43 protein-coding genes, 1 rRNA gene, 1 pseudogene and 2 other annotated features are annotated in these 45075 nt (G+C 41.1%); of the genes and pseudogenes, 44 read left to right on the forward strand and 1 reads right to left on the reverse strand.

The genetic code is table 11. From position 1 onward, the window contains the following. Positions 1–8 precede the first annotated feature (8 nt). The 33 genes and pseudogenes from rrf (at position 9) to CFS60_RS13460 (ending at position 28071) form a co-directional block, all read left to right on the forward strand. Positions 9–124: ribosomal RNA gene (gene rrf, locus CFS60_RS13300) — 5S ribosomal RNA — on the forward strand. A 148-nt stretch (positions 125–272) separates the two neighbouring features. Next, positions 273–731, forward strand: a complete 459-nt coding sequence (locus tag CFS60_RS13305) for a CtsR family transcriptional regulator (RefSeq protein ID WP_088811022.1) — start codon at positions 273–275, stop codon at positions 729–731. Between the two features lie 16 nt (positions 732–747). After that, entirely contained in the window at positions 748–1248 is a 501-nt protein-coding gene (locus tag CFS60_RS13310) for a UvrB/UvrC motif-containing protein (RefSeq protein WP_088839366.1), read from the forward strand. Further along, positions 1232–2266 carry a protein arginine kinase gene (locus tag CFS60_RS13315; protein ID WP_088811020.1) on the forward strand — a complete coding sequence of 345 codons (1035 nt, stop codon included), beginning with the start codon at positions 1232–1234 and terminating at the stop codon, positions 2264–2266. The genes CFS60_RS13310 and CFS60_RS13315 overlap by 17 nt, the downstream gene beginning before the upstream one ends. 28 nt (positions 2267–2294) lie before the next feature. Continuing rightward, positions 2295–4757 (forward strand): ATP-dependent Clp protease ATP-binding subunit, encoded by a 2463-nt coding sequence (locus tag CFS60_RS13320; protein ID WP_088825934.1) that lies wholly within the window; start codon positions 2295–2297, stop codon positions 4755–4757. A 141-nt stretch (positions 4758–4898) separates the two neighbouring features. Beyond that, positions 4899–6278, forward strand: coding sequence for a DNA repair protein RadA (gene radA / locus CFS60_RS13325; protein ID WP_088839367.1), 1380 nt, complete (start codon positions 4899–4901; stop codon positions 6276–6278). Positions 6279–6379: 101 nt separating this feature from the next. Further along, positions 6380–7459: a PIN/TRAM domain-containing protein gene (locus CFS60_RS13330; protein ID WP_088811017.1), complete on the forward strand. Its 1080-nt coding sequence runs from the start codon at positions 6380–6382 to the stop codon at positions 7457–7459. Positions 7460–7489: 30 nt separating this feature from the next. Next, the gene (gene ispD / locus CFS60_RS13335) at positions 7490–8185 is read left to right on the forward strand and encodes a 2-C-methyl-D-erythritol 4-phosphate cytidylyltransferase (RefSeq protein ID WP_088811016.1); all 696 of its coding nucleotides are present in this window, start codon (positions 7490–7492) and stop codon (positions 8183–8185) included. Next, positions 8182–8655 carry a 2-C-methyl-D-erythritol 2,4-cyclodiphosphate synthase gene (ispF, locus tag CFS60_RS13340; RefSeq protein WP_088816279.1) on the forward strand — a complete coding sequence of 158 codons (474 nt, stop codon included), beginning with the start codon at positions 8182–8184 and terminating at the stop codon, positions 8653–8655. Before ispD ends, ispF begins: the two co-directional genes overlap by 4 nt. 15 nt (positions 8656–8670) lie before the next feature. Continuing rightward, complete coding sequence (gene gltX, locus CFS60_RS13345; protein ID WP_088811014.1) at positions 8671–10143, forward strand: glutamate--tRNA ligase; 1473 nt, start codon at positions 8671–8673, stop codon at positions 10141–10143. A gap of 112 nt (positions 10144–10255) precedes the next feature. Continuing rightward, positions 10256–10475: a binding site (T-box leader), on the forward strand. Between the two features lie 483 nt (positions 10476–10958). Beyond that, on the forward strand, positions 10959–11576 hold the full coding sequence (gene epsC, locus CFS60_RS13350) for a serine O-acetyltransferase EpsC (RefSeq protein WP_088811013.1): 618 nt from the start codon (positions 10959–10961) through the stop codon (positions 11574–11576). A 1-nt stretch (position 11577) separates the two neighbouring features. After that, complete coding sequence (gene cysS, locus CFS60_RS13355) at positions 11578–12993, forward strand: cysteine--tRNA ligase (protein ID WP_088839368.1); 1416 nt, start codon at positions 11578–11580, stop codon at positions 12991–12993. A gap of 3 nt (positions 12994–12996) precedes the next feature. Further along, positions 12997–13398 carry a Mini-ribonuclease 3 gene (locus tag CFS60_RS13360; protein ID WP_088839369.1) on the forward strand — a complete coding sequence of 134 codons (402 nt, stop codon included), beginning with the start codon at positions 12997–12999 and terminating at the stop codon, positions 13396–13398. 1 nt (position 13399) lies between these two features. After that, positions 13400–14146, forward strand: coding sequence for a 23S rRNA (guanosine(2251)-2'-O)-methyltransferase RlmB (gene rlmB / locus CFS60_RS13365; RefSeq protein WP_088811010.1), 747 nt, complete (start codon positions 13400–13402; stop codon positions 14144–14146). After that, positions 14143–14655, forward strand: coding sequence for an NYN domain-containing protein (locus tag CFS60_RS13370; protein ID WP_088811009.1), 513 nt, complete (start codon positions 14143–14145; stop codon positions 14653–14655). Before rlmB ends, CFS60_RS13370 begins: the two co-directional genes overlap by 4 nt. 91 nt (positions 14656–14746) lie before the next feature. Then, the gene (locus CFS60_RS13375) at positions 14747–15325 is read left to right on the forward strand and encodes an RNA polymerase factor sigma-70 (protein WP_088811024.1); all 579 of its coding nucleotides are present in this window, start codon (positions 14747–14749) and stop codon (positions 15323–15325) included. 127 nt (positions 15326–15452) lie between these two features. Then, the gene (gene rpmG / locus CFS60_RS13380; protein WP_007471971.1) at positions 15453–15602 is read left to right on the forward strand and encodes a 50S ribosomal protein L33; all 150 of its coding nucleotides are present in this window, start codon (positions 15453–15455) and stop codon (positions 15600–15602) included. Positions 15603–15622: 20 nt separating this feature from the next. Next, positions 15623–15802 (forward strand): preprotein translocase subunit SecE, encoded by a 180-nt coding sequence (gene secE / locus CFS60_RS13385; protein ID WP_088811008.1) that lies wholly within the window; start codon positions 15623–15625, stop codon positions 15800–15802. 128 nt (positions 15803–15930) lie between these two features. Continuing rightward, complete coding sequence (gene nusG / locus CFS60_RS13390) at positions 15931–16464, forward strand: transcription termination/antitermination protein NusG (RefSeq protein ID WP_088811007.1); 534 nt, start codon at positions 15931–15933, stop codon at positions 16462–16464. A gap of 119 nt (positions 16465–16583) precedes the next feature. Continuing rightward, positions 16584–17432: a DUF6602 domain-containing protein gene (locus CFS60_RS13395; RefSeq protein ID WP_088839370.1), complete on the forward strand. Its 849-nt coding sequence runs from the start codon at positions 16584–16586 to the stop codon at positions 17430–17432. 2 nt (positions 17433–17434) lie between these two features. Beyond that, on the forward strand, positions 17435–19330 hold the full coding sequence (locus CFS60_RS13400; protein WP_088839371.1) for a hypothetical protein: 1896 nt from the start codon (positions 17435–17437) through the stop codon (positions 19328–19330). Continuing rightward, positions 19331–20020 (forward strand): RAMP superfamily CRISPR-associated protein, encoded by a 690-nt coding sequence (locus tag CFS60_RS13405; protein ID WP_088825939.1) that lies wholly within the window; start codon positions 19331–19333, stop codon positions 20018–20020. 10 nt (positions 20021–20030) lie between these two features. Beyond that, a complete protein-coding gene (locus tag CFS60_RS13410; RefSeq protein WP_088839372.1) occupies positions 20031–20954 on the forward strand; it encodes a hypothetical protein in 924 nt (307 codons plus the stop codon). Between the two features lie 4 nt (positions 20955–20958). Continuing rightward, positions 20959–21696 carry an RAMP superfamily CRISPR-associated protein gene (locus CFS60_RS13415; protein WP_088839373.1) on the forward strand — a complete coding sequence of 246 codons (738 nt, stop codon included), beginning with the start codon at positions 20959–20961 and terminating at the stop codon, positions 21694–21696. Positions 21697–21795: 99 nt separating this feature from the next. After that, a pseudogene (locus tag CFS60_RS13420) lies at positions 21796–21924 on the forward strand (glycosyltransferase); the annotation flags it as partial. A 133-nt stretch (positions 21925–22057) separates the two neighbouring features. Continuing rightward, positions 22058–22483 carry a 50S ribosomal protein L11 gene (gene rplK, locus CFS60_RS13425; protein WP_007471922.1) on the forward strand — a complete coding sequence of 142 codons (426 nt, stop codon included), beginning with the start codon at positions 22058–22060 and terminating at the stop codon, positions 22481–22483. A 35-nt stretch (positions 22484–22518) separates the two neighbouring features. Then, positions 22519–23208, forward strand: a complete 690-nt coding sequence (gene rplA, locus CFS60_RS13430) for a 50S ribosomal protein L1 (RefSeq protein WP_088811006.1) — start codon at positions 22519–22521, stop codon at positions 23206–23208. A 47-nt stretch (positions 23209–23255) separates the two neighbouring features. Then, positions 23256–23396: a sequence feature (ribosomal protein L10 leader region), on the forward strand. Between the two features lie 35 nt (positions 23397–23431). Continuing rightward, the gene (gene rplJ / locus CFS60_RS13435) at positions 23432–23932 is read left to right on the forward strand and encodes a 50S ribosomal protein L10 (RefSeq protein WP_088811005.1); all 501 of its coding nucleotides are present in this window, start codon (positions 23432–23434) and stop codon (positions 23930–23932) included. 54 nt (positions 23933–23986) lie between these two features. Continuing rightward, positions 23987–24355 (forward strand): 50S ribosomal protein L7/L12, encoded by a 369-nt coding sequence (rplL, locus tag CFS60_RS13440; RefSeq protein WP_088811004.1) that lies wholly within the window; start codon positions 23987–23989, stop codon positions 24353–24355. A 132-nt stretch (positions 24356–24487) separates the two neighbouring features. Next, a complete protein-coding gene (locus tag CFS60_RS13445) occupies positions 24488–24868 on the forward strand; it encodes a BlaI/MecI/CopY family transcriptional regulator (protein ID WP_088816299.1) in 381 nt (126 codons plus the stop codon). Further along, the gene (locus CFS60_RS13450; protein WP_088839375.1) at positions 24865–26796 is read left to right on the forward strand and encodes a M56 family metallopeptidase; all 1932 of its coding nucleotides are present in this window, start codon (positions 24865–24867) and stop codon (positions 26794–26796) included. Before CFS60_RS13445 ends, CFS60_RS13450 begins: the two co-directional genes overlap by 4 nt. Positions 26797–26907: 111 nt before the next feature. Continuing rightward, positions 26908–27573, forward strand: coding sequence for a DUF1266 domain-containing protein (locus tag CFS60_RS13455; RefSeq protein WP_088811001.1), 666 nt, complete (start codon positions 26908–26910; stop codon positions 27571–27573). A 15-nt stretch (positions 27574–27588) separates the two neighbouring features. After that, on the forward strand, positions 27589–28071 hold the full coding sequence (locus CFS60_RS13460) for a DUF1307 domain-containing protein (RefSeq protein WP_088811000.1): 483 nt from the start codon (positions 27589–27591) through the stop codon (positions 28069–28071). A 65-nt stretch (positions 28072–28136) separates the two neighbouring features. Here the strand turns inward: CFS60_RS13460 and CFS60_RS13465 are convergent, their stop codons facing one another. Continuing rightward, positions 28137–30614 carry a helix-turn-helix domain-containing protein gene (locus CFS60_RS13465; protein WP_159458313.1) on the reverse strand — a complete coding sequence of 826 codons (2478 nt, stop codon included), beginning with the start codon at positions 30612–30614 and terminating at the stop codon, positions 28137–28139. A gap of 205 nt (positions 30615–30819) precedes the next feature. On the opposite strand from CFS60_RS13465, the gene CFS60_RS13470 reads away from it, so the two are divergent. The 11 genes from CFS60_RS13470 to CFS60_RS13520 all read left to right on the forward strand — a co-directional run bounded on the left by CFS60_RS13470 (position 30820) and on the right by CFS60_RS13520 (position 44835). Further along, entirely contained in the window at positions 30820–32217 is a 1398-nt protein-coding gene (locus tag CFS60_RS13470) for an MFS transporter (RefSeq protein ID WP_088839377.1), read from the forward strand. Beyond that, entirely contained in the window at positions 32210–33901 is a 1692-nt protein-coding gene (locus CFS60_RS13475) for a glycoside hydrolase family 3 protein (RefSeq protein ID WP_255377382.1), read from the forward strand. Before CFS60_RS13470 ends, CFS60_RS13475 begins: the two co-directional genes overlap by 8 nt. Positions 33902–33915: 14 nt before the next feature. Beyond that, the gene (locus CFS60_RS13480) at positions 33916–35034 is read left to right on the forward strand and encodes an alpha/beta hydrolase (protein ID WP_088839378.1); all 1119 of its coding nucleotides are present in this window, start codon (positions 33916–33918) and stop codon (positions 35032–35034) included. 60 nt (positions 35035–35094) lie between these two features. Continuing rightward, positions 35095–35694 carry a class I SAM-dependent methyltransferase gene (locus CFS60_RS13485; RefSeq protein WP_088810996.1) on the forward strand — a complete coding sequence of 200 codons (600 nt, stop codon included), beginning with the start codon at positions 35095–35097 and terminating at the stop codon, positions 35692–35694. Positions 35695–35899: 205 nt separating this feature from the next. Continuing rightward, positions 35900–36829: a sugar ABC transporter permease gene (locus CFS60_RS13490; RefSeq protein ID WP_088810995.1), complete on the forward strand. Its 930-nt coding sequence runs from the start codon at positions 35900–35902 to the stop codon at positions 36827–36829. A gap of 13 nt (positions 36830–36842) precedes the next feature. Then, complete coding sequence (locus CFS60_RS13495; protein WP_088839379.1) at positions 36843–37766, forward strand: carbohydrate ABC transporter permease; 924 nt, start codon at positions 36843–36845, stop codon at positions 37764–37766. A 61-nt stretch (positions 37767–37827) separates the two neighbouring features. Further along, positions 37828–38439, forward strand: a complete 612-nt coding sequence (locus CFS60_RS13500) for a YesL family protein (protein WP_088816304.1) — start codon at positions 37828–37830, stop codon at positions 38437–38439. Between the two features lie 17 nt (positions 38440–38456). After that, the gene (locus tag CFS60_RS13505; protein ID WP_088839380.1) at positions 38457–40169 is read left to right on the forward strand and encodes a sensor histidine kinase; all 1713 of its coding nucleotides are present in this window, start codon (positions 38457–38459) and stop codon (positions 40167–40169) included. Continuing rightward, positions 40169–41653 (forward strand): response regulator transcription factor, encoded by a 1485-nt coding sequence (locus tag CFS60_RS13510; protein ID WP_088839381.1) that lies wholly within the window; start codon positions 40169–40171, stop codon positions 41651–41653. Before CFS60_RS13505 ends, CFS60_RS13510 begins: the two co-directional genes overlap by 1 nt. A gap of 11 nt (positions 41654–41664) precedes the next feature. Next, complete coding sequence (locus tag CFS60_RS13515) at positions 41665–43266, forward strand: beta-N-acetylglucosaminidase domain-containing protein (protein WP_088816307.1); 1602 nt, start codon at positions 41665–41667, stop codon at positions 43264–43266. A 117-nt stretch (positions 43267–43383) separates the two neighbouring features. Then, positions 43384–44835 carry an ABC transporter substrate-binding protein gene (locus CFS60_RS13520; RefSeq protein ID WP_088839382.1) on the forward strand — a complete coding sequence of 484 codons (1452 nt, stop codon included), beginning with the start codon at positions 43384–43386 and terminating at the stop codon, positions 44833–44835. The last annotated feature ends 240 nt before the right edge of the window (positions 44836–45075 follow it).

Genomic DNA, 45075 nt, shown 5'->3' on the forward strand with positions numbered 1-45075 from the left:
TTTCATTGTCTGGTAGTTATGGCGAGAAGGTCACACCCGTTCCCATCCCGAACACGGTAGTTAAGCTTCTCTGCGCCGATGGTAGTTGGGGGCTTCCCCCTGTGAGAGTAGGTCGCTGCCGGGCAATTTGGAAGCACTTGGAATTATATTCCAAGTGCTTTTTGTTTGTAAACTTATTTGGGCGTGGAGCTTGCTAGAAGGGGCATTTTTCGTGTATAATTAAAGTCAATTATAGTCAAAGTCAATTTGGATGGCTGGGAAGGAGTATTCGGATGAGAAATATTTCTGATATTATTGAGGCCTACTTGAAGCAAGTTTTAGAATCGAATGAAGCTGTGGAGATCAAGCGGAGTGAAATTGCGAGTAAATTTGAATGTGTTCCTTCGCAAATTAATTATGTTATAAATACGCGTTTTACGATGGAACGTGGCTATATTGTTGAAAGCAAACGTGGCGGAGGCGGCTATATTCGGATTATTAAGGTTCGGATGAATGATAAGGTGCAGCTTTTGGATGCGATTATCGGGATGCTTCGAGATAAGAAGGTATCACAGGCTTTTTCGGAGGATGTCATTTTACGGCTGTTGGAAGAGGATGTTGTGACGAAAAAAGAAGCGCGTATGATGGTTGCTGCTCTTGATCGCGAGGTTTTAATTATTCCACTACCAGATCGGGATATTTTACGGAGTCGTATTTTGGAAGCGATGCTAGTGGCGTTAAAATACGATTGATTGGGGCGGATGTTGAATGCTATGTGAGAAGTGTGGCAAGAATGAGGCGGTTACGCGAATTCAGGAGTTGCATGCTGATGGGACGATGAGTGTGTATTACTTGTGTGAAGACTGTGCGATTGAAGGTGAAATGGGGCAGTTGGATACTATTAATGATCTTGCGTTAGAGTTTTTATCCCTACTGGAGGAAGTTGCTTCTAAGCATTGTGCGCATTGTGGTTTGGAGTATGCGGCTTTTCAGGAGTCGAAACGTCTTGGTTGTGCGGAATGCTATGAGAGTTTTGCGGAACAGTTGGCTCCGACTTTGAGACGGGTGCAAAATGGGCATGTACGGCATATTGGGAAGGTTCCGAAGATTTTTCAGGAGGAGATGGATACGGCGGTTGTGCTATCTGAACTTTCTGAGCAGCTCCAGAAGATGGTTGAGATGGAACGGTTTGAGGAGGCTGCTAGGCTGCGGGATCAGATTCGAGATTTGAAGTCGAGGAGGGAGAATTTGAATGGGGAAAGCGAATAAGATACTTTTGCCGGTTCTGAGTTCTTGGCTTGACTTGGATGGGGATGATTCGGATGTTGTGATGAGTTCGCGAATTCGAATTGCTCGCAATTTGGCGGAGGAGAAATTTCCTGCTGCGTTTGAAAGTGAGGCGCTTATATCACAGGTTGCTGGTGTTTTAGATGATGATTATGCGCTTTTTAAAATGGCGGACTTGTCGCTTTTGGAACGGGCGCTGCTTGTTGAAAAACATTTGATTAGTCCGTATTTGATGAACAAGAGTAAACTAGGCGCGGTTTTCATAAATGAAGCGGAAAATACAAGTGTGATGATAAATGAGGAGGACCATTTGCGAATTCAATGTATGGAACCGGGGCTTAGGCTTTTTGATGCTCTTGAACGGGCTATGCGTATTGAATCCGAAGTGGAGGACGTGGTGCCCTTTGCGTTTAATCCGGAACTTGGGTTTTTAACCAGTTGTGTGACAAATGTTGGTACTGGGCTGCGTGCTTCGGTTATGGTGCATTTGCCGGGACTTGTTTTGACGAAGCGATTTGGGAAAATGGCGGAAGCGATTAGAAGTGTTGGTTTTGTGGTAAGAGGAATATACGGGGAAGGTAGTGGCTCTCTCGGGCACATTTTTCAGATTTCGAATCAGGTAACACTTGGTAAAACGGAAGAAGAAATTGTGATGGATTTGACGCAGATGATGGAGCAGGTCATTATGCAGGAGCGTGTGAGCAGGACTCATTTGAAGCAGAAATTCCATATTACACTGGAAGACCGTATTTTTAGATCTTTTGGTTTGTTGAAAAATGCGCGTATGCTTACCATGCTGGAAAGTGCGAGTGCCATTTCTGATTTGCATTTAGGTATGGAGCTTGGTATTTTTGAGCATATTACTCGCCAAAAGATAAATGAATTGATACTATTTTCCCAACCAGCTTTCTTACGAAGGGCTGCAGGGCAAGATATGTTAGAGTTAGAAGAAAAAGTTATTCGTGCTTCTGTTATTCGTGACATTTTGCAAGACGTCTAACGGGAAGTGCCTTAAGGAGGAAAACGATATGATGTTTGGCCGGTTTACACAAAGAGCACAAAAAGTACTTGCTTTGTCACAAGAAGAAGCTATGCGTCTAAATCATAACAATTTAGGCACTGAGCATATTTTGCTTGGGCTTGTTCGTGAAGGTGAAGGTATTGCTGCGAAAGCGTTATATGAACTAGGCATTAGTGCTGAAAAGGTTCAACAAGAAGTAGAAGGTTTAATTGGTCAAGGTGAAAAAACAGTGACGACCATTCAATATACACCGCGTGCTAAAAAGGTTATCGAATTATCGATGGATGAAGCGCGCAAACTTGGACACACTTATGTAGGAACAGAACATATTTTACTTGGTTTAATTCGTGAAGGTGAGGGCGTTGCGGCGCGTGTACTTAGCAATTTAGGTGTGAGTTTGAATAAAGCGCGTCAGCAAGTCTTGCAACTTTTAGGCGGCGGGGATAGTGCGGCGTCTGGACGGCAGACGAATACACAGGCGACGCCGACACTTGATAGCTTGGCGCGTGATTTAACAGTGATTGCTCGGGAAGAGAACTTGGATCCGGTTATTGGTCGCGCGAAGGAAATTCAGCGTGTGATTGAAGTATTATCAAGACGGACAAAGAATAATCCCGTTTTAATTGGAGAGCCGGGGGTTGGTAAAACAGCGATTGCTGAGGGGTTGGCGCAGCAAATTGTGCGAAATGAAGTTCCGGAAACACTTCGCGGAAAGCGTGTGATGACGCTTGATATGGGGACTGTTGTTGCGGGTACAAAATATCGTGGTGAGTTTGAAGATCGTTTGAAAAAAGTGATGGATGAGATTCGTCAAGCTGGCAATGTGATTTTATTCATTGATGAGTTGCACACACTGATTGGTGCTGGTGGAGCGGAAGGCGCGATTGATGCTTCGAACATTTTGAAGCCGCCTCTTGCTCGTGGGGAGCTCCAATGTATTGGGGCGACGACACTTGATGAGTATCGTAAATATATTGAAAAGGATGCGGCACTTGAAAGACGTTTCCAACCGATTAAAGTGGATGAGCCGAGTGTTGAAGAATCGATTCAAATTTTACACGGCTTGCGGGACCGTTATGAGGCACACCACCGTGTTGCAATTACGGATGAGGCGCTTGATGCGGCTGTTCGCTTGTCGGATCGCTATATTTCCGACCGTTTCTTGCCAGATAAGGCGATTGACGTGATTGATGAAGCAGGTTCGAAAGTGCGTTTAAAAGCGTATACGACACCTTCTGATTTGAAAGAGATGGAGCTTGAACTTGCGGAGCTGAAGAAGGAGAAAGACGCCGCTGTCCAAGGTCAAGAGTTTGAAAAAGCGGCATCATTCCGCGACCGTGAGCATAAACTTCGGAAAGCTTTGGAAGAAGAAAAGCTTAGTTGGAAGGAAAAACAAGGCCGAGATAACAGTCAAGTAACAGAAGATGTGGTGGCGGAAGTTGTAGCGAGCTGGACTGGAATTCCGGTTATGAAACTAGCGGAAACGGAAACAGATAAGCTGCTAAACATGGAAAAATTACTGCACGAACGTGTGATTGGGCAAGACGAAGCGGTTAAAGCTGTGTCACTTGCGGTTAGACGTGCTCGTGCAGGGTTAAAAGATCCGAAACGCCCAATTGGGTCATTTATTTTCCTAGGTCCGACTGGGGTTGGGAAGACGGAATTAGCACGCGCGCTTGCTGAATCGATGTTTGGTGATGAGGATGCGATGATTCGCGTGGATATGTCGGAATACATGGAGAAATTCTCGACGGCACGATTAGTTGGGGCACCGCCTGGCTATGTCGGCTATGAGGAAGGCGGACAATTGACGGAAAAAGTTCGTCAAAAACCGTATTCTGTTGTTCTTTTAGATGAAATTGAAAAAGCGCATCCAGATGTGTTCAATATGTTATTGCAAGTTTTGGATGATGGTCGTTTAACCGATTCGAAAGGTAGAGTTGTTGATTTTCGTAATACGGTTATCATTATGACTTCCAATATTGGAGCGCAAGAAATGAAAGTGGATAAATCGATGGGCTTTAACGTTACTGATGTGACGAAGGACCATAAGGCGATGGAACATCGGGTCTTGCAGGAACTTAAAAAGGCGTTTCGCCCAGAGTTTATTAATCGGATTGATGAAACCATTGTCTTCCATTCGCTAACGGAAAAAGAATTGAAGCAAATTGTAACGCTGTTAACTGGGCAGCTTACAAGCCGGTTAGCGGAGCGTGACATCCACGTAAAACTGACAGACGGTGCGAAGTCTAAGATTGCGAAGGAAGGCTATGATCCGGAATACGGGGCGCGGCCGTTAAAACGTGCGATTCAAAAAAGTATCGAGGACCGCCTTTCAGAAGAGCTTTTGCGTGGTAATGTTCAGGTTGGGGATACAATTGAGATTGGCGTAAAAGATGGTGAGTTTGAGGTTCGTAAAAAGGATGCTAAAAAGAAGAAGGTAACAGCTAAAAAAGCAAAAGTAAAATAAGGCGTAAAGGCTTTTTTCGCGGGGAATCCGTGAGAAAAGCCTTTTTTTGAGGTGTCACAAACTTGAAAATACTTTTTTCACCAAAAAGAATATGCGTTCGTTTGTTCTGTGTTACAATGGATTAGGTGGAGGGTGAGAATTATGGCAAAAGCGAGAAGAACAACTAAATTTGTCTGTGGCTCTTGTGGTTACGAGTCGCCAAAATGGATGGGGAAATGCCCAAATTGCGGAGAATGGAACCAAATGGTGGAGGCGCTCGAACCATCGAAGAAAGCGACAAGACAGACGTTTACACATACGGGTGAGGCGTCTAAGGCGACTAAAATTACGGATGTTGTGAGTGAACTGGAGAAACGCGTGCAAACGAATATGCCAGAGCTAAATCGTGTGCTTGGCGGCGGTGTGGTCGTTGGCTCGATGGTTTTAGTTGGCGGGGACCCTGGAATTGGGAAATCAACGCTTCTTTTGCAAGTTTCGGCGGCACTAACTTTGGCTGGAAAACGCGTGCTTTATATTTCTGGTGAGGAATCAGTTAAGCAGACGAAGCTTCGTGCAGAACGGCTCCATGTTTCAGGCGACAATTTATATGTATACGCGGAAACGAACTTGGAAGCTATTCAAGAAACGATTAATTTTATTGAACCGGATTTTGTTATTATTGATTCCATTCAAACGGTGTATCATCCGGATGTTACGAGTGCGGCGGGTAGCGTGTCACAAGTAAGAGAATCAACGGCCGCATTAATGCGGGTTGCGAAATTGCAAAATATTACAGTGTTTATTGTGGGGCACGTTACGAAAGAAGGCGCAATAGCTGGGCCTAGACTTCTTGAACATATGGTAGATACGGTGCTTTATTTTGAAGGTGAACGTCATCACGCTTACCGAATCTTACGCGCGGTCAAAAACCGGTTTGGCTCTACGAATGAAATTGGGATTTTTGAGATGCGTGATGTGGGGCTTGTTGAGGTTCAGAATCCTTCTGAAGTGTTTTTGGAGGAGCGGCTTGAGAATGCTTCTGGCTCTACAGTTGTGGCTTCCATGGAGGGAACAAGGCCGGTTCTTGTGGAAATTCAAGCACTTGTGTCTCCAACGATGTTTGGGAACGCGAAACGAATGGCAACGGGGCTTGATTACAATAAAGTGTCACTTATTATGGCGGTTCTTGAAAAACGAGTTGGTTTGCTTTTGCAAAATCAAGATGCGTATTTAAAAGCGGCGGGTGGCGTTAAATTAGATGAGCCAGCTGTAGATTTAGCTATTGCGGTAAGTATCGCTTCAAGCTATCATGATCGTCCGACAAGCAGTACGGACTGCTTTATTGGGGAGCTTGGACTTACGGGTGAAGTGCGCCGTGTTGCACGAATTGAGGAACGTGTGAAGGAAGCGGCGAAGCTTGGATTTAAACGCATTTTTGTGCCTGCGAATAACCGTTTGGAAATTAAAATGCCGAGTGGTGTTTCAATTATTGCAGTTGAAACGATTGCAGAAGCGTTAAAGAAAGCCTTGCCGAAATCTTAAGCTTTCTTTTAAGGAGAAAATTTGCGGGTTGTCTGTTTCATGGTGTAAAATGAAAGGTGTATGAAGCAACGCACAAATATGAAATGAAGGGAGGAAAAAAGATGCTGAAATGGGTAATTAGAGCTTGTTTTGTTTTACTTGGTGGTACAGCGGGTGTTTTTATTTTGCCAGCCGTTTACGCGAAAATGGGTTTGGCAGACCACTTATGGCTTAATAATCCTTATGCCAATGCTTTTGTTGGTGCAATTATATTTTATCTTATTACTTTTTGGGCGGTGAAATATATAGAAGCCGCACTTAATTGGCTTGAGGAAAGATTAACAAAGATTTCGAGTGTGACCATTGTATACGGGGGACTAGGCCTGATTATTGGGCTGGTTATTGCATTTTTTGCAGGCAATGCGTTCAGTCAAACAAGGATTCCAATTATCAATTCGGTTGTGCCGATCGTTTTAACGCTTGTTTTGGGCTACCTTGGTTTTCGTGTGGGGATTAGTCGGCGGAATGAGCTAGGGACGCTGTTTTCTGGGAAAAATGTACGTAAGAAAGCGGCGGATTCGGCTGGTAGAGAAACTCAAAATAGCGACTCGATGGACTATAAAATTCTAGATACGAGTGTTATAATTGATGGGCGCATCGCGGATATTTTAATGACAGGATTTTTAAATGGCGTGATTGTGATACCGCTGTTTGTTTTGGCAGAACTGCAACATATTGCTGACTCATCAGATACGTTAAAACGGACTCGTGGTCGCCGTGGGCTGGATATTTTAAATCGTATTCAGAAGGAAGATAAGATTAAAGTTGAAATGTATGAAGGCGACTTTGAAGAAATTCCGGAAGTGGACAGTAAACTGGTTAAGCTGGCTAAAATAATGGGTGGCACGGTTGTAACGAATGATTACAATTTGAATAAGGTTTGCGAATTTCAGAATGTACCGGTGTTAAATATTAATGATTTGGCGAATGCGGTTAAACCGGTTGTTTTACCAGGCGAAAAAATGACAGTTCTTGTCGTGAAAGATGGCAAGGAGCATAATCAAGGCGTGGCGTATTTAGATGATGGCACGATGATTGTTGTGGAAGACGGGCGTAAATTTATGAATGAAACGATTGAAGTTGAGGTTACAAGTGTACTTCAGACGTCGGCAGGAAGAATGATTTTTGCAAAACCAAATTGATATTTGGATATTAGGCAGGAGTTAGTGTGAATGAACTATGAACTGATTTTTTTAGCGGCTGGGCAAGGAAAACGGATGAATGCCAAGCGAAATAAAATGTGGCTAGAGTTATTTGATGAGCCGATTTTTGTGCATGCTTTAAAGCCGTTTTTGGCTGATAGCCGCTGTAGTCATATTGTAATTGTTTGTCAGGCGGAGGAAACGGGCTTGGTGAGCGCGGCGCTTGGAAATCTTGAGTTAGCTGATACGTTTGTTGAAGTTGTGGCTGGGGGAACTGAACGGCAGTATAGTGTCAGGAATGGGTTAGCCAAATGTGACGCGGAGCAAATTGTTCTTGTCCATGATGGTGCTAGACCTTTTGTGACGCTTGATATTGTGGACCGGTTGCTTGATGCAGTTTCTGAAAAAGATGCTAGCATTTGTGCGGTGAAGGTGAAAGATACGGTGAAACGTGTTTCGCTTGGCCTAGTTCGAGAGACGGTTGATCGGGAAAATCTTTGGCAAATTCAGACGCCGCAAGCTTTTAAGTCATCGCTTTTAAAAGAGGCGCACGAGAAGGCGTTCGCGGAAGGCTTTCTTGGAACAGATGAAGCGAGTCTTGTTGAGCGTCTTTCTGCCCCGATAAGTGTTGTGGAAGGTAGTTATTACAACATTAAGTTGACAACGCCTGAGGATATGCCGCTTGCGAAGGCGATTTTTGGTGAGATGGGAGGGAATGTTAGATGATTCGAATTGGTCAGGGCTATGATGTGCATCAGCTTGTGGCGGGTAGAAAGCTGATTATTGGTGGGATTGAGATTCCATATGAGAAGGGCTTACTTGGACATAGTGATGCGGATGTGTTGCTTCATACGGTGACGGATGCAATTATTGGTGCTGTGGCTAGGCGTGATATTGGGCATTTCTTCCCGGATACGGATATGGCTTATAAGGATGCGGATTCGGCTGAGCTTTTGCTTAAAGTGTGGCAAGAGGTTAAGGCGGAAGGATACAAGTTATCCAATTTAGATTGTACGATTATTGCTGAGAAGCCAAAAATGGCGCCTTACGTGGATGCTATGAAAATGCGGATTGCGGAGCTTTTAGATGCTTCGCCGTCAGAAGTGAATGTGAAAGCGACGACGACGGAAAAATTAGGTTTTACGGGTCGTGGCGAAGGAATAGCGAGTTTAGCGGTTGTACTGCTTGAAAAGTAAAAGGAGTGAATAGTTTTGGTTGAAAATAAGAAGGTTCGTGTACGGTATGCGCCAAGTCCAACTGGTTTTTTGCATATTGGGAATGCGCGTACGGCACTTTTTAATTATTTATTTGCAAGACATAATGATGGGGACTTTGTGATTCGTATTGAGGATACGGATTTAAAGCGTAACGTCTGGGACGGCGAGGAAAGCCAACTTAGAAATTTGAAATGGCTTGGGATTGACTGGGATGAAGGCATTGATAAGCCAGGTAAGTACGGACCGTATCGCCAGTCGGAACGTAAAGCGATTTATGATCCACTTTTGGAACAGCTTTTAGAAGAAGGTAAGGCGTATAAGTGTTACTGTACGGAGGAAGAACTCGAGGCGGAACGCGAGGCGCAAAAAGCACGTGGTGAAATGCCACGTTACGGCGGGAAATGTCGCCATCTAACTGATGCTGAACGTGCTGAAAAAGAAGCAGCAGGGCTAAAACCGAGCATTCGTTTTGCTGTGCCAGAAAATGAGACGATTACATTTAATGATATGGTAAAAGATGATGTTTCTTTTGATACGAATGGCATTGGCGACTTTGTTATTGGGAAAAAAGATGGTATGCCAACGTATAATTTTGCGGTGGCTGTGGATGACCACTTGATGGAAATGACGCATGTTCTTCGCGGTGATGACCATATTTCCAATACGCCGAAACAAATTATGATTTATGATGCGTTTGGTTGGGAAGCACCAATTTTTGGTCATATGACGCTGATTGTTAATGAAAGTAGACGCAAACTCAGCAAGCGTGATGGTTCAATCATTCAGTTCATTGAGCAGTATCGCGACTTAGGATATCTTCCAGAAGCGCTATTTAACTTTATTGCGATGCTTGGATGGTCGCCAGAGGGTGAGGAAGAAATTTTCTCGAAGGAAGAATTTATTAAAATTTTCGACCCGAATCGGCTTTCGAAATCGCCGGCACTCTTTGATACAAACAAATTGACGTGGGTGAACAACCAATACGTGAAGAAGCTACCGCTAAACGATGTGGTCGAACTTTCTTTACCACACTTGCAAAAAGCGGGCGTGGTGCCTGAGCAATTGGATGCGGAAGAACTAGAATGGGTACACAAATTGGTGTCGCTATATCATGAACAAATGAGTTATGGCGCGGAAATCGTGGGCTTGACGGAAATGTTCTTTGCGGATGCTGGCCAATTGAATTTCGACGAGGAAGAACAGGCGGTGCTAGCTGAGGATACGGTGCCGGTTGTCATTCGTGCCTTCGCAAATGAGGTGGCAAGTTTGGATCCGTTCGTGGCGGATGAAGTCAAAGCGGCCATCAAACGCGTGCAAAAGGAAACTGGTGTGAAAGGAAAAGGCCTCTTCATGCCGATTCGTATTGTCGCAACTGGTGAGATGCACGGCCCTGAATTGCCGCTTGCGATTGAAGTTTTGGGCAAGGAAAAGGTTTTAAGTCGTCTAAATGGCTGGCTGAAAAAATAAACTGAAAGGACGTTGTGAGGCAGAAGCGCCTCCGCGTTCTTTTTGCTTTATTCCCAAATAATAATGGTTGCGATTCTCGTTTTTGTTGTTATAATAGAAGTACTATAGTTGTCCGAAAACGGTGATGGGAAGAAGTACGGAGTTGCGCGCTTACAGAGAGAGCCATGTTGCTGCGATTGGCTTAGCTCAACAACTCCTGAAATGCATCCCTGAGTTCTAGTGGGAAATGCGAAGAGTATCACTAGACGTCAACAGGTCGTTACCCCTGTATACAAGGTGGGGCTTGATATTTCAAGCCCAATCAGAGTGGAACCGCGCAAGACGTCTCTGTATGGGGGTGTCTTTTTGTTTGGGCTCTTACGGGCTAAGCCCGTTAGAGCCCAAATATAAGAACGAGCAAAGCGAGTTGTTAATCCAAGGTTTTAACCTTACGGGCTAAGCCCGTTAGAGCCCAAATATAAGAACGAGCAAAGCGAGTTGTTAATCCAAGGTTTTAACCTTACGGGCTAAGCCCGTTAGAGCCCAAATATAAGAACGAGCAAAGCGAGTTGTTAATCCAAGGTTTTAACCTTACGGGCTAAGCCCGTTAGAGCCCAAATATAAGAACGAGCAAAGCGAGTTGTTAATCCAAGGTTTTAACCTTACGGGCTAAGCCCGTTAGAGCCCAAATATAAGAACGAGCAAAGCGAGTTGTTAATCCATGCAGTGAAACTAAAAGGGCTAAGCCCGCATGAAGACTACACGTGCATGAGCGAAAGCGAGTTCAGACCCATAAACGCCCCCAAAAAAATCCCAACCCAATGGAGGAACTGAAAATGGCAAGGAAATTTATAGAGGATTTAGATACTGTCATCAAAAATGACCCGGCGACGCGCAAACGAATCGATGCTTTTTTCACAAATGCAGGGGTCCACGCTATCTGGATTTACCGTGTGGCACATTTTTTCTATCAACATAATATGATTGTGTTGTCGAAGATGCTATCACAATTTGCGCGGTTTATGACAAATATTGAAATTCACCCTGGGGCTGTGATTGGCAGACGCTTGTTTATTGACCACGGGGCGGGGGTTGTCATTGGGGAGACGGCTGAACTTGGAACGGACGTGATTTTGTTTCATGGTGTTACACTTGGCGGGACGGGAAAAGATACAGGGAAGCGGCATCCGACGGTTCGAAACGGGGTGCTGATTTCAGCGGGCGTTAAAATACTTGGGCCTGTTGAAGTTGGTACGGAAGCAAAAATAGGGGCTGGAGCTGTTGTTTTAAAGGATGTTCCACCGTGTGCGACAGTAGTCGGAATTCCTGCAAAAGTGGTGCGGCTAAACGGGCGCACAGTGGCGCATACAGAGCCAAACTTGGAAAGCCTTTTTGAAAGAATCGAACAGTTAGAAGAAAAAATAGCGAAATTTGAACGAGGAGCTGGTGAATAAGATGTCTTTGCAAATTTATAATACGTTGACGCGTGAAAAGGAGATTTTCAAACCGATAAATGATGGGAAAGTAAAAATGTATGTCTGCGGACCGACTGTGTACAACTATATCCACATTGGGAATGCGCGGCCGATTATTGTGTTTGACACGGTGCGCCGGTATTTCACGCATCGCGGGTATGATGTGCAGTTTGTATCGAATTTCACGGATGTGGATGATAAGTTGATTCGCGCGGCGGAGGAGCTCAAGCTTACGGTTCCGGAAGTGGCGGATAAATTTATTGGCGCGTATTTTGATGATGTCGACCAGCTAAACGTGGCGAAAGCGACGGTGAATCCTCGTGTGACGGAAAATATGGATGAAATTATTGATTTTATTTCGGCACTCATTGAAAAGGGCTTTGCGTATAAGTCTGGCGGGGACGTGTATTACCGCACGAAAAAATTTGATGGCTACGGGAAATTATCGCATCAGCCGCTGACGGAGCTTCAGATGGGCGCGCGAATTGAGGCGAATGAATTGAAAGAAGACCAGCTTGATTTTGTTCTTTGGAAAAGTGCGAAACCAGGCGAGATTTTTTGGGAGAGTCCGTTTGGCAAGGGGCGTCCGGGCTGGCATATTGAGTGCTCGACGCTTGCACGCAAATATTTAGGCGACACGATTGATATCCACGCAGGCGGTCAAGATTTGATTTTCCCACATCACGAGGATGAAATTGCGCAATCGGAAGCGTTAACGGGCAAAACTTTTGCGAATTACTGGATGCATAACGGCTTTTTAAACATTGATGGGGAAAAAATGTCGAAGTCGCTTGGGAATTTTATTACGCTACATGACGTTTTAGAGGACCATGACCCGAATGTGATTCGGTTTTTCATGCTTTCTGTTCATTACCGCAGACCGATTTCGCTTAGCGATGCGACACTAAATGATGCGGAAAATGGGCTCGAACGCCTGCGGACGACGTATCACAATTTGGACTACCGGATTCAGTCGGTGGAGGAAGATTTTAGCGACGCGGAGCACAAAGAAGAATGGCTTGAGCAACTTACGGAGCTAAAAATGCAATTTGAAGATGAAATGGACGATGATTTCAATACGGCGAATGCGATTACAGCTTTTCATGAGCTTGCTAAACGCGCGAATATTTATTTGACACGTGACCACGTTTCGGTGACTGTTTTACGTGAGTTTTATAGCATGATGCGTTTGTTTGCAGAAGTTTTAGGGGTTCGCCTTGCGGGAACTTCGGCAGCCACGCTTGATGACGCTGAAATTGATGCCCTCATTGAGGAACGCTTACAAGCACGAAATGAGCGAAACTTCGCGCGCGCCGATGAAATTCGTGATTTGCTCAAAGAAAAAGAGATTATTTTGGAAGACACAGCACACGGTACGCGCTGGAAACGAGGGTAAGAAATGGCGAAGGTGAAAGACTACAAACAGCTGAACGGCCTTGCGCTCGCGTACATGGGCGATGCGGTTTACGAGCAACATATTCGGCTCTACTTATTAAAACTAGGGAAAACAAAACCCAATCAGTTGCAAAAAAAAGCGACGGAATTTGTTTCGGCGAAAGGGCAGGCAAAAGTTTTAAACACGCTCTTAGAACGCGGCTTTTTAACGGAAGAAGAAACGGCTGTTTATAAACGCGGTCGCAATGCGAAATCCTACTCGCTACCTAAAAACACAGATGCGGCGACATACAATTTATCGAGCGCATTTGAGGCGGTCATTGGTTATTTGTATTTGGGTGAGGAAGAAAATCGGCTTATGGAATGGCTAGATGCGGCAGTTCAGATTATCGAGGAGGGGAACTAATATGGAACAAAATGAAGAATGGATTGGCGGTAGAAACCCTGTACTCGAAGTGCTCCGTTCAGGTCGCGACATTCATAAAATTATTATTTCAGAAGGCTCGCAAAAAGGAGTCATGAAACAAATTATTGGCCTTGCCAAAGAGCGACACGTGGAAGTGCGTTTTGTCCCAAAAGCAAAGGTTGATAAAGTAGTACCAGGGTCAAATCAAGGTGTGGCGGCGCAAATTGCGGCGTATCGCTACTTTGAGTTAGAAGATTTATTTCGCGCAGCGGAACAAAAAGATGAGTTGCCATTTTTCATTATTCTTGATGAACTGGAAGATCCACATAACTTGGGCTCGATTATGCGTACAGCTGATTCTGTAGGGGCGCACGGGATTATTATTCCGAAACGCCGTTCAGTAAGCTTGACGCAAACAGTGGCGAAGGCTTCAACAGGTGCGATTGAATATGTTCCCGTTGTGCGCGTGACGAACATTACGAAAACGATGGAAGACTTGCAAAAAAGAGGTTTATGGATTTTTGGTACGGATGCGTCTGGCAGCAGTGACTACCGCACGATGGATGCGGATTTGCCGCTCGCGCTTGTGATAGGCAGTGAAGGCCGCGGAATGAGTCGCCTTGTGCGCGAAAAATGTGACTTCCTGATTCACTTGCCAATGGTCGGAAAAGTAACGTCTTTAAATGCATCGGTCGCAGCTAGTATTTTGCTCTATGAAGTTTATAGGAAGAGAAATCCACTGGAATGAACCGCGTTTTGCTGGTTGATGGCTATAATGTAATCGGTGCATGGCCTGAACTTGCTCGTCTAAAAGATTATGACCTCGAAGCAGCCAGAAATACTCTTATCGCCTGGATGGCAGAATACAAAAGTTATACAGGCTACCGCGTAGTAATCGTATTTGATGCACAATATGTGCGCAAAGTGGAGCGGAAAATGACACGAAATAAAGTAGAAATTGTTTTTACAAAAGAAGATGAGACTGCGGACGAATATATTGAACGAAAAGCAATTGAATGGAAAAACGCTAAAACGCAAATTATGGTCGCAACAAGTGATTATACGGAGCAGTGGGCGATTTTTGGGCAAGGCGCGTTACGAATTTCCTCACGCGAATTGCTTTTTGAAATTCAAGAAATGAGCCGTACAATTGACCGGAAAATGAAACGGATTCGTGCCGAAATGCCAAAATCAAAGCTGGATTTAGATTCTGAAACAATAAAACGCTTAGAAATGTGGCGCAGAGGCGAAAAATAAAGGTTGACGATGCGGGAGTGAACTCTGTATAATAAAGCAAAATCTTTAGCAAAGGAGCCAAATCGAATTGACGAAAGAACAAAATCAGGAAATGGATTTGCTGACACTTGCTAGAGGAGGAAACACGGAAGCGCTTGAATATTTCTTTGATAAGTATCAAAGCGTGGTTTACTGGAAAGCGACCCAATATTTTTTGCAGGGTGCCGACCGTGAAGATTTAATTCAAGAAGGCATGATTGGGCTTTTTAAAGCTATTCGGGATTACAATCCGGAGAAAGCGGCTTCGTTTAAATCATTTGCAGAAATTTGTATTAATAGGCAGCTTTTATCGGCGGTCAAGCGCGGGGCACGAAAGAAAAATAATCCGCTTAATCAATCGATTTCTCTTGACACACCAATGAGCTCGGACGATGAGCTAGACTGGACGCTCATCGATGTCATCTCGGAAAAGCAAGCGGAAACCCCGGAAGATTTTTTAATCAAAAATGAAGATTTTACAAATGTTGCAAAGAAGCTCGAGGCGCTCACGAGTGAATTCGAGCGAAATGTTTTGAAGCAGTATTTAGAGGGAAAAAGTTATCATGAAATGGCGGTAGCTTTTAAGGTGAAGGAGAAAGCAATCGATAATGCTTTGCAGCGCATCAAACGAAAGATGACGAAAGACTTATGAACGGCTTTATGGCAGTTTTGTCACAAAAATTCGTTTGACTTGAACTTTATGAGATGATATATTTATAGAGATGCAAAGTCTTCTAATAAGACTACGCAAATGAGAGTAGCGGAGTTGACGGAAGCATATGAAGAAAAAAACATCACTTGCTTGTAGCGAGTGCGGTTCAAGAAATTATTCAATTAGTGCCAGTGGTTCGCATAAACAAGTTCGTTTAGAGGTTAAGAAATTTTGCCGGCACTGTAATAAACACACTTTACATCGAGAAACAAAATAGTTTTAATTGGAGGTTTAAACATGTCTGCGATTTCAAGATTTTTTAAAAACGTGACGTCTGAAATGCGAAAAGTGACTTGGCCAACTAGAAAAGAATTGACAAGTTACACGGTAACAGTTGTCATTACGGTTATTTTATTTGCTGTATTCTTTATGCTGTTAGACTTTGGAATTGAACAGCTTATTCAACTTATTCTGTAATGCTGGGCAATTTTAAAAATTAATGGTATAATACTACTTGTGATGAAACCCGAGTGAATCCGGGTTTTTTGTTTTGGCTGAATCGAAAACAAAGGAGGATGGTGACAAAAGGTGTCGCCAACTAACAAATGGAAAAAAATTGGTATGTCGTCCACACTTACTCGGGCTATGAAAATAAAGTAAAAGCTAACTTGGAAAAACGTGTTGAATCAATGGGCATGTCGGATAAAATCTTCCGCGTTATTGTCCCAGAAGAAGATGAAACAGAAGTGAAAAATGGTAAAACAAAAACGATTAAACGTAAAGTATTCCCAGGTTATGTGCTTGTTGAAATCGTGATGACAGATGACTCTTGGTACGTTGTTCGTAATACACCGGGCGTTACGGGATTCGTTGGTTCCGCTGGTTCAGGCTCAAAACCAACAGCCCTTTTACCTGAAGAAGCTGATCGCATTCTGAAGAGCATGGGCATGATGGATAAACTGCTTGATGCTGACTTTGAAATTGGTGAAACGGTTATGGTTAAAGAAGGTCCGTTTGCTGATTACTCTGGTAAAGTCGACGAAATGGATATGGATAAAGGTAAAGCAAAAGTTATGGTCAACATGTTCGGTCGGGAAACTCCGGTTGAAGTTGATTTCAATCAGATTGAGAAAATTTAATTGGAAGGCGCAGTTCCGTTTTGGAGCTGTGTTTTTTTTGGTGGAAAATAGTAGACAGAATTACTAGATAAATATAAAATTGTAATGGATACAAAAATATATAGAGAGGAAGAACTTATATGGGAGATAGAGAAGATAAAGCATTGAGAAATATTAGAGATAATTACCGAAGAATTGAGCAGTCAATTGTAGAACAGTTATACATGGAAAACAATATTCATGGAACAACGGTTGGAACGATGCGGGAAGAGGTTTGGAAGTCGTTTTTTGAAAGCATTATTCCTAAAAAATTCGCAATAGAGCGGTCTGTTTTTATTATTGATTCCAATGGTACAATTTCAAATGAAGTTGATTTAGCAATATTTGATGAGATGTATACGCCATATATATTCAAGTATAGAAATATGAAATTTATACCAATTGAAGCAGTAGCTGTTGTTGTAGAGTGTAAGAGTAAAAATGCAAACGATGAAAAGTTGAATCGATGGGCAGAATCTATAAAAGATTTGGAGACATCACAAACATCTTGGGCAAGAATGGCAATTCAAATAGCAGAAGGAAATTCACCAACGCAAGAAAAAACACGACCAATTCGAATTTTATGTTGCATGCACTCTCGTGATAATAAGAATTTTGACTTTATTATACAAGCGTTGCGATTAAAAAATAATGATTTGAAGTTACTCATTAAATGTAATTATAGAGACAATAACTTGTTGAAGTGGATAGATTCTTTGAATGGGCTAAAAGGAACTGGAAAACAACAAAGTGTCTTGGAAAAAGAGTTGAACAGTAAAGAAGAGAAAGTGAAGAGATTGTTTGAAACTACATTGGCCCAATACGAAGTTCCTGGTACCTCAATTCTCACTTTCAATTTCCAATTAAATCAACTGCTAATGTTAATCAATAACCCAATGCTTTTCCCGCATCAAGCGTACGCAAAAATGTTTAGAGAGTTGGAGGAATAATCATGTCAGTAACAGAAAAAGTGGTAGCGGTTTCAATTGATAAAATACAAACTTTTTTATATCGTTCCATTAAGAGTCAAACAAATGAAGCGCAAAGCGAGAAAAATACGCTAAGACAAGTAATCAATGCTTCACGACTCATTTCAGAAGATTTTCATGGTGGAGTTGATGCAAAATTTAAAAGAAATGAAAAGGAAGAGGGGAATCTATTAAAGTGTTCAGGAGTGTATATTTTTACAGTCCGGGCTTCTGACGAGGAGATAAGTTCTAAGCTACAAGAAATATTTAAAGATAATTACATAAAAACTGGTGGTGATATATTAACTAGAGGTATTTATTTTGAAAAAGCAAGTGATGAAAAATTAACTTTGATTCAAAAAGCTAAAAAAGAGTTGAAACAAAATCGGGCACTGTCAGAAATGATTGAGGCTAATCAAGATCTTCTTTTCGCACCTCGAAACCCGCGAGTTCCCCCCCGTAAGTCTGATGTGGAATTGGGGGATTACGTTGTCCGTGAATTAGATGAACTGGCTGATGTTCAGGAAGATAACCCGCATTTTCGTCTAGCGATAATTAAAGCTGATTTAGATGGGATTGGAAAAAAATTCGAAGGCATGGAGGGCTTTAGTGATTACGCTAATTTAAGTAAAATATTAAATAAACGTGTTCACTTTAATGCGTTTAAAGAGATTGTTAAAGATAAAAAGGTGAAAACATTTCCATTGTATATTGCGGGGGATGATATTTTCTTTGCGATAAATGCAAAGGATACACTGAAAGGAATTTCCATATGCGAGGAAATGCTTACGCACATCAATAATGATATAGCTGAAGAGAAAAAGCCTCTTACAATGTCTGTTAGTGTTGAGTTTGTCTTCAACCGTGAACCACTTCGTTTTTATTATACGGAAGTCGAAGAAAAGTTAAAAAAAGCAAAAAGTGTGACAATATCTGAGAAAATAGAAAAATGTGTACCGTTGAAAATTATTATTGGGAATGAAGTTTTTTTGAAAGTAGATCAAGATAAAAAGAAGAGGAGTTTCAAAAATCCGAAAGAAAGAAGTGAATTTAATCGTATATTTAAAGAAAAGGAGTATAGTAACTGGGATTATTTTATTTATGATATAAAACTAATTAAACATTTACAAGATAGTGATAGGGTTATTGGTACAACATCTTTCTTTTATAATTTATTGGAGCTGGCTAAATCAGATGATAATGATTTAAGTTATATGAATAATATTTTATATAATTTGCTACCACAATACACAGATCACTATGATAAAAACAAAAGAAACAATGAAATGATTCTCCTCGAAAGATTGATGTCCAAATTTTTAGTGGAAAAAGAAAAGAAATGGAAAATTGACGTCACCGAGACAACTAAGCGGAAATTCATTAATTATTTACAAACAATAGTTCTTTTCTCTGATGAAAGGTTTCCTTTTTCTTTAAAGGAATTTAAGCCAGCAAACGTAGACGCTAAAAGAACTAGTAATAATTTCTATAATAAGATTCGTCATTATTTATATGATTCGATGGATAGGTCAGTTCGGCGTGTATTTATAGAAAAAGATAACCATCAATATGGCGAAAAAAAAGTAGAAATTTATCGCAAATTGAGAATGTCAACATCACTATTTTATCGATTGAAAAAAGTTATGAGTGCGGGTAATTGGGTAGGAAATGCAACAGAACTAATTCAAAAAGCCCAAATACAAACTGAGCAAACAGAGAGTGATGAGTCTGATAAAATTCTACCTTTAACGTTTTGCACGAAATGCTTTGAGAAAGCAAGTAATCAAGTAACTGTCGAGTTAGTTGATAGAATTATGATTTTTTATTTATATGACGAACTTTCAATTCGTCATAAAGTACAGCAGAAGGAGGGGAAATGAGTGGGTCAGTCTAGTTTAAACTATTCAATAAAAACAGAATCCAATTTATTAATCGGTGGGACGCCTAGAAGTTTTGAAATTGGTGGCATTGATCAATATACTGTTACTAATTTTGAAGGAGAGCCAATCATTCCGGCATCGACAATAAAAGGCTGCTTCCGCGCAATTGTAAAGGAAGAAAACATGGAGAATGTGATAATTACAAATGCATATCGTCGTTTTTTTGAAAGTCAAAAAGAAGAATTTAATGAATATGTAAAAAGTAATGGTTTTGATGATAAGGAACAAAAAAGGTTATTACAACGCTTTGATGATGCAACTGAAGAAAAATTACCACTCCATTGTTTTGGCAGCGAAGGATTTAACGCTATGCCGAAATTGATTTTTCGAGATTGTCATATTGTAGAAAAAAGAGAGAATAAAGATTATTTTTCAATTGACTCCAAGAATACGATTGATACAAAGGATGATAAAATTCATGCGATACCGCGGAAGTATCAGACAGTCAGACCTAACATTGAATTTAGGGGGACGATTGATTTTTATCAAGTTGAAAAGCTTGGTATTGAGGATAAAGTTTGGCAAGAATATATTGAGAGTTTGTTTTTGAAATTGAATTCTGGTATTTATCGAATTGGAAATTCTAAAAGTCGAGGGTATGGCAAAGTGCACTTGCAGGTAATCAAATAGGGGGATGGCGATGATATACTATAAAATCAATCTAAAATTACAAGGTGGCATTACTCAGTTACCGGACTCGCAACGGATTTTTGGGTTTCTGATTTCAAAATATGCGGAAAAAACTTCAGCTCTAAGTGCAACAGAATTGGTCAGGAAAGTTAGAGAGAAGCAAATACAATTTCAGCTTTCAAATATGATGCCGAGCGGATACTTGCCAACGCCTATAGAAGAAATTCTAGCTTTAGACAGTGAGGAAAAGATTTATAAAGTGATAAAGGAACGAACTTTTTTAAAGGAAGAAATGATAGGAAATATCCTAAAAAACATTTCTGTAGTTAAAAGGGCGTTCCCGTTTGTGAAAATTAAAGAATTATATCAGCCGCATACAGCGATTTCGAGTAGCTCCCATCAACTTGTTGGTATGCAAAATGTTGTGTATGCTGTTCCAGAGATAGATGTCATTGAAGTTTCGGGTGAAGATGAAAGTGAAAAAATAGTGCGAGATTTTCAAATTTATTTAAGCGTTGAAGAAGATGATATTTTGAAGCTAGTAAAGGAAATGCAAATGAGAAAATCTGTGCTTTATCTTGGGAAGCGAGCGTCTTTAGGTTACAATAATTTTGTTATAGAAAGTATAGAGAAATGTGAGACGCAGCGGAAATCTGATAACTATTTGAACTTAGGGATGTTACTTCCAGATAAAATCAATTATGAAGAATCTGCGTTGAAACTTTTCACTTCGGAAAGACGTCCTTACGAGTCTAAATTTGGTCAAGGTAAAATCAAGGGACAGGTTATTAGTTTTATTGATGCAGGAAGCTATATTTTTACAACGGCTAATTCCAATCAAGCTGGAAAAAGTATAGAATCACCATTTGATAAAGAACGGGCGATTATTTTCGGGAATTCCTTCTTGTATCCAATGCGAAAAGGAGGGAAATAAGGCCATGAACAAGATGTTGAAAGAATGTCAGTTTACATTAAAAGTGATTTCGCCGCTTATTCTATCACCTAGAAGCAGTGAGCAGTTTTATGTTGGCATTGATTATCAAAGTGATGAAGTTGACGATGTGAATATTATTTACCCTTTTTATCGTTATGGTGACTATACAGAATATAAACCAGAAGGTATTCAATATTATATTCCCGGTTCTTCAATTAAAGGTGCTTTAAAAAGTTTAATTTCAGTAGAGAATAATGAAAATTGGCTAGTAGATGATATTTTAGTTGAGAAAGAGGATATTGTTGTTCGGACTATGGAAAAATTTCAAAAGACTGGGAGCCAAGACGCCTTAAAATTAAATCCTTTTTTTCAAAAGATAGGTGTTGAAATGTTGGAAGAGGGTCGAAGTTATACTGGTAGGCTGTTTTGTAGCGAAAATTGGCTGCTTAAGTTGGAACAGGTAATGCAAGTGGGGATGCGGGAGCGGTTTGTAAACAATATTACGAGAATTAATGGTTTGTTAAAGGGAGCTGACTGTGAAAAGTTGGAAGGATTGAGGGATAGATTAGAAAAGCTAATCGAAGTGGAAAGTATTATTTTTCTAGGAGGCTATAAGGGATTAATGCATTCGCTAGAAAACTATTCAGGAAAAGATGAGATAGAAAGTGGTATTTATGTCGCTAGGAAAATGGAAATGGAAGACTTCTTAATTCCGGGTATTGTACAGTTGGAATTTAAATGATAGATGGAAAAATCTGATTGGGCTTTACTTTAAAATGATGGGCAAAACATTCATGGCGAACACTTGATACAATTTTAAGAAGCGCATACGGAAGAACTATTAGAAAAAGTGGCATTTTATCATACCAAACCAGAACTAAGGGAATCAATTCGGCAAAAAGGATATGAAAAGGTGCTGCAGCTCGACGCCACTTATGCGCGCCGTATACAGGAAATCTTAGCTTTTTAACAAAAGAAAATGGTCTTGCAATTGTGTTTTTAAAGTGGTATCATGTATAAGTACGTTTTTGCGTATGTTTCACGTGGGAGGGGAAATCTTAATCCCCATTTAACCACAGCACGGACTTAAGGAGGTATGTCTCGTGGCTAAAAAAGTTATTAAAGAAGTTAAACTTCAAATTCCAGCAGGGAAAGCAAATCCTGCACCTCCAGTTGGACCTGCACTAGGTCAAGCTGGTGTTAATATCATGGGATTCTGTAAAGAGTTTAACGCTCGTACAGCCGATCAAGCTGGTCTTATCATTCCTGTTGTAATCAGTGTATTTGAAGACCGTTCGTTTACGTTCATCACGAAAACTCCACCAGCTGCAGTATTGCTTAAAAAAGCTGCTAAAGTGGAAAAAGGTTCTGGTGAGCCTAACCGTAACAAAGTTGCAACTGTAACTCGTGCTCAAGTACAAGAAATTGCTGAGCTTAAAATGCCTGACCTAAATGCTGCAAACGTTGAGTCTGCAATGCGTATGGTTGAAGGTACAGCTCGTTCTATGGGATTCGTAGTAGAAGACTAAGAAAAAAGCAATTTGAACAATAAGGAGGAAAAGAAATGGCTAAGAAAGGTAAAAAGTATCAAGATGCTTTGAAAAAAGTAGATACAACAAAAGCGTATTCTGTTGAAGAAGCAGTAGCGCTTGCTAAAGAAATTGATTTCGCCGGTTTCGATGCAACTGTTGAAGTAGCATTTCGTCTTGGCGTAGACCCTAAAAAAGCGGACCAACAAATCCGTGGTGCCGTAGTATTACCAAACGGTACTGGTAAAACACAACGCGTTTTAGTTTTCGCTAAAGGAGAAAAAGCAAAAGAAGCTGAAGCTGCTGGCGCTGACTTCGTTGGAGATGCTGAATTTGTTGAAAAAATCAACCAAGGTTGGTTTGACTTTGATGTTATCGTAGCTACACCTGATATGATGGGGGAAGTTGGTAAATTAGGTCGTGTCTTAGGACCAAAAGGCTTAATGCCAAACCCTAAAACGGGTACAGTTACTATGGACGTAACAAAAGCTGTTAATGAAATTAAAGCTGGTAAAGTGGAATACCGTGTTGATAAAGCTGGTAACATTCACACTGCTATTGGTAAAGTTTCGTTTGACACTGATAAATTAATTGAAAACTTCCGTACTGTAAATGATGTATTACAAAAAGCGAAACCAGCTGCTGCCAAAGGTACTTACGTGAAAAACTTAAGCGTAACAACTACTTTTGGACCTGGTATCCAAGTTGATCCATCTTCTTTATAAAACGTACTTGACGACCTAACGAATCTTTGATAAGATATGATAGGCTTAAAAAGTGAATATCCTTACCGTAGACAGCAGGTACGCATTTGCGTTTAAATATGCCCGCCGAGGATTTTAGATGAACAGGACATTTTTGTCTTGTGATTGAACCCTTGCTGTTACGGTGGCAAGGGTTTTATTATGTAGCCATTTTGGCGTTTAGACTATGGACGGAGGTGTAAAAATGAGTAAAATTTTAGAAGCTAAACAAAGTGCAGTTGATGAAATTTCAGCTAAACTTGCAGATAGCGTATCTACAGTTATCGTGGACTATCGTGGACTAAATGTATCTGAGATTACTGAATTACGTAAGCAATTACGTGAAGCAGGCGTAGAATTTAAAGTATACAAAAACACATTAGTACGTCGTGCAGTAGAAGCTAAAGGTTTTGAAGGACTTCAAGAAGTGCTTACTGGACCAAACGCTATTGCTTTCAGTAACGAAGACGTTGTTCTTCCAGCTAAAATTTTGAATGACTTCGCGAAAGATCACGAAGCGCTTGAAATTAAAGCAGGTATCATTGAAGGGAATGTTTCTTCTCTTGATGAAATCAAAGCTCTTGCAACACTTCCATCTCGCGAAGGTTTGCTATCTATGCTTTGCAACGTATTACAAGCTCCTGTTCGCAACCTTGCTCTTGCTACAAAAGCAGTTGCGGATCAAAAAGCTGAACAAGAAGCTTAATTACCGGGTGTTAGCCCAATAAAAAAATTAAAACAATAATGGAGGAATTTTAAAATGGCTTTAAACATTGAAGAAATCATTGCTTCTGTAAAAGAAGCGTCTGTATTAGAACTTAACGATTTAGTAAAAGCAATCGAAGAAGAATTTGGCGTAACTGCTGCTGCTCCTGTAGCTGTAGCTGCTGCTGGTGCTGCTGGTGGCGCTGCTGAACAAACTGAATTCACAGTTGAATTAGCATCTGCTGGCGATTCTAAAATCAAGGTTATCAAAGTGGTTCGTGAAATCACTGGTCTTGGCTTAAAAGAAGCGAAAGAATTAGTTGATAACGCTCCTAAAGCAATCAAAGAAGGCGCTTCTAAAGAAGAAGCTGAAGAAATCAAAGCGAAACTTGAAGAAGTTGGCGCTGGCGTAGAATTTAAATAATTAATCGAAAGAGGCTGATTTGATTATCGGCCTCTTTTTTAGCTTGTTTTTAGGAATAAGCTTTTTTTAATTGTATTTTGTAAGTAAGCCGTGCTACTATTGAAAAGTAGAAAGTTTTTTGGAGGGCTATGTATGCATAAAAGTGTGTCTAAATCTGAGCTAGAGGTCATGAAGGTAGTATGGAGTTTTGGTCGAGCAGTTCAGTATGCTGATGTTGCCGAAAAACTGGGAGAGCAAGGTTTTGAATGGAAGAAAAATACCATTTTAACCTTTCTAGCACGATTAGTGGAGAAAAAAATAGTCGGTGTGAAAAAAGTCGGTAGAAAAAATGAATATTATGCACTTATGAGTGAGGAAGAATATTTAGGGAATCAAACGGAAGCGTTTTTAGAAAATGTTTATGAAGGCGACGTAAGAGGTTTAATTACGAATCTCGTCCAAAAGGATTTAATTTCGCCTGACGAAATCGATAATTTACAACAATTTTGGAAAAGGAAAAAATCAGACGAATGAGTGAATTACTTAAAATAATTTTGTCCATGTCAATAACATCAATCGTTTTAATACCTCTGGTTTGGCTTTTTAAAAAAGTATTCGGCCAATTTTTAACTAAAAGAAAGAGCTATTACGTTTGGCTCGTTGTGTTTTTCTTTTTGGTAGTGCCGTTTGCTTTTTTCTTTGTGCAAAAAAGTAGCGACTTTTTGTGGGCGACGCCTGGTGAGTTTGACGGGCTGACGTCCATGGTGATTGGAGAAGATGGTATTACGGTGGGGCGCGACACAAAAACAATAGTCATCCGTTTTATTTTGAATTATCTATGGGTGGCTTGGCTTATTGTTGCAGTCATCTTTTTAGTTTACCGGATTGCCTCTTATCGGAATTTTAAGAAATATGTTATGTCGGGTGCGAGTTTTCTTGATGATCCGGAGAAACTTGATATTCTTTCGGAAGCGATGGAGGAAGTTCAGATTACAACGCCGGTTGAAGTAGTGGTGAATCCAATTATTTCGTCGCCTATTTTTTTCGGGATTCGTCGGGGAACAATTGTGCTGCCGGGGACCTCGTTTTCTGACAAAGAGTTGTGGCATATATTTTTGCATGAATTGATTCATTGTAAGCGTCGGGATATGCTTTTTGTGTGGATTACGCAAGTTTTCACTTGTTTGTATTGGTTTAATCCTTTGATGTACTTTATGAATAAGCAAATGGAGCGGGACCGGGAGCTGGCCTGTGATGAGGGTGTTTTGGCTTGTTTGGCTGAGGATGAATATTTAGCCTACGGGGACACTTTGCTTCGATCGGTTGTCAAATCGGGAAAGTATAAGGAATCTTATGCGGCGGTTTCTTTGCACGAAAATGCGAAGACGCTTAAAGAACGACTTATTTCGATTGCGGCGTACAAAAAAGAGCGCGCTAGTTGGCTAGCATTTCTTTGCTTGGTTGGCACATTGTGCGTTGTTGGTTTGCTCGCTGATACTTTTCAGGCGAAGGTTTTTGCTTACGCGAAGGATAGTGGCATTGAAATCACGCGTAAAGATACTTCTGAAAAGGGCACGTTTTCTGCGATTGATTTGCAAGAGGCCGAGCAAAATGTCACGATTAAGAGCGGGGACGAGGAGTCTTTTGATGTGAGGGATTATGATGACGAGGCAGAATTAGTTGTGAAAAATGGCACATTAACTTATAAAAAGCCGAATCCTGAAACGCATGCGGATATTGAAATTACTTTAAAAAAAGATAAGGTTTATAATGGGATTCACGTTAAAACTTCTGGAAATACTGTGAAAATTTCGGATGTTCAGGCAAAAAAGATTAACGTTGAGGGGGCTGGCCTGTTAAATGAGTTTGATAATGTAAAAGCGGACACTCTTTTAGCGACAACTGATTCTGCAAACGTGAAGATAATGGGGGGACAGATCAAGGAGACTGTGCGCGTCCAGAGTAATCGTTCTTTTGTTCAAATTGGGAAATCACATGTAGGAAATCTTGACTTGTCGACTTTTTCAAACGCTGAATTAAATGAAACGGATATTACAGGTAAGTTTGCCATTAGTGGTGGAACCTTACTAGATGTTCAGAATGTAACGGCGAATGAGCTTGAGTTGACTACTAAGAGCGGCGGGAAAATGGGATTCCGAAATATGGTAGTTGAGAATGCGGCAAAAATAACGAATAATGAAAGTGCGCTCTTGGATTTTAATGGTGTCTTAAACGGGGATACTGTCATCTCTGTTGTGAGCCCTTTTGATACGAAAATTACGATTCAAGGAAGTATAAATGATTATGCGATAAAAGCTCAGGCGAGTCAGGCGGATACGTTTATTTTGAACGGCAGTCCGGTGAGCTATCCTTTTGAAAGCAATTTGGCGGCGCGAAATAAGATGCAAATCACGAATGATTCGAGCATTAGCAATCAATTTAAGTTGTTTTTTGCGAAATAAGTTTTCCACCTAGCAAATTTGTTAGGTGGATTTTTCTTTTTGGGTATTGACAAATTAAACTACGGATTGTAGAATTATAAATGTTCATAAAATCAAAAGAGGGTGTGCAGAATGGGATTATTTAGTAGAAAAGCAATAGTTGTTCCAGAAGAGTATGTAACTTTCAACAAATTCTCAGCAGACAAGGAAAAATTATTATGCGTAGGAGGCGCGACTACGGAGTGTAAGCACAAGGTGGAAACGAAATTAAGTGGTTGCAACAAAGATTTAAAGCTGTACTATCCAAAAAATCAAGCTGCGAAAATAATCAAATATTGGTTACCGATGTTTGAGATTTATGATGGTCATTCAGCGATGAGTCTCATTTCTAACTGGATTGAGAAAAATAACTATGTGAACACGGTTTCGGATAAGACAACTTTAGCTGTAAAAAAGGATATAAATCGAGCGGCGCAAAAGTTTAATTTCGATGCGACTTCGCTACTTCAATCCGCTGATAAAGTTAAAATATACGGAGCTTTTGATTTAGAGCGTCTTGGCTATATTGTGCGTGTTTGTTTTTCGGTAGGGTTTTTAACGGAAGATCAAGCATGGAACTGTCTGGAGCAATTATGGGAAGATGCGACGGAACATTTTGAAAATTGGGATGATTATATGGTGAGTTTTCTAAATGGGCAAGAAGAACTTGATACAAACTGGTATAGCGATACAATTGTATCATATGTTGAATTAAAACAGAATCAAGCAAGTTTAATAAATCGCTACAAACTAACATAAAAGAGGAGAACAAACATGAAGAAAATTTTAAGCTTTTTAACAGTATTATTAGTAGCTCTGGCGCTATCCGCTTGTGGTAGTGGAGATAAAAAAGCAAATTTGGAGAAAGATACATATGTTGCTGAAGTTAGTGGAGCCAATCTAGAGGCGACATTTACTCATGATGGAGATAAGTTGAAGAAAGTCGAACAAACAATGGAATATCCGCTTAGCTATTTCGGCCTTGCTGAAGGTGAGAAACTAGATGATGCAACGAAAAAAGAGTATGAAGAGAAAGCGAAAGAGCAGTATAAAGAATATGAAGACGGAAAAGGTACTTCTTTAAAAGCAACATTTACGGATGAGGCACTTAAACTTGAAATGTCTATTGACTTAGATAAAGTTGATGCAGATAAAGTAGGCGCATTACTCGGTGGAACAACTAATCCGAAAAATGTGAGTTATAAAGATACAGTTGAACAATTTGAAGCGCAAGGTTTTAAGAAAAAGGACGCGTAAATATCGCTCGTTTTGTATGAATAGATAAGTTTTAAGCCCGAAAGAGTAGATCTTTCGGGCTTTCTTTATACTAAAAATTCCATTTCGATTAGCCTCACTTCATGTGGTTTTAAGGCTTGCTGGACGATGTAAGTGTCTGTGACTTTCGCTGTATATTGAATGACTTTTGGGCGAGTAGAAAGTTTCAATTCATCAATTTGTCGCTCGGTTAAGTCTTTTTGCGCGCCGTTTTGAAGCCAAATATCCACTGCAGAGCCATATTCGCGAGAAAGAATATGTTCGGTCACGCGATATGAGCCAGCCTTTAAATTTTGCAGTTCCAGATGAATAGCTGCCATTTTTTCTTCGGGGAAAGCTTGGTACGGGTCGTCAAACGCGATTTGTCCTTCTTGAAGGAAAATAGAATGGAAATGCTGATAATGATAAGTTAAAATCTGGTAACCGGTTTGACTTTTCGTGACAATATAACGTTCGCCTTGCGATAAAATTCTAGAACCGAGTTTCTTTAAAAAGGAGAAGGCGAAAAAACCGCTTTTTTTAATGCCATTTCTTGTAAATAAGCCGAGCCCGCCGTGAAATTCCTGTTTAGGGGCGCGAAATTCTTCGTGGAAATCGCTTAAAAGCCAGTAACCGAAACTGTCGATGTGGACGTTGTTTTCAAGAATGTTTTTAATAATAAAAGGCGCTTTATAGGCGGAATCATTCGTTAAGTCGGCGTGACTAGGCGTGCTGTTCCACTCGGTTAGATGCCATTCTTTTATAGAGAGGTCAGAAAAAAGCGTTTTAACCATTTGAATCATAGCGCTTAAATAATGCAAATTGCCGCTCGAATAGGCAGGAAGCTGGGCGGACTGAGCATGATTAGTTGGCAGATTATCTGTGTAATAGCAGTGAAAGGAAACGAAATCAGGCGTTATTTTTTTGTTTTTTAGAAAATCGGCGAATTTTTTCACCGTGGGATTTTCAGGTTGGCTTGGGAAAGGAAAGATGCCCGGCGTCCCAATTTTGTAGTGCGGATTGATTTCGCGAATGGTTTGATAAGTTTCGGCGTAAAAGCAATTGAATGCCTCTATGGAATCCTGCCAGAAAATCGCAATATCAGGCTCATTCCAAATTTCAAAATACCAGCTAGCGACTTCTTTTTTGCCGTAGCGTTTTTCGATATGTAGGAAAAATTTTTTGACGAGAAAAAGCCATTTTTGCATGTCATTTGGGTAGGAAAGATAGCTTTTCTTGTGAAAATGATGATGCTCACTAGAACGTAGCTTTTCCGGCATGAAACCAATTTCGATAAAAGGTTTTAACTGATTCTTCAGCAGGAAATCAATGAGCATGTCGACATACGCAAAATTTAGTAGGGGCTCGCCTGCCGAATTTTCATCATAAACGTGCATCGCGTCATCGAAAATCCCGTGAAAACGGATGTACTCAAAACCAATTTCCTGCTGCGTTTCTTTCAACTGCTCTTGAACGGGGGCTAAAAAAAGTTCTTTTGCTTTGCTCACGGTAATGAGTTTTTGAAAACACCAATTGGCGGTTCGGCCGGGTTTGTTCATGGCAATTTGCGTAGCGGGAAGGGTTGTGTGGATAATGGAATCTTGTGGGTTGATGGTCTGATTTAAAAAGGGTGCTAAATGCTGATAAATCTCGTTCATATCAATTTCAATGTACTGCTTTTCGATGCTGTTGTTAGTAAAGGAAAATGCGGGTGTGCTTGTGTCGTTTTTCCGGTGTTCAGTTGGTGAAGCAGAATAAATTTCTTTGAAGGCTTTTACAAAGGCGGTTTCGCTTGGGAAGCCCGTATCAATTGCAATATTTTTAACAGAGTGATTGGTTGTCATGAGTTCTTTTGTTGCGGCGTTTAACCGAATTGAAGTTAGGAGCTGTTTGAAGGATTGTCCGGTTTGCTGGCGAATAAACTTGGAAAGATGGTCTTTGGACAGAAACACATGGCGCGCGAGTTCCTCGAGTGTTATGTTCGTTTGGAAATTTGTGTTCATATAATTTAAAACGTCGGTTAGCCTAGCGATATGTTTTTCTTTAGGCTGGTTGGAAAGATTATCAATTGGTGCAGAAAATTGATGGACAAGTGTGAAAAGGAGTTTATAGTATAAGCTTGTCAAATTTAAATAGCTGTCACTGCGTTCTTTGCACACTTCTTGAATCATTTCGGCAAAAATTTGCCGAATCTGGTCAAATGAAGTTTGTTCTTCACTTGAAAATTGGGAAGATTGGCAGTGAAATGTAAGGTGGTCGATATTTGGTATGCTTTTTTTGGCTTCGGCGAGAGGGATTTGTAGGACGAGCAACGTGTTGGATTCATGACCATGCAGTGCATGAATTTGGTTAGCATTAACGAGAAAAATGTCGTTTTCAGATAGCTGGTGCGATTTCAAATTGGTATAGAGCGAAATGCTCCCCTTTAAAACAAAAATAATCTCGATGCTGTCGTGCCAGTGGCTTGAAGTAGCAGTTAGACGGTGAATTAGGAGTCGAAAAGGAAGTTTGTCCTCGGTTTGAATCATCTCATATGCTTGTATCAAGCGGCTCACCTCAATAAATTTAGTTAATTTCTTAATTATTATAGCATATTTCTTTTTTTGAGAAAGCGTTATCTTTCTATAAAAAAGAAAATTCTGACTACTTTGATTTAAAACTGGATTATGGTCACTTTCGACTTCAATATGACTGTTCGTTCTGATTGGCGTTCTCTATAATGAAAGCGTAACCAAGTGAGGAGGGAAGACAATGGAATTAACTGAAGAGAAATTGCCGCAAAGTACGACGAGTGTGAAGCTCTCTGTTCGGGAAAAAGTAAGTTATGGCTTGGGCGACACGGCGAGTAATTTAGTTTTTAGCATGATTACGATGTACTTAATGTTCTATTATACAGATGTGGCGGGAATTAATATCGCCGCTGTTGGAACATTGATGCTTGTCGCAAGAGTTATTGATGCTTTTGATAGCCCAATTTTTGGTATACTAATTGATAAGACGAATACGAAATGGGGGAAATCTAGGCCGTGGTTTTTATGGCTTTGTGTGCCATTTGGGATTTTTGCCGTCTTGGCGTTTTCTGTACCCGACACGGGGGACTCTAGCAAGCTGATATACGCCTATGTGACGTACATCGTTCTTGGAATTTTATACGCGGGAATTAACCTTCCGCTCGGCTCGCTTTTGCCGAGTTTAACGACGGATCCGCAAGAGCGAACCGTTGCCAATACATGCCGCATGATGGGTGGACAGTTCGGTGCCCTCATCGTCGCTTTTGGTGGCTTATTTTTAGTGCAACTTTTGGGCGGGGGAAATGCGCAACGAGGATTTACCTTAACGATGGTTCTGTTTGCAAGCGCTGCCATTTTGATGTTCCTCACTACATTCGCGAATACTAGAGAACGTGTCAACATAAACAATGGTGCAGCGGTGCCGTTTAAGCAAAGTATTAAAGCACTCGTTCCGAATAAGCCGTGGTGGATTATTACGGCGCTTATGTTTATTACATGGACTTGTACATCGGCGAAAATGGCGAATACGGTTTATTTCTTAAAATATAATCTAGGAAATGAACAAATTGCGGGGATTGTGAATGGTTTAGGTACAATTGGGATTTTAGCTGGCCTTTTCATGGTGCCGATGATTTCTCAGAAAATGAAAACGCGTGATATTGTGATTTTAGGAAGTGGCATTGCCATTTTCGGACAGCTCATTCTATACATTTCGTCGCTATATAGTTCTATTCCAATTGTAATAATTGGGACGATTATCGGTTCCATTGGGAGCGGTTTGCCGGCGGGAATTATGGGCGTTATGTTGTCTGACACAATTGATTACGGGGAAGTGAAGTTTGGCGTTCGGGCCCAAGGACTCCTTTCAAGCGCGGTTGCTTTTGGCGTGAAATTTGGAATGGGTATCGGGGCAGCAATTAGTAGTTTGATACTTGGTATGGCGGGCTATACGGCCAATCAGGCGCAGGCAGGTGGGGCACTCCGGGCGATTGAAATGAATTTCGTTTGGCTGCCGGCAATTGGGTTCATTCTCATCATTTTAATCGTATTCTTCTATAAATTGGATGATGAACGAGATGCGATTCGAATGCAAATTGAGGAAAATCGACAACAGGAAGGATTGAAGGATATTGAATAGAGAAGTGGATTTAAGGAAGGCACCGTATTCGTTAACAGAGGAGGCCATCAATTGGGTGGAGGAAACGCTCGCGAATATGGACGAGGATACGAAAATTAAGCATTTATTTGCGCCCATTGCGATGAGTACGGATCAGGCGGAACTTACGGCGTGGGTGCAGGAATTTAAACCGGCTGGAATTATGTATCGCCCTTCGGCTGCGGCAGATATTCAGGCGGCGCATCGCATTTTGCAAGAGAATAGCGACATTCCACTTTTAATAGGTGCCAACGTGGAAGCAGGTGGAAATGGCTTGGCGTTTGAAGGTACATATGTTGGAAAACAGCTCCAAATTGCGGCTACAGATAATGTGGATTATGCTTATCAGCTTGGGAAAATATCAGGCGTGGAAGCTCGAGCGCTTGGATGCAATTGGGCGTTTGCGCCAATATTAGATGTTGACTATAATTTTAGAAATCCAATTACAAATGTACGGACGTTCGGTTCTGACCCGGAGCGCGTCGCAAAAATGGCGAAAGCCTACCAAGCAGGATTTGAGTCGGAGGGTGGTGCGGTTTCAATTAAACATTTCCCAGGTGATGGCGTGGACGAGCGCGACCAGCACTTGCACTTAACGCACAACTCGCTTTCTATCGAAGAATGGTGGAAGAGCTACGGCAAAATTTATCGCACGCTTATTGAGTCGGGCGCGCACACGGTGATGGCGGGGCATATTTCATTCCCGGAATACAGCCGCTCGAAAGGGCTCGCAGATGAAGAAATCATGCCGGCTACGCTGTCAAAAGAGCTGCTTTCGGACCTGCTGCGAGATGAACTTGGTTTTAACGGCATGATTGTTACGGACGCAAGCGTTATGGGCGGGTTTACGATGATGCACGAGCGCGCTTTCTCGGTACCTTACTCGATTGCCTGCGGTGCGGATTTGTTCCTGTTCAATCGCGATTACGCCGAGGATATTGCTTACATGAAGGCTGGGATTAAAGCGGGTATTCTGACGATGGAACGCGTCCATGATGCCGTAAAACGCACGCTAGGTGTGAAGGCGTCAATTGGGTTGCACAAACAAAAAGCTGAAGGTCGTTTAGTTCCGAGCGCTGCGGCACTAGCCACAATTGGTACGGCAGAACACGAGGAAATAGCGCGCGAAATAGCTGACCAAGCTATCACACTCGTGAAAAATAAGGAAGACATTTTGCCGATTAATCCGCAGAAGCGAAAACGAGTTTACTTGCAGGCGCTTGGCGTAACAGAGGAAACTGAAATTTACCGATATTTTATCCAAAAGTTAGAAGAAGTTGGTTTTATTGTTGATGTGAAGCCAATTGAGGGCTGGGGCTTTAAAGATATGAGCATTTCGGTTGAACAGGTGAAGGCGGACTACGATTTAGCGATTTTTTATGCGAACGAGGCGACGATGAGTAATCGCACGCAAGTTAGGTTGAACTGGGGCATGCTTGGATTTAATATTCCGTGGTTCTTGAAGGAGCTGCCAACGATTGTTATTTCAACGTCGAATCCGTACCACCTAATTGATGTCCCGCAAGTGAAAACGCTGATTAACGGCTACTCAGACAGTAAATATGTTATTGATGCCATTATTCAGAAGCTCATTGGCGAAAGCGAATTTGTTGGCATTAACCCTGTAGATCCGTTTTGCGGTGACCGTTGGGATTTAAAACTATAAGAGGTGAGAAAGTGATGTCAGACTACAGAAAAGATTTACAGTTTCTAGGTAAATATACAGATTTGGAAAAAGAAGATGGAATTGAAGTTTATTTTAAGAAAACAAGAAATCAAAATCCCGGAGAACTAAATCCGTATCTTGCAGCGGATATGCGTAAGGCACAAGAAGGCGGGACGAATCAGGCGGTGGGCGAAATGCCGCAAGATGTGGACTTGTCAAACGTTGAGGCAGCATCGATGGCGGCGCTTGCGATGCGCCAAATGATGGGGAGCGCCAATGTGGACTTGTCAAACAATATCGATGTCGCTGAGCATACGATTAAAACTGCAGAAGGAAGTTTCCCTGTCCGTGTATACCGTCACATGAATCAGAAAGACAAAGCGCCCGCAATTATTTTCTATCACGGCGGCGGCTTTATTGGTGGAAAAATGGACGTTGTAGAAAACTTCTGCAAAGGGCTATCGGAAAAGCTTCCAGCCGTCGTCATTAACGTGGGCTATCATTTGGCACCGGAACATCCCGCCCCAGCTGCGACAAATGATGCGTATCAGGCGGTGCTTTGGGTCGCACAAAATGCCGACATGTTACACGCAGATGCTTCGAAAATTGTCGTTTCAGGAGATAGTGCAGGTGGCACACTTGCCGCAGCCGCCTCCTTCATCGACCGTGAAAAGGGCACTAACTACATCGGCATGCAGGCGCTACTTTACCCATCGCTCACACTTTTAGATGAGGAAAATCAAAAATATGCATGGCCAATCGAACGCTTTCACTTTGAAAAAAATTTAGAAAAACAAATGGGTGACGCGTTTAATTCAATGGGAGGCGCCAATGTTATTTTGCGGACGGCTTACGTGAGAGACCAAGATCCAGCGAGCCCAATTTATTCGCCGCTCTCGGCAAAAGACAAATCAGTCTATCCGCCAACACTCCTTGTAAGCGCCGAATTTGACTATTTAAGACCATTTGCAAATGTGTTTGCCAAAGAACTAGAAGAAGCCGGCGTGAAGACGAAATCAATTTGCTACGTGGGAATGATGCACGCCTTTATTGATAAGTATGGTATTTTCCCGCAAGCAGAAGATTGTGCAGAAGAAGTCATAAAAATGATGCAAGAAGTTTTCCAAGACTGACCTTTCCAGAATTTCTTCCCCTATGTTATATTTAATGGTGAGAGAAATGGGGGAAGAAATTTGACGAAGCATTATTTTTCTAATAACGATGATTTAAAACATGCGCGGAAATATTTGAATTTTGTTCTTCGGGGAAATGAATTTAAATTTATAAGTGATGCAGGTGTTTTTTCAAAAAATGCGGTAGACTTTGGTTCGCGTGTTTTAATAGAGGCGTTCCAGTTAAACAAGACAACAGGACGCATTTTAGATGTCGGTTGCGGTTACGGGCCAATTGGCCTCGCTATCGCGAAAAGCTTTCCAGAAGCTACGATTGATATGGTGGATGTCAATTTACGCGCGCTAGAACTTGCGAAGGAAAACGCGGCTTTAAACCACATTCAAAATGTGCAAATTTTTGAAAGCTCCGTGTATGAAAATGTTTCTAAAACAGACTATCAGGCGATTTTAAGCAACCCACCGATTCGTGCCGGAAAAAAATTGGTCCATGCGATTTTGGAAGAAGCTCATGGCTATTTAGCGGACTTCGGGGAGCTATGGATTGTAATTCAGAAAAAACAAGGCGGCCCTTCGGCGGCAAAGAAAATGGAAGAAGTTTTCGGAAACGTCGAAACAGTTGTGAAAGAGAAAGGTTATTTCATTTTTAAAAGCACAAAATAAAGCGTAGTGCCTGTTTATAGCGTTTTTTGGTGAAGGATTCTTGTCTGTATGATGGCGAGAATCCTTTTTTATCCGTGTAGACTTGAGTAGCTAAATTATATATTTCGTCCTTTTTTATCTATGTTTTGTATCTTTTGAGAAATTTTTTCTTTCGCTAAAATAAAAGTACACGAGAAACTGTTTTTCAGAAGAAAGGGAGAGAGTCATGAAGAAATTGGGACGCGAATTTATGAAAAATAAAGCTTTTCTGGCAATGTGCTTGCCGGGATTCGCTTGGCTAATTGTGTTCTTTTATATTCCAGTTTTCGGAAACGTTGTCGCGTTTAAAGACTTCCAGTATGCAGCTGGCGGCTTTATTGACAGCTTGAAAGCAAGCCCTTGGGTCGGCTTTGATAACTTTAAATTTCTATTTAGTTCGGACAATGCTTATTTGATTACACGAAATACCGTGCTATACAATTTAGCGTTTATTGTGCTAGGACTTATTGTGGCAGTAATGATTGCGATTATAATGAGCGAATTGCGTTCGAAAAAACTTGTTAAAGTCTATCAAACGTCGATGCTATTGCCTTACTTTTTATCATGGGTTGTTATTAGCTATTTTGTTTACGCTTTCTTGAGCCCAGACAAAGGGCTTTTAAACAGCATCATCGTTGCAAATGGCGGCGAAGCGATTAGCTGGTATACAGAACCAAAATACTGGCCGTACATTTTGGTGTTCATGGGAATATGGAAAGGCGTCGGTTACAACAGTATTATTTATTTTGCAACGATTATGGGAATCGACCCGACTTATTATGAAGCAGCACAAATGGACGGTGCAAGCAAGTGGCAGCAAGTAAAAAACGTTACGTTACCACAGCTTGTCCCACTCATTACCATCTTATCCATTTTAGCAGTCGGGAATATCTTCCGAGCAGACTTCGGTTTATTCTACCAAGTTCCGCGAAATTCAGGCGCACTTTATGAAGTAACTTCCGTACTTGATACATATATTTATAACGGTTTAACAAGTACCGGAGATATTGGAATGGCCGCCGCGGCAGGGCTTTACCAATCATTAGTTGGATTTATTCTCGTAGTTGGAACAAATCTGATTGTCCGCAAATATGATCCGGAATCCGCACTTTTCTAGGAGGGAGTAAACAATGGCAGAGAAAAAAATCAAAATTACAGAAGTAAGGCACCGCACTTTTGGGAAAAAAACGAATTTACTCTTCTCCATTTTAATAGGTTTATTCGCCTTTACGTGTGTGTTTCCGCTCGTTTTTGTTATCATTATTTCTTTGACGGGCGAGAATGCCCTTGCAACAGAAGGGTATCAACTTATTCCTTCTGAGTGGAGTTTCGATGGTTATCGCTATCTCTATGAAATGAAAGACCAAATTTTGCAATCGCTATTCGTAACCGTCTTTGTAACGGTTTTCGGAACAATCATCAATGTAAGTTTCACATCTACATATGCGTACGCGATTTCAAGACCGAATTTTAAATGGCGCCGTTTCTTAACCATTTTTGCGCTAATTACGATGTTATTTAGCCCAGGAATGGTACCAAACTATATCATCATGACAAACTTACTCCAACTTAAAGACACAGTTTGGGCACTAATTTTACCAATGGCATTAAGTCCATTTAATATTATTGTCATGCGAACGTTCTTTAATCGTTCTGTATCAAATTCAATTATTGAATCCGCACGAATTGACGGGGCAAGTGAAATTCGTATCTTCGTTAAAATCGTATTACCACTTGCCGTTCCCGGAATTGCGACAATTAGTTTATTTGCCGCATTAGGTTATTGGAATGACTGGTTTAACGCCTTGCTTTATATTCAAAGCGACAATCTAGTCCCATTACAATATCTACTTATGAAGATTCAATCAAATATCGATTATATGGCTCAAAATGCCGGAATGAGCGGCAACATGGCAGGTGGCCTTGCGACAATTCCACGTGAAGCAACTCGAATGGCGATGGTCGTTATTTCCACACTACCAATTGCTCTAAGCTATCCATTCTTCCAAAAATATTTCGTCAGAGGAATGACAATCGGTGGCGTAAAAGAATAAGGCCTTTCAGGGAGCAGTTTATTCTGCTTCCTTTCTGGCGTTTTTAAAAGGAGAGAGAAGCATGATTGGACGCGCGATAGAACAAATCTTTATACGGTGCTACACCGTCATTAAATTAAACCTCATTTTTGTCGGCCTAATGTTTTGCGGCGGCATTATTTTAGGGGTCGGCCCAGCGTGGTCGGCCATCACACAACTCGCTTTTGAACAAGGATTTTCCTACAAAGAAATAACTTGGAAAAGAGCTTTTGCACAGTTTAAAGCAAGTTTTAAACGTGGGAATGCATTGTTTTACTTGTTTGCAGGCGCATTTGCACTCCTTGCCTACAATTTATTTCTAGTCGTCCAAATGAAGGGCCTCGTTTTCTTTATCATTACTTTCGTACTCGCGTTTTGCCTATGCGTGCTTTTTTTAGGCTACTTCTTCGTACTCATAACCGATGCGCGCTACGAAACAACTGTGAGAAATATTTTAAATCTATCTGTCATGGCGTTTTTTAGCAATTTTTTCACGCTCATTAAAATGGCCTTAGGCTTTTTCGTTGTCGGTTTTTTGACCTTTAAATATCCTGCACTACTATTATTCGGTGTGGAAGCAATCGCAATCTTTTTTGCCCTATTTATTACCCGTGGAGTTTATGAGATGATAAACAAGAAGTTTGAACTGGAATAAGAGGATGTGGGAGTTTTGTGAAAAAGAAAAATGTTTTCATGTATTTGTTAAAGTGGTATGCCGTCATCTTAATTGTTGGCATCACTATTTTTTCAGCGTTTGTAAGTTACTTTATTTTTGAGCGCGACGAAAAGATTGCGCAAACTGCAACGAATCAATCCGCCGGACATGTAGCAGACATTATCTCGGGGAAAAATTCTAAATTAGAGTTGATTACACGTGATTTACTCAGCAATCAAGCAAAAGTAGATAGCATGCATCATTTTTTTGATATGAATAGCGAAGATTATTTGAATTACAGCCTGCATGCCGAAACGAGTACAGAATATAATTATTTACCACTGCGACTGCGCGAAATTTATTATGATGATGAAAGCGTTCAGTCCATTGCCATTTCGCTTGAAGACGAAAAGCAAGTGCTTTACTCCGATTTAACGAATAAAAACGGCTACTTAGTCGATGCTGTCCCAAAAGAAGAAAACGGTATTCGTTTGCAGAAAAATTTGTTAAATCCGGCGACACTTGAAAAAATGGGCGACTTCTATTTAACGCTCCGCCCAGACGAGTTTAAGGAAACGCTCTCGACATACGGAGAGGACTTGCCAGTTTCGCTCTATATTTTAACCGAACAAGGAAACCTTGTATTTAATTATCAAATGGATAAAAACGATCAAAGTAAGGAAACTTTAGATGCCCAACTACCAAATGGCATCGATAAAACTTTAAGCGAACTAAACAAAAAATATATCGTCAAGCACGTGACATTAGCAAACGGCTATCAAGTCATCACGCTGATTTCCAATCAAAATGTATGGTACTCCATGCAAAGTTCACTTATCTTTTTATGGGTAGGCGTATTTTTACTTAATTTATTACTTATTTCAGCACTCTATAAAATTTTTTCAAAATATAATAGGCAAGTAAAAGGCATTCTTTATTCCATTCAAGATGTTTCAAATGGGGAGCTCGCAGCACGAATTGATGAGGGCAGTAAAGAAGGGGAACTATACGCGATTTCACACGGGATAAACGCAATGCTCGACAGTATTAATCAATACATTACCGATATTTATGAACTAGAAATTGCGCAAAAAGATGCCAATATGCGGGCGCTCCAGTCGCAAATTAATCCGCATTTCTTGTACAATACGCTCGAGTATATTCGTATGTATGCGGTAAGCCTTGAAGCAGATGAACTTTCAGAAGTCGTATACGCGTTTGCTGCGCTACTTAGAAATAATATTTCACAAGAGAAAACAACGACGGTCGCCGCTGAACTCGATTTTTGTGAAAAATATTTTTACTTGTATCAGATGCGTTATCCCGATCGTCTGGCGTATTCTTTTTCGGTCGCGCAAGAAGTGCGAGATGTGCGAATTCCGAAATTTATTATTCAGCCGTTACTTGAGAATTATTTTGTTCACGGCGTCGACTACACGCGAATTGATAATGCCGGTAGCATAAAAGCCTTTTTGGAAGAGGAAATGGTCGTCATTATTGTGAAGGATAATGGCATGGGCATGTCGCCTGAGAAGCTAGTCGAATTGGAGGAAGATTTACTTAAAGATAATTCTCTTGAAGAAGGAAAATCAATTGGCATTAAAAACGTAAATGAAAGAATGCGCGGTTTTTTTGGAAGTTTGTATCGTATGCGAATTATGCAAAACGAAACGGGTGGCGTAACGATTGAAATTCGTTTTCCTTTAAAAAAAGAGAGGAGTGAATCCTAGTGTACCGAGTTCTTTTAGTAGACGATGAATATATGATTGTAAATGGACTGAAAAAGCTAATTTCTTGGCAGGAGTATGGCTATGAAGTTGTGGGAACTGCTGCCAATGGAGAAGAAGCGCTTAACTACGTTCGCAAAAACCCAATTGATTTAGTCGTTGTTGATGTCAACATGCCAGTTCTTTCGGGAATTGAATTTGTTGCGAAAGCGAGAGAGGAAGGGATTCCATTTCGCTTCATCATGCTTTCTGGTTATCAGGAATTTCAATATGTGAAAGATACGCTGAAACTTGGCACGGAAAATTATTTGCTGAAACCGGTGAATAAAGCGGAGATGATTGAAACGCTACATGCCGTAACGAAAGCGCTAAAACAAGATGAACAAGACGAACGCGATCAAGGGTATTTGGCGGAATATTTCATTCTCAGTTGGATTCATGGCGACATCATTTATAGTGATTTAAGCACGTATTTACTAGAAAATAAGATTGACGTTTTAACGGAAAACTACACGGTTATTTTTATAAAACGCGGGCCAAATGAGACGCGGATTCAAGAGTATTTAATTCTAGAAACTCAGCCGCTCGTTCATTATGCGCTAGAAATTGATATGTGGTTGCTTATTTATCTGGGGGATAAAATGCCGCTTAAAATTTTTACTGGGAAGATGAAATCGGCGCTTGGTTTAAGTGATGCGGATTTAGTTGTCGGGGAAACGGTTGTCGATATGAAAGATGTGCCGTCAAGTTACGACAGCGCACTTAGTTCCAGTAGGCTACATGAATTTTACGATTTTAACGGTCTGAAAAATAGCGACGTGGGCGATGTGGATGCGCGCGGGGCGCTACCGAGTATTTCTTTTGTTGAATTTAATAAAGCTTTATCGCTGCGGGATTTTGAAACGATTCAAGGTGAAATTGAAATTATCTTTGCAAAATTACGTGCAGCAGCCGCAAAACCAGATTATACCCGGCATATCATTTTCCTGATTTTCATTGACCTATATCGCCAATTCGAAGGTTTAAGTGAAACATTTTACCAAAATCAGGCGGAAAAGATTACATCGGGCCTTAATTTTGAAGAACTTGAACCGGTCATTTGGGACACGATAGAAGAAATTAGAAGTAGTAAAGGTCGGAGAATGTATTCGCAGCACGTGCAAGACGTTATCGAAATCGTCCAAGAGGAATATCATCTTGCACTGTCGCTGAAGGAAATCGCTGGCAGGATTCACATGAACACGATGTACCTCGGTCAGCTTTTCAAAAAAGAAACGAACAAAAGTTTTTCCCAGTGTTTGCATCAATATCGCATTAAGCAGGCGCAAAGTTTCTTGGTGGATACGGGCATGACGATTAGCGAAATCGCGGAAAAAACGGGTTATACGAGCGCGGGCTACTTCTATAAAAGTTTTAAGAAGATTTGCGGCATCTCGCCAAAGGAGTTTCGTGAGGAATATCAAGCGAATTTCGACCCTATCGAATAGGAGGAAAAAGCGTGAAATACAAAGAAAAATATTTAACAGGCGAATATCTTTCGTTTAAAAAGGGCGCGTTTAAATTGCGCTTGGAAAGCCGCTTCATTCGCTTCGGCAAGCCAGTAGATGTGCCGTACGGAATGAAGAACCCGAGACACTTATTTGACATTTTGCCGGGTGACACGGAAGAAATGTGCGATTTAAGACTGCGTCACGTTTTTGACCGTGGGATTCTAGGCGATGGCTTTAGACTTGAGGTTGACCGGGAGCTAGTGACCATTCACGCGTCTTGTCGGCGCGGCCTGAGATATGGAATGGAAGCGTTTATGGAGCACATTGTGATGCGTGCGGATACGATTTTTGTGCCACTTGGGGCAATTAGTCACGCGGCGTCCTTGCCGATGCGCGGCATTGTTGAAGGTTTTTATGGCAGACCATGGCAGCACGAGGACAGGCTAGAAGCTCTCCGTTTCATTCGTGACCATAAGCTGAACACATATATGTACGCGCCAAAACATGATACGCTTTCTCGCATGAATTGGCGTGAGTTTTATCCCGAAAAGGAACTTGCTCTTTTTGAAGAATATGTGCATTTTTCGGCCGACTGGGACATTGATTTTTACTATATGATTAGCCCGGGAAATGATATTGATTATACGTCAGAGGCTGATTTAAAGGCCCTTTTTGCGAAATTAAAGCAGCTAATTGATGTTGGTGTGACGCGTTTTGGTTTGTTGCTCGATGATATTGACTATATTTTGAAAGGCGAAACAAAAAAGCGCTTTGCGACGCCGGGCGTGGCGCATGCCTATTTAGTTCGCGCGGTTGATGCGTTTTTGCGCGAGACGCTTGTTCATTACGAGCTTGTCGTCTGTCCGACCGAATATGACAATGGCTTTGATTCGCCGTATTTGGAAGAGCTCGAAAAACATACGCCGCCTGAAATTCCGTTCTTTTGGACGGGCCCCGAGACGCTCGCGCATGCGATTACAACGGCTGATATGCAGCGCATGCGGGACGTTTACGGGCATCCCATTATTGTTTGGGATAACACGCCGGTCAACGACTTTGAGGACGATAAGAAGCAATTTTTTCTTTCTCCTTATGAAAATCGGACGCCGTATTTGGCGGAAAACGGTGCAATTGGGCTTGTCGCAAATCCGATGCCCGCACTGGAACTCTCCAAAATCACGCTTCATCATATGAGCCAGTTCGCCTGGTACAGTGGCAGCGAGGATTTTGACGCGGTCCTCACCGAATTTGCAGGCGACTTCCTGCCAAGTTTTCGGATTTTCATAGCGCACAATCAAAATACCCGCGTTCATTTTGGCTTGTCGTTGCACCATCAAACGTTGCTCCGCGAAAAAGATGCAGAAGGAATTTATGACGAAGTAGAAAAACTCGTTTTGGCGCTGCGTGAGCTAGGAAAGCTACCCAATTCGCGCTTTCAAACTGAAATCGCACCGTGCCTAATGCGTGCGGAATGCGAACTCGTTTTAGCCCAAGCGCTTGTCGAAAACGATTTACCAAAAGCAACTAAAACTGCGGAAGAGCTCGCCGAAATGGACTACCAGACGAGTTCAAATTTACCGTATCGATTATACAAAAACTATAGTTTATAGCTTTTTTAATATGATTTATACCTTTTTGGAAGTATGGACAAATAGTATAATTTTTTCTAGAAAGCGTTTTCTTTATTTGGATTAAACTATATATTTTAAAGAGGAGTGGAAGGAAAAATGAAAAAGTGGATAAAGGTATTAACAACAGGAATTCTTGCAACAGTCCTTCTTGTTTCACTATCGGCGTGTGGTTCGTCTGATTCTGCAAAAGGCAGCGATAAAGATACAATTGTCATGTATCAAATCGGAGATAAACCAGAAGGCTTCGATAAGTTGTTAGCAAAAGCAAACGAAACAATTGAAAAAGAAACGGGCGCTAAGCTTGATATGCGTTTCATTTCTTGGGGTGACTACGACAAGAAAATGTCCGTTATGGTATCCTCAGGTGAAAACTACGATATCGCCTTCGCAAATAACTATGTCATCAACGCACAAAAAGGCGCATACGCTGATTTAACGGAACTTTTACCGAAATATGCTAAAGAAGCTTACGATCAACTAGATCCTGCTTATATAAAAGGGAATTCGATTAATGGGAAATTGTACGCGATGCCTGTAAACGGCAATGTGTTCGCGCAACAAGTTCTAACATTCAACAAGCAATACTTGGATAAATATAATTTAGATGTATCAAATGTAAATACGTATGCGGATTTAGAACCACTTCTAGCGACAATTAAGAAAAACGAAAAAAGTGTTATGCCGCTAGCCGCTGGACAAGGCTTTAAAGTAGAGGCAGAATTAGAATATCCAATTGAAAATGGCATGCCATTTGCCGTAGACCTAAAAGGTGATACAACGAAAATTGTGAACCAGTTTGATACAACAGAACTACGTGACAATTTACGCGCAATGCATGGTTTCTACAAAAAAGGCTATATCGCACAAGATGCTGCAACGAATACAACGGAATACCCATTAGACGGGGCAACTTGGTTTGCTCGTCAAGAAACACAAGGTCCATATGATTACGGTGATATGTTACTTACGCAAGTTGCTGGTCAGGAACTTGTATCCCGTCCAATTACAAACCCATCTAAAACAAATGCGCAATCTCAAATGGCAAACTTTGTCGTTTCAAGTAACTCAAAAAACAAAGAAAAAGCAGTTGAGGTTCTCGGCGTTTTAAATTCTAATCCAGACGTGCTAAACACACTTGTTTACGGTGAAGAAGGTAAAAGTTGGGAAAAAACAGATAATGGTCACGCAAAAATATTAGATGGCTACAAAGCGAACAACCATTTATCTGCTTGGAACACAGGAAATAACAAAATTCTTTACCCAACTGCAAACGTTACAGATGACATGATTAAAACACGTGATGATTCTATTGCAAACGCAACACAGTCACCACTTCTCGGCTTTAACGTCAAAACGGATTCCATTAAAACCGAGCTTTCAAACATTGCTAACGTAATGAATCAATACATCGATGGTTTAAACACAGGAACTCTTGATCCAGATAAAGCAATCCCAGAAATGAACAAAAAACTCGAAAAAGCTGGCTACGAAAAGGTTAGAAAAGAACTACAAAAACAATACGATGCTTTTTTGAAAGAAAATAAATAAACGAATACAAAACGAGGTGGGAAAACATTTTCCCACCTCGTTTTTTATTGAAGGTCCATAAAGCTGCTTTTTGGGTGTATAAATGCCGGAAAATTTCACAAAGTAGTCACAATTCACCTCCTGTTTGAATGGTATACTAGAACGACAGGTCAAACATCAGGAGGAACAAACATGCGGGAAATTAAATCCAACGAAGCCGTGTTCAGCGAGCACGTGGGAGAGATGGGTAAAATGAAAGAC

Origin of the sequence: Listeria sp. ILCC792, assembly GCF_900186135.1 — a bacterium.
Classification (GTDB): Bacteria; Bacillota; Bacilli; order Lactobacillales; family Listeriaceae; genus Listeria; species Listeria goaensis.

Coding starts and splice junctions, on each gene's coding strand:
- CFS60_RS13305 (WP_088811022.1), top strand. CDS start 273: ATGAGAAATATTTCTGATATTATTGAGGCCTACTTGAAGCAAGTTTTA.
- CFS60_RS13310 (WP_088839366.1), top strand. CDS start 748: ATGCTATGTGAGAAGTGTGGCAAGAATGAGGCGGTTACGCGAATTCAG.
- CFS60_RS13315 (WP_088811020.1), top strand. CDS start 1,232: ATGGGGAAAGCGAATAAGATACTTTTGCCGGTTCTGAGTTCTTGGCTT.
- CFS60_RS13320 (WP_088825934.1), top strand. CDS start 2,295: ATGATGTTTGGCCGGTTTACACAAAGAGCACAAAAAGTACTTGCTTTG.
- radA (WP_088839367.1), top strand. CDS start 4,899: ATGGCAAAAGCGAGAAGAACAACTAAATTTGTCTGTGGCTCTTGTGGT.
- CFS60_RS13330 (WP_088811017.1), top strand. CDS start 6,380: ATGCTGAAATGGGTAATTAGAGCTTGTTTTGTTTTACTTGGTGGTACA.
- ispD (WP_088811016.1), top strand. CDS start 7,490: ATGAACTATGAACTGATTTTTTTAGCGGCTGGGCAAGGAAAACGGATG.
- ispF (WP_088816279.1), top strand. CDS start 8,182: ATGATTCGAATTGGTCAGGGCTATGATGTGCATCAGCTTGTGGCGGGT.
- epsC (WP_088811013.1), top strand. CDS start 10,959: ATGGCAAGGAAATTTATAGAGGATTTAGATACTGTCATCAAAAATGAC.
- cysS (WP_088839368.1), top strand. CDS start 11,578: ATGTCTTTGCAAATTTATAATACGTTGACGCGTGAAAAGGAGATTTTC.
- CFS60_RS13360 (WP_088839369.1), top strand. CDS start 12,997: ATGGCGAAGGTGAAAGACTACAAACAGCTGAACGGCCTTGCGCTCGCG.
- rlmB (WP_088811010.1), top strand. CDS start 13,400: ATGGAACAAAATGAAGAATGGATTGGCGGTAGAAACCCTGTACTCGAA.
- CFS60_RS13370 (WP_088811009.1), top strand. CDS start 14,143: ATGAACCGCGTTTTGCTGGTTGATGGCTATAATGTAATCGGTGCATGG.
- CFS60_RS13375 (WP_088811024.1), top strand. CDS start 14,747: ATGGATTTGCTGACACTTGCTAGAGGAGGAAACACGGAAGCGCTTGAA.
- rpmG (WP_007471971.1), top strand. CDS start 15,453: ATGAAGAAAAAAACATCACTTGCTTGTAGCGAGTGCGGTTCAAGAAAT.
- secE (WP_088811008.1), top strand. CDS start 15,623: ATGTCTGCGATTTCAAGATTTTTTAAAAACGTGACGTCTGAAATGCGA.
- nusG (WP_088811007.1), top strand. CDS start 15,931: ATGGAAAAAAATTGGTATGTCGTCCACACTTACTCGGGCTATGAAAAT.
- CFS60_RS13395 (WP_088839370.1), top strand. CDS start 16,584: ATGGGAGATAGAGAAGATAAAGCATTGAGAAATATTAGAGATAATTAC.
- CFS60_RS13400 (WP_088839371.1), top strand. CDS start 17,435: ATGTCAGTAACAGAAAAAGTGGTAGCGGTTTCAATTGATAAAATACAA.
- CFS60_RS13410 (WP_088839372.1), top strand. CDS start 20,031: ATGATATACTATAAAATCAATCTAAAATTACAAGGTGGCATTACTCAG.
- CFS60_RS13415 (WP_088839373.1), top strand. CDS start 20,959: ATGAACAAGATGTTGAAAGAATGTCAGTTTACATTAAAAGTGATTTCG.
- rplA (WP_088811006.1), top strand. CDS start 22,519: ATGGCTAAGAAAGGTAAAAAGTATCAAGATGCTTTGAAAAAAGTAGAT.
- rplJ (WP_088811005.1), top strand. CDS start 23,432: ATGAGTAAAATTTTAGAAGCTAAACAAAGTGCAGTTGATGAAATTTCA.
- rplL (WP_088811004.1), top strand. CDS start 23,987: ATGGCTTTAAACATTGAAGAAATCATTGCTTCTGTAAAAGAAGCGTCT.
- CFS60_RS13445 (WP_088816299.1), top strand. CDS start 24,488: ATGCATAAAAGTGTGTCTAAATCTGAGCTAGAGGTCATGAAGGTAGTA.
- CFS60_RS13450 (WP_088839375.1), top strand. CDS start 24,865: ATGAGTGAATTACTTAAAATAATTTTGTCCATGTCAATAACATCAATC.
- CFS60_RS13455 (WP_088811001.1), top strand. CDS start 26,908: ATGGGATTATTTAGTAGAAAAGCAATAGTTGTTCCAGAAGAGTATGTA.
- CFS60_RS13460 (WP_088811000.1), top strand. CDS start 27,589: ATGAAGAAAATTTTAAGCTTTTTAACAGTATTATTAGTAGCTCTGGCG.
- CFS60_RS13470 (WP_088839377.1), top strand. CDS start 30,820: ATGGAATTAACTGAAGAGAAATTGCCGCAAAGTACGACGAGTGTGAAG.
- CFS60_RS13480 (WP_088839378.1), top strand. CDS start 33,916: ATGTCAGACTACAGAAAAGATTTACAGTTTCTAGGTAAATATACAGAT.
- CFS60_RS13490 (WP_088810995.1), top strand. CDS start 35,900: ATGAAGAAATTGGGACGCGAATTTATGAAAAATAAAGCTTTTCTGGCA.
- CFS60_RS13495 (WP_088839379.1), top strand. CDS start 36,843: ATGGCAGAGAAAAAAATCAAAATTACAGAAGTAAGGCACCGCACTTTT.
- CFS60_RS13500 (WP_088816304.1), top strand. CDS start 37,828: ATGATTGGACGCGCGATAGAACAAATCTTTATACGGTGCTACACCGTC.
- CFS60_RS13520 (WP_088839382.1), top strand. CDS start 43,384: ATGAAAAAGTGGATAAAGGTATTAACAACAGGAATTCTTGCAACAGTC.